The sequence below is a fragment of the Oceanicoccus sp. KOV_DT_Chl genome (genome assembly GCF_900120175.1).
Classification (GTDB): domain Bacteria; phylum Pseudomonadota; class Gammaproteobacteria; order Pseudomonadales; family Dasaniaceae; genus Oceanicoccus.
In genome coordinates, this window is sequence record NZ_FQLF01000002.1 from 115,343 (window position 1) to 173,013 (window position 57,671).

Annotated in this window: 52 protein-coding genes and 4 pseudogenes (2 of these 56 running past the window's edge); 9 read left to right on the plus strand and 47 right to left on the minus strand. The window is 44.8% G+C overall.

Translation table 11 applies throughout. From position 1 onward, the window contains the following. The 7 genes from UNITIG_RS04115 to UNITIG_RS04145 form a co-directional block, all read right to left on the minus strand. Nucleotides 1–248 carry the 5' portion of a TonB family protein gene (locus UNITIG_RS04115; RefSeq protein WP_101757245.1) on the minus strand. 1,159 nt of this gene lie to the left of the window's left edge, so only the first 248 of its 1,407 coding nucleotides appear in the window; the start codon lies at nucleotides 246–248; its stop codon lies beyond the left edge, outside the window. Between the two features lie 220 nt (nucleotides 249–468). Further along, nucleotides 469–981 carry a hypothetical protein gene (locus tag UNITIG_RS04120; RefSeq protein ID WP_145999080.1) on the minus strand — a complete coding sequence of 171 codons (513 nt, stop codon included), beginning with the start codon at nucleotides 979–981 and terminating at the stop codon, nucleotides 469–471. Nucleotides 982–985: 4 nt separating this feature from the next. After that, the gene (locus tag UNITIG_RS04125) at nucleotides 986–3,649 is read right to left on the minus strand and encodes an RHS repeat domain-containing protein (RefSeq protein WP_101757247.1); all 2,664 of its coding nucleotides are present in this window, start codon (nucleotides 3,647–3,649) and stop codon (nucleotides 986–988) included. 287 nt (nucleotides 3,650–3,936) lie between these two features. Further along, nucleotides 3,937–7,992, minus strand: a complete 4,056-nt coding sequence (locus UNITIG_RS04130) for a thrombospondin type 3 repeat-containing protein (protein ID WP_101757248.1) — start codon at nucleotides 7,990–7,992, stop codon at nucleotides 3,937–3,939. 122 nt (nucleotides 7,993–8,114) lie between these two features. Then, nucleotides 8,115–8,453, minus strand: a complete 339-nt coding sequence (locus tag UNITIG_RS04135) for a hypothetical protein (RefSeq protein WP_101757249.1) — start codon at nucleotides 8,451–8,453, stop codon at nucleotides 8,115–8,117. A gap of 32 nt (nucleotides 8,454–8,485) precedes the next feature. Continuing rightward, a complete protein-coding gene (locus tag UNITIG_RS04140) occupies nucleotides 8,486–8,977 on the minus strand; it encodes a hypothetical protein (RefSeq protein ID WP_101757250.1) in 492 nt (163 codons plus the stop codon). Between the two features lie 102 nt (nucleotides 8,978–9,079). Continuing rightward, nucleotides 9,080–9,481: a hypothetical protein gene (locus tag UNITIG_RS04145; protein ID WP_145999081.1), complete on the minus strand. Its 402-nt coding sequence runs from the start codon at nucleotides 9,479–9,481 to the stop codon at nucleotides 9,080–9,082. A gap of 210 nt (nucleotides 9,482–9,691) precedes the next feature. On the opposite strand from UNITIG_RS04145, the gene UNITIG_RS04150 reads away from it, so the two are divergent. Both UNITIG_RS04150 and UNITIG_RS04155 read left to right on the plus strand, forming a co-directional pair. Next, nucleotides 9,692–10,852, plus strand: a complete 1,161-nt coding sequence (locus UNITIG_RS04150) for a sulfotransferase (RefSeq protein ID WP_101757252.1) — start codon at nucleotides 9,692–9,694, stop codon at nucleotides 10,850–10,852. A 27-nt stretch (nucleotides 10,853–10,879) separates the two neighbouring features. After that, on the plus strand, nucleotides 10,880–11,665 hold the full coding sequence (locus UNITIG_RS04155) for a prolipoprotein diacylglyceryl transferase family protein (protein WP_159931080.1): 786 nt from the start codon (nucleotides 10,880–10,882) through the stop codon (nucleotides 11,663–11,665). Between the two features lie 1,083 nt (nucleotides 11,666–12,748). Here the strand turns inward: UNITIG_RS04155 and csrA are convergent. Beyond that, a complete protein-coding gene (gene csrA, locus UNITIG_RS04160; RefSeq protein ID WP_101757254.1) occupies nucleotides 12,749–12,943 on the minus strand; it encodes a carbon storage regulator CsrA in 195 nt (64 codons plus the stop codon). 224 nt (nucleotides 12,944–13,167) lie between these two features. On the opposite strand from csrA, the gene UNITIG_RS04165 reads away from it, so the two are divergent. Then, a complete protein-coding gene (locus UNITIG_RS04165; RefSeq protein ID WP_101757255.1) occupies nucleotides 13,168–15,075 on the plus strand; it encodes a carboxylesterase/lipase family protein in 1,908 nt (635 codons plus the stop codon). 8 nt (nucleotides 15,076–15,083) lie between these two features. Here the strand turns inward: UNITIG_RS04165 and UNITIG_RS04170 are convergent, their stop codons facing one another. Beyond that, on the minus strand, nucleotides 15,084–15,794 hold the full coding sequence (locus tag UNITIG_RS04170) for an autoinducer binding domain-containing protein (protein WP_101757256.1): 711 nt from the start codon (nucleotides 15,792–15,794) through the stop codon (nucleotides 15,084–15,086). A 440-nt stretch (nucleotides 15,795–16,234) separates the two neighbouring features. Between UNITIG_RS04170 and UNITIG_RS04175 the strand changes: the two genes are divergently transcribed. Then, nucleotides 16,235–16,864 (plus strand): acyl-homoserine-lactone synthase, encoded by a 630-nt coding sequence (locus tag UNITIG_RS04175; RefSeq protein WP_200821191.1) that lies wholly within the window; start codon nucleotides 16,235–16,237, stop codon nucleotides 16,862–16,864. 35 nt (nucleotides 16,865–16,899) lie between these two features. Here UNITIG_RS04175 and UNITIG_RS04180 read toward each other — a convergent pair whose 3' ends face one another. From UNITIG_RS04180 to UNITIG_RS04190, 3 genes are all read right to left on the minus strand, one after another. Beyond that, nucleotides 16,900–18,267 carry an acyltransferase gene (locus UNITIG_RS04180; protein ID WP_101757257.1) on the minus strand — a complete coding sequence of 456 codons (1,368 nt, stop codon included), beginning with the start codon at nucleotides 18,265–18,267 and terminating at the stop codon, nucleotides 16,900–16,902. Between the two features lie 157 nt (nucleotides 18,268–18,424). Further along, entirely contained in the window at nucleotides 18,425–19,801 is a 1,377-nt protein-coding gene (locus tag UNITIG_RS04185) for an MFS transporter (RefSeq protein ID WP_101757258.1), read from the minus strand. A gap of 132 nt (nucleotides 19,802–19,933) precedes the next feature. After that, a complete protein-coding gene (locus UNITIG_RS04190; RefSeq protein WP_101757259.1) occupies nucleotides 19,934–22,156 on the minus strand; it encodes a TonB-dependent receptor in 2,223 nt (740 codons plus the stop codon). Between the two features lie 352 nt (nucleotides 22,157–22,508). Between UNITIG_RS04190 and UNITIG_RS04195 the strand changes: the two genes are divergently transcribed. Then, nucleotides 22,509–23,045, plus strand: coding sequence for an STY4526/YPO1902 family pathogenicity island replication protein (locus UNITIG_RS04195; protein WP_101757260.1), 537 nt, complete (start codon nucleotides 22,509–22,511; stop codon nucleotides 23,043–23,045). 450 nt (nucleotides 23,046–23,495) lie between these two features. Here UNITIG_RS04195 and UNITIG_RS04200 read toward each other — a convergent pair whose 3' ends face one another. From UNITIG_RS04200 to UNITIG_RS23035, 4 genes are all read right to left on the minus strand, one after another. Then, nucleotides 23,496–23,711: a hypothetical protein gene (locus UNITIG_RS04200; protein WP_101757261.1), complete on the minus strand. Its 216-nt coding sequence runs from the start codon at nucleotides 23,709–23,711 to the stop codon at nucleotides 23,496–23,498. A 107-nt stretch (nucleotides 23,712–23,818) separates the two neighbouring features. Next, nucleotides 23,819–24,277, minus strand: a complete 459-nt coding sequence (locus tag UNITIG_RS04205; protein ID WP_101757262.1) for a hypothetical protein — start codon at nucleotides 24,275–24,277, stop codon at nucleotides 23,819–23,821. A 332-nt stretch (nucleotides 24,278–24,609) separates the two neighbouring features. Beyond that, nucleotides 24,610–25,650 carry a ribosome small subunit-dependent GTPase A gene (rsgA, locus tag UNITIG_RS04210; RefSeq protein WP_200821192.1) on the minus strand — a complete coding sequence of 347 codons (1,041 nt, stop codon included), beginning with the start codon at nucleotides 25,648–25,650 and terminating at the stop codon, nucleotides 24,610–24,612. A gap of 246 nt (nucleotides 25,651–25,896) precedes the next feature. Next, nucleotides 25,897–26,505: a hypothetical protein gene (locus UNITIG_RS23035; protein WP_159931082.1), complete on the minus strand. Its 609-nt coding sequence runs from the start codon at nucleotides 26,503–26,505 to the stop codon at nucleotides 25,897–25,899. Nucleotides 26,506–27,096: 591 nt separating this feature from the next. Between UNITIG_RS23035 and UNITIG_RS04220 the strand changes: the two genes are divergently transcribed. Continuing rightward, the gene (locus UNITIG_RS04220) at nucleotides 27,097–27,633 is read left to right on the plus strand and encodes an STY4526/YPO1902 family pathogenicity island replication protein (RefSeq protein WP_101757265.1); all 537 of its coding nucleotides are present in this window, start codon (nucleotides 27,097–27,099) and stop codon (nucleotides 27,631–27,633) included. A gap of 113 nt (nucleotides 27,634–27,746) precedes the next feature. After that, entirely contained in the window at nucleotides 27,747–27,995 is a 249-nt protein-coding gene (locus tag UNITIG_RS04225; RefSeq protein WP_200821193.1) for a hypothetical protein, read from the plus strand. Between the two features lie 48 nt (nucleotides 27,996–28,043). Here UNITIG_RS04225 and radC read toward each other — a convergent pair whose 3' ends face one another. The 7 genes and pseudogenes from radC to UNITIG_RS04265 form a co-directional block, all read right to left on the minus strand. Beyond that, on the minus strand, nucleotides 28,044–28,535 hold the full coding sequence (gene radC, locus UNITIG_RS04230; protein ID WP_101757267.1) for a DNA repair protein RadC: 492 nt from the start codon (nucleotides 28,533–28,535) through the stop codon (nucleotides 28,044–28,046). Between the two features lie 227 nt (nucleotides 28,536–28,762). Next, entirely contained in the window at nucleotides 28,763–29,125 is a 363-nt protein-coding gene (locus UNITIG_RS04235) for a DUF3577 domain-containing protein (RefSeq protein ID WP_200821194.1), read from the minus strand. Nucleotides 29,126–29,339: 214 nt separating this feature from the next. Then, entirely contained in the window at nucleotides 29,340–30,896 is a 1,557-nt protein-coding gene (locus UNITIG_RS04245; protein WP_101757269.1) for a conjugal transfer protein TraG N-terminal domain-containing protein, read from the minus strand. Nucleotides 30,897–30,900: 4 nt separating this feature from the next. Next, nucleotides 30,901–31,245: a hypothetical protein gene (locus UNITIG_RS04250; protein ID WP_145999083.1), complete on the minus strand. Its 345-nt coding sequence runs from the start codon at nucleotides 31,243–31,245 to the stop codon at nucleotides 30,901–30,903. Beyond that, nucleotides 31,242–32,591 (minus strand): integrating conjugative element protein, encoded by a 1,350-nt coding sequence (locus UNITIG_RS04255; protein WP_101757271.1) that lies wholly within the window; start codon nucleotides 32,589–32,591, stop codon nucleotides 31,242–31,244. The genes UNITIG_RS04250 and UNITIG_RS04255 overlap by 4 nt, the downstream gene beginning before the upstream one ends. After that, a pseudogene (locus UNITIG_RS04260) lies at nucleotides 32,588–33,600 on the minus strand (TIGR03756 family integrating conjugative element protein). Before UNITIG_RS04260 ends, UNITIG_RS04255 begins: the two are co-directional and overlap by 4 nt. Then, nucleotides 33,593–34,078: a TIGR03757 family integrating conjugative element protein gene (locus UNITIG_RS04265; protein ID WP_159931083.1), complete on the minus strand. Its 486-nt coding sequence runs from the start codon at nucleotides 34,076–34,078 to the stop codon at nucleotides 33,593–33,595. The pseudogene UNITIG_RS04260 and the gene UNITIG_RS04265 overlap by 8 nt, the downstream one beginning before the upstream one ends. 369 nt (nucleotides 34,079–34,447) lie before the next feature. On the opposite strand from UNITIG_RS04265, the pseudogene UNITIG_RS24040 reads away from it, so the two are divergent. Further along, nucleotides 34,448–34,657 (plus strand): annotated as a pseudogene (locus UNITIG_RS24040) (tyrosine-type recombinase/integrase); the annotation flags it as partial. 62 nt (nucleotides 34,658–34,719) lie between these two features. Then, nucleotides 34,720–34,970, plus strand: a pseudogene (locus UNITIG_RS04275) (transposase); the annotation flags it as partial. Nucleotides 34,971–35,174: 204 nt separating this feature from the next. On the opposite strand, the gene UNITIG_RS04280 reads toward UNITIG_RS04275, so the two are convergent. From UNITIG_RS04280 to UNITIG_RS04400, 24 genes and pseudogenes are all read right to left on the minus strand, one after another. After that, nucleotides 35,175–35,393 carry a hypothetical protein gene (locus tag UNITIG_RS04280; protein WP_101757273.1) on the minus strand — a complete coding sequence of 73 codons (219 nt, stop codon included), beginning with the start codon at nucleotides 35,391–35,393 and terminating at the stop codon, nucleotides 35,175–35,177. Between the two features lie 10 nt (nucleotides 35,394–35,403). Beyond that, nucleotides 35,404–36,324 carry a hypothetical protein gene (locus UNITIG_RS04285; RefSeq protein WP_145999084.1) on the minus strand — a complete coding sequence of 307 codons (921 nt, stop codon included), beginning with the start codon at nucleotides 36,322–36,324 and terminating at the stop codon, nucleotides 35,404–35,406. Continuing rightward, nucleotides 36,306–36,653, minus strand: a complete 348-nt coding sequence (locus UNITIG_RS04290) for a hypothetical protein (protein ID WP_145999085.1) — start codon at nucleotides 36,651–36,653, stop codon at nucleotides 36,306–36,308. Before UNITIG_RS04290 ends, UNITIG_RS04285 begins: the two co-directional genes overlap by 19 nt. A 39-nt stretch (nucleotides 36,654–36,692) precedes the next feature. Then, nucleotides 36,693–37,058 carry a hypothetical protein gene (locus tag UNITIG_RS04295; RefSeq protein WP_101757276.1) on the minus strand — a complete coding sequence of 122 codons (366 nt, stop codon included), beginning with the start codon at nucleotides 37,056–37,058 and terminating at the stop codon, nucleotides 36,693–36,695. Continuing rightward, the gene (locus UNITIG_RS04300) at nucleotides 37,058–37,339 is read right to left on the minus strand and encodes a hypothetical protein (RefSeq protein ID WP_145999086.1); all 282 of its coding nucleotides are present in this window, start codon (nucleotides 37,337–37,339) and stop codon (nucleotides 37,058–37,060) included. Before UNITIG_RS04300 ends, UNITIG_RS04295 begins: the two co-directional genes overlap by 1 nt. A 28-nt stretch (nucleotides 37,340–37,367) precedes the next feature. Continuing rightward, entirely contained in the window at nucleotides 37,368–38,219 is an 852-nt protein-coding gene (locus tag UNITIG_RS04305) for a hypothetical protein (protein ID WP_101757278.1), read from the minus strand. Nucleotides 38,220–38,360: 141 nt separating this feature from the next. Next, on the minus strand, nucleotides 38,361–38,501 hold the full coding sequence (locus UNITIG_RS04310; protein WP_235015422.1) for a carbon storage regulator: 141 nt from the start codon (nucleotides 38,499–38,501) through the stop codon (nucleotides 38,361–38,363). A gap of 769 nt (nucleotides 38,502–39,270) precedes the next feature. Beyond that, nucleotides 39,271–41,978: pseudogene (locus tag UNITIG_RS25455) on the minus strand (conjugative transfer ATPase). Nucleotides 41,979–41,980: 2 nt separating this feature from the next. Continuing rightward, nucleotides 41,981–42,337 (minus strand): hypothetical protein, encoded by a 357-nt coding sequence (locus UNITIG_RS04320; RefSeq protein ID WP_101757279.1) that lies wholly within the window; start codon nucleotides 42,335–42,337, stop codon nucleotides 41,981–41,983. Beyond that, nucleotides 42,297–43,655: a TIGR03752 family integrating conjugative element protein gene (locus UNITIG_RS04325; protein WP_101759187.1), complete on the minus strand. Its 1,359-nt coding sequence runs from the start codon at nucleotides 43,653–43,655 to the stop codon at nucleotides 42,297–42,299. The genes UNITIG_RS04320 and UNITIG_RS04325 overlap by 41 nt, the downstream gene beginning before the upstream one ends. A gap of 4 nt (nucleotides 43,656–43,659) precedes the next feature. Then, a complete protein-coding gene (locus UNITIG_RS04330; protein WP_101757280.1) occupies nucleotides 43,660–44,517 on the minus strand; it encodes a TIGR03749 family integrating conjugative element protein in 858 nt (285 codons plus the stop codon). After that, entirely contained in the window at nucleotides 44,514–45,200 is a 687-nt protein-coding gene (locus tag UNITIG_RS04335) for a PFL_4703 family integrating conjugative element protein (RefSeq protein ID WP_101757281.1), read from the minus strand. The genes UNITIG_RS04330 and UNITIG_RS04335 overlap by 4 nt, the downstream gene beginning before the upstream one ends. Nucleotides 45,201–45,204: 4 nt before the next feature. Beyond that, entirely contained in the window at nucleotides 45,205–45,564 is a 360-nt protein-coding gene (locus UNITIG_RS24055; RefSeq protein WP_235015261.1) for a DUF3487 family protein, read from the minus strand. Nucleotides 45,565–45,567: 3 nt separating this feature from the next. Then, complete coding sequence (locus tag UNITIG_RS04345; protein WP_101757282.1) at nucleotides 45,568–45,942, minus strand: TIGR03745 family integrating conjugative element membrane protein; 375 nt, start codon at nucleotides 45,940–45,942, stop codon at nucleotides 45,568–45,570. A gap of 55 nt (nucleotides 45,943–45,997) precedes the next feature. After that, a complete protein-coding gene (locus UNITIG_RS25460) occupies nucleotides 45,998–46,237 on the minus strand; it encodes a DUF3262 family protein (protein ID WP_101757283.1) in 240 nt (79 codons plus the stop codon). After that, nucleotides 46,237–46,527 (minus strand): RAQPRD family integrative conjugative element protein, encoded by a 291-nt coding sequence (locus UNITIG_RS04355; RefSeq protein ID WP_101757284.1) that lies wholly within the window; start codon nucleotides 46,525–46,527, stop codon nucleotides 46,237–46,239. Before UNITIG_RS04355 ends, UNITIG_RS25460 begins: the two co-directional genes overlap by 1 nt. Nucleotides 46,528–46,796: 269 nt before the next feature. Continuing rightward, nucleotides 46,797–47,999, minus strand: a complete 1,203-nt coding sequence (locus tag UNITIG_RS04360) for a hypothetical protein (protein WP_145999087.1) — start codon at nucleotides 47,997–47,999, stop codon at nucleotides 46,797–46,799. A gap of 331 nt (nucleotides 48,000–48,330) precedes the next feature. Continuing rightward, nucleotides 48,331–49,650: a hypothetical protein gene (locus tag UNITIG_RS04365; protein ID WP_101757286.1), complete on the minus strand. Its 1,320-nt coding sequence runs from the start codon at nucleotides 49,648–49,650 to the stop codon at nucleotides 48,331–48,333. A 63-nt stretch (nucleotides 49,651–49,713) separates the two neighbouring features. Beyond that, on the minus strand, nucleotides 49,714–53,241 hold the full coding sequence (locus UNITIG_RS04370) for a DEAD/DEAH box helicase (protein WP_101757287.1): 3,528 nt from the start codon (nucleotides 53,239–53,241) through the stop codon (nucleotides 49,714–49,716). Nucleotides 53,242–53,364: 123 nt separating this feature from the next. Continuing rightward, nucleotides 53,365–53,940, minus strand: a complete 576-nt coding sequence (locus tag UNITIG_RS04375) for an AAA family ATPase (RefSeq protein WP_101757288.1) — start codon at nucleotides 53,938–53,940, stop codon at nucleotides 53,365–53,367. Next, a complete protein-coding gene (locus UNITIG_RS04380) occupies nucleotides 53,940–54,545 on the minus strand; it encodes a 3'-5' exonuclease (RefSeq protein ID WP_159931085.1) in 606 nt (201 codons plus the stop codon). Before UNITIG_RS04380 ends, UNITIG_RS04375 begins: the two co-directional genes overlap by 1 nt. Next, complete coding sequence (locus UNITIG_RS04385) at nucleotides 54,542–55,924, minus strand: radical SAM protein (RefSeq protein ID WP_101757290.1); 1,383 nt, start codon at nucleotides 55,922–55,924, stop codon at nucleotides 54,542–54,544. Before UNITIG_RS04385 ends, UNITIG_RS04380 begins: the two co-directional genes overlap by 4 nt. Before the next feature lie 618 nt (nucleotides 55,925–56,542). Then, on the minus strand, nucleotides 56,543–56,971 hold the full coding sequence (locus UNITIG_RS04395; protein ID WP_159931086.1) for an ASCH domain-containing protein: 429 nt from the start codon (nucleotides 56,969–56,971) through the stop codon (nucleotides 56,543–56,545). Beyond that, a protein-coding gene (locus tag UNITIG_RS04400) for a hypothetical protein (protein ID WP_101757293.1) crosses the window boundary here: on the minus strand, nucleotides 56,964–57,671 show its 3' portion. It continues 435 nt past the right edge of the window; only the last 708 of its 1,143 coding nucleotides appear in the window; its start codon lies off the right edge, out of view — the gene reads right to left on this strand; the stop codon is at nucleotides 56,964–56,966. Before UNITIG_RS04400 ends, UNITIG_RS04395 begins: the two co-directional genes overlap by 8 nt.

A 57,671-nucleotide genomic window follows, 5' to 3' on the forward strand; every position in this document is an offset into this window, starting at 1 on the left:
CTTGAAATCGCCATCCAGGCATACGCTTTAGCTGGATCCCGATCAACATATTCACCGCGATAGTACATCACGCCGAGATTATACTGGGCGTCTCGATCACCTATGGCTGACAATGCTTCAAAAGCCACGAAAGCTTCTTCAAATAGACCTCCCTCATACTTTTTAAAAGCATCATCAAACCCTGCTTCACTAATCGCGCAAAATACAAGTTGTAAAAGGAAAAAATAAAATTTTAAACGCGACTTCATATTATGGACACTTGCTGTTCTTAGATATTGATAGAGTGCTTTAAAAACGATGGCCTTTCATTTTTTACCTGAATGTGTGCATTGCAAGGACCAATCCAACTATTTTTTCTTGCTATAAATAGACCTGATGAAACGTAATCACTACGACTTACTTAATTAGTATCTCTATCGGGGGTTCATCGGGCACAAGGTTTCAGCTAAATAAAGCGCACCCCGACTATTATTCTTTGTTTTTTGTACCACTACCATCATATATGTAGCTAAAGCTTTCACCCATCCACTCCAAACAACCACTCATACAGTTTTCAACTGCCCCTTCAGTAACAGGTAAGAATTTTTTCGGGATAAATGCCACAAGCTTATTACCAACTACCCCAACCCAAAACTCAGGTGGAGGCACATCATCAGAATCAAAAAACCCCGATGTTAGCTCTTCTGACAACCCGTCATACATAGTTGCTGACGGATCTAACATCAAAAACCTACCAGTAAAACTATACGGCTTGGATTTTTCTACAATGACCCCAGCTCTTTTTTCAATGACATCTTGAACCTTTTGGAAAAACACAGACAAGTGGTTGTTTGTATCACCAAATTCTTGAAACGCACGAAATAAACCACCTCTGTCAGCCAGCTCCCACAACGTAAATTCATCGTCTACCCGATGAGAGTATTGATAAATCTCGTGCAAAACTGGCCTAAACTTAGGTATCAAATCTGTCTCAATTATCAACTGATTAATCTCCAAGCAGTTTGTTTAGGATTTGAACCCGTGTATTAAACACTTCTGACGCCTTAGTGACTGCCTTATTTCCGCCTACAGATTGTATCTGATTTCTGTATGCTGCCAATGCTTGTTTATCAAGGCCTCCGGGGACTCCATTTTCACGTAAATATGCCTGCAATTTTTTAGCCCCTTCTGGGCCTTTTCCGAATTGCGTCATAAAACTGTTAACCGCGTTTTGTCTATCACTCCCAAGAGTTTTCCAAGTCGCACTACCAGCGCCTCCATTAAGCTTTAATGCATCCTTAACTTTGTCACCAAGCTTTTCTATTTTAACAATTTTACCAGCCTTCATCACCACCTTGACGGCGACACCACCAACCATGAGAGTGACTACTTCTTCCCCCGCAGCCAAGTAACCAGCCTGCGTATCGGGATGCTTTGGATCAACACCCGCAACACCATCATGATGTATGGAATCAAGCATAACCTGGCCCGCCTCAGACATTGCGAGCTGCTGGTTGGAATTCTGACTAAAAGTATTCGAATTTACATTGGGAACATTAGGGCCCATTCCACCTTGAAAATGCATTGCTCCAGATGCCAAACCTGCCATGGTTCCAGAGCTCGGAGCTCCCCCTCCCCAGCCGTTACTGCGGCCAGCCCCTTCATCTACACATATTGGTGCGCTACCACAGCTTGAATAGCCAGTCGGATCCGTTAAGGACAAGGGGTTATTCAAGACATAGCTATAACGGTTGTAGGACTGTGTATTGAGCGGGTCTTCGACAATTGGATCCGGACTCAAAAACCGCCCAATCAACGGGTCATAAACCCGCCCGTTCATATGGATAAGCTCAACACTCTCTAAATGCTCATGGTCCGTAAACCCCCTAGAGGTTATCTCAAGACTTGTCTCAGGCGCGCCAGACCAATTTACCTTAAGCGGAGACCCCCAAGGCTCATAACCGCGCCAATCAATTTCATTAGAACCACTGAGCGAGGCTGGCGTTGTTGCAGCAATACTACCGATATGGTCCCGATGGAGATAAACCCACTCCCCATCAAGCTGGTAGCCTGTGGTATTTTTCTCTGTATAAATCGCGAAATCTTCGATGTAGTAACGAAACTCTTTCCCTTCAAGACCCTCTGTTAACTCAAGGAGCTTTCCAATATAGGTCGTGGTTTTAAGCCCGTCATCTATCCGCTTTATACGCCGCTCTGACGGACCATAAATAATCTCGGTAACACCCCGGCTTCCCCCCATATATGCCGGTTTACCAAAAGGGCTGTAATGCACAACATCTCCACCCACAATGCCCGCGCCACTATCAATCCCTGCGCGCAAAATAACATTACCGGCCTTGTCATAAACGTAGCGCCGACTTTGCACCTGACCCTGAACAGTGACCTCGTCGATGCGGTGTATACGAGAGGCGTGAGTGATACTTTGCAAAATACCCTTGCTAGTTACGTTGCCATGCATGTCATAGCTATAGCTCTCGTCTCCACAACTACCGAAACCTCGATCAGTTAAACGATTAAGTGTGTCGTAACAGAAGTCTTCATAAATTCCAAAAAGCAGATCATCCCTATCTTTTAAGTTACCGGCATTATCAAAACCATAACTGTGATTTAAAATGTCTATATTACCCTTGCTTACATTGACACTAGTCAGCTCACCATCCAGAGGGTCATAGCCTTTAAGAGTTGTCACCTCATTACCAAACTCTACTTCGGTTAGGTTGCCCCACTGGTCATTATTTTTAGCTTCCCATAATACCGGCGCCGTCTCGTCCTTAAGCGCATCGTAGATCGAAGTTAAATAACCAGAGCCGTTATAGGCATAACCAATAGCAACCCCCCCTCCTGGGTAGAGCAGCCCCGAATGCCTGCTATACGCGTCGTAGTAATATTGAGCTTGATAAGACCCGCTATCCAAAAAGGTGCTTACAGTGCTCAGCTGCCCAAGTGCCGTGTAATGGTATTCTTCATAAAACTGCTGAGGGTCTGGGTCTGTATCAAAGCCCACTAATGCGGCTAGTTGACCCACACCATTAGCTGCAGTGTCAAAATGCCACTGAGTAGTCCTCAGCTCCGCATTTGCTGCCGTTGCATCCCAGGTTCGCTGAATAAGTCGGCCCAACTGATCATAATGATAATAAGTCACCGTTCCATTAGGATCAGTTTGGGTAGCTATTTGATCGAGGGCGTTATATGTCCAGCGCCAAGGTGCCTCTGTATCGACACTGTATTGAGAAATTTTCCTTCCCAGCAAATCGTAATTAATATCCGCTAAGGTACTTTGATTCCAAGTCACACCGCCCTTAGCGGTATCTAGCATTCCTCGCGCCGTATACTTTAGATTGATCGTTTGAGCATCATCTTGAATACGGGACAACCTCCCGTCACCATGAAAACTATGGGTGACTTTTTGACCTAATCGGTCAGTTGACTCAACTTTGTAGGCCGGGTAGGTACGACTGATATCTTTGAGCGCCGTACTATCATCCGGGTAACTAATGCTAGTGAGTTGATCTAAGTAATCAAAATAGGATGTCACATACAAAGGCATATCTGTAAACGGCTTGCTAACTCTCTGAACACGCCCCAATCGATCATATTCACTCGCCTGAAAAACGACTCCGCCATCTAAAGCAATGCGACTGGACCCCACCGCCCGACCGCGTACATCATAGAAAGTACGCTGTGCGGCTTCGCCGGAAGTTTTTACGTCGATATAGTACTTCTCGAAATCGCTATAAGTAAAACAATCACTACATCCCTTGTAATATATATCAGTAGTAACACCACTTCGGGTGGTTATTTGTTTGACTCGACCATTGTAGTCGTAGGTGGTATTCGTCCAGTCGCCATTGGGTTGCGAGACATAACTTTCACGTCCATAACGTCCTTCAGTTTCGGTGACAGCTACATGCGGGGTAGTTTGGTATGTCTCTGAATTTACCCCCCAATAAGATTATCTACATTTAAAGTGGTCGTGACCCGATGGCGTCCATCTGTATACCAATTTTCTTGAATACCTGTAGTCTTGCTATTGAAATGGAGGCCGTCATTAGACTTATTAAGCCAGCTCTCTGTAATGGTGGTGGCATTGCCATAACCATTAAAGTCACTATAGGTCGTTGTGTAGGTGTAATCACTTTGGCTGGGTTCTTGTATGGATTCTTTTAACCAGCCCTTCCCATCATACTCCCAAGACGTTTCTCGAGTGATTTTCTCTTGCAAATCGTGACCGTACGTTATGGTCTCGTTATCAATCAGGCCAATTACCCACCGGCTGACCGTATTGATATTGTTATATGAGAGCGTGGACACGGACAGGATACTCTCACTATTCCCTCGTTCGGCACTCGTTCCCACCTCCAACTTTTTAAAGCTAGGATTTCCATATACATCAAGAACATCATCACACGCATCCCCCGCAGGGTAGACTTTTGGTTGATTATCAGTAACGTCAAGGCATGTATCTCCACTCGGCCGCAGTGATATTTCTCTCCCTCTAATCTCTGCACTGTTAATATAACCGGTGTCTAATTCCTTAGCTTTGTATAACTCGTAATGTGGACTTGGAATACCAACGCCATCAATGTCGTCGTTCAGCGTCCTTACTTCCCAGTGGTTATTAATTGTTTGCGCCGTTGTTAATGCCTCCCCACTATTAACAGTGACTCTTACGGTTTGATTCGCTAGTACGCCGGAAAAGCTGTAATTCGAACCATGATTTTGCCGATAGTTTGAAACCGTCTCCCTTCTAGGTGCACTAATACTATAATCACTCGTTAAATAATCCGTACGCGTAACACGACCAAACCCCAAACTGCCCCACAAACCAGGGCTATACCTAAGATTTTCATAAAAGTAGGTCTGATAATGACTTGCACTCACTGAAAGATCCGTAGAGATCGTTGAAGCCACCACAAATTTATTCTGAGGCTTTGGGCTGGCAACCGACTTTAATGTCACTGCACCGCCAATCGAACCGTCGCCAATAGCATGATAATTTGACGATTCAGTCAGTTCTGAGAAGGCATTGTCTTGATAGTTATACTGGTCATAAGCACCTTCATCATAAAACGTATGAAACGCTGTACTCCTTGATGGCAGATGGCCATAGCTGATATCAATTTGGCGCGAGGAGTGCTCTATGATTTTTTCAAGATGAATCGAGGGGAAATTAGAAACATAACCGGATATATCTATATCGCCATCCAAATCACGATCAAAAGCCACCAGATTCTGGGCTGTGGTGACCATCATCGCAGCATTAAAGTTGGTATCAATCTGAGTAACAACCCCCTCCCCTGCTATAGTCAACATCACAGGGTCGTAAAAGCTTAATAAGTCCATATAACCATCACGATTAAAGTCACCAACGGCACACTCAACGGCACTTGCGCAGCCACTATAGGTACTAATTCGCTTTGAAGCCTCAAAAGTAAGGCCATTCGAATAGCTCACCCAAATGCCATCCGCTCTAAATTGCATAAGATCGGTAAGACCATCACTATTCAAATCGACTAGGTACTTTCTAAGAAGTTTTGCATCATGATTAGGTTCTATATTTGAATCACCCAGCCACCAATTAGCATCCGTTGCCCAATGTGGCTGCACTTCAAAACCTCCGAGAAATTTGCTTCCACGGTTCAAGGCAACAGCACCGTTATAAGCCACGATATCCGGCAACCGATCGCCATTCACATCACCAATTGAAATAGAGTTAGAATCTTGTAGTGCCTGGAAAGCATAGGAATCCAACCATTTTTCGAATACCGAAAACCCTGCACCGTTATTTATAGCTACAGAGATATCTGTACGTTCACCGCTGGTGAAACTGCAGTAATAAGGGCACGTCGGTGGTACGCGTAATATATCTACCAAGCCATCCCCTGTCATATCGATAAAATAAATCTGGTAGCTTAGGTAACCTGCGACGTCGCCGTACCCTATCGTTGCGTAAAAGGCCGTTTCATTAGCAGCAATGCTATAGCTTGGCGAAGCCGTATAATTAAATTGACCGCTTTGATCATTTAAATGAACGTCGACCCCGCCATAGTGACGAGTATCTGTCGCGACTAAATCTAACCATCCGTCATGATTGATATCCATTAAGATCGGGTTCAGCGTAGAATAGAGGGTCTTGGTAATGCCTGAAGAGCTCCACGGGTGAGTTAGATTTTTTTTGTATGGAATAGATATATCACTCCCATTAACTGTGTAGTTATAGTCCCACCCTACTGTATCAAGATCCCCATCATTATCGATATCCCCCGTACGGCTCGCATATGCATCCCCACCACCAGCATAACTAAAGGGCGCTGCCTGGTCGGTTATTGTCGTCCACTGAAACTCTAGCGGCTCTGCTTCACTACCATCTGGATAGATTTCTCTAATACTTGTTAATCGACTAGTGCTCAGAGGATTGTAGAGTGAATTAATCCAGCTCTGATAACCCAGCTGATAACGACGAACAAGTGCTTCGTTATTATAAACCCGGATACCCGCCAATCTGTGGAGCTGCTGGAATCTGGCGCCACCTAGATAGCGAACACTCGTATCTGGTCGGGGATCGTAATCAAAATCAACTCTGCGGTTTGTACCTGTCAATACTGCGTTTGACGTGTAATTAATGCTGGAGAGTAAAATGACGCCATCGGCCCTGTCGTAATTGTAGTGGTAGGTCATGGTATTTCCTGCAGCATCACTCACTTCATCTAAGTACCACGACATACCCAGTTCAGAAGCTGTGGTATTAAACTTAAGCGTGCTATCTGCACGATTCCCATAACGATAGGTTTTTCCATCTGGGTGCTCTACGGTCCAATAAGCAGAACTAGATATTTTGGGGTCATTATAAGCCTTTATGCGCAATTTGGTTTGGCGTTCGGTGCGATAAACCCCTGCGGCCACTTCAACTAATCGCTGCCCATCCAAACAAAATTTATAATATGTACCAGCGACATTGGAGTTATAACCATCTCTAAGGATTGTTGCATTACATCGCGAGATAACTGAATTACCACTAAGCGCCCAAGACTGCCCAACAATGCCATTGCCCATACTGTGATTAAACGACAAGCTCAAGTTGGGCTGAATACCGTTGATACCCGGCGGCACTTTAATAGGCACTCGGTAATTGGCACTACCGTCTTTACCTACGGAGAATATGCCCGCAGTTATGCCTACATATGTGCTATCGCCAGACTCTGTATAGGCTGGGTCATCGCCCGAAGCTCTAAAAACTGGGTGCACGGAATTACGTGGCAGTGTATCGACGTCATCGCCGATACCATCATTATCATCATCAGAGTCACAGGCGTCGCCCTGCGTATCACCATCAAAGTTGAATTGAGACGGATTGTTTAAGTACAGACAGTTGTCTTCCTCATCCTCTATATGATCGCCGTCATCATCACTATCGCAATGATCACCTACGCCATCACCATCAAAATTTTCTTGGAGAGGGTTGAGCATTGAAGGGCAGTTATCCGATATATTTTCTAGGCCATCCCCGTCAATGTCTGAATCACAAGCATCACCCATCAAATCTTCATCTATATTACTTTGAGATGGATTACTCGTTGCAGGACAGTTATCAAAATCATAGGGTACACCGTCTAAATCATCGTCCAATGTATTAGCGGTAAAAATGGCACTGGTTGCGTAAACCCTACGCGAAAAAAAACTATTGCTATCTAACAGAAAGAAACGCTGGCGAGTTAATCGAAATTGCCCAATTGCCGGTAGCGATGACGTTGTGTAACTATCACCATTCAGTTTCGAAGTCGGTATGACCGCCCATGCAGTATATTCATCCTCCGGCCGGTTTTTTCTTCGTGTTTCTATAAAATATTCTGGGGAACTAAGCGGTCTATTAGCGGTTATTGTGTACGTTTTATCTGCTTGATTATAACTACTAGATAAAACCTCATCATCCGCCCATGAAAGCGGGCTAACGAGACAACATAATAATTGAAATTTAACTAGGAAGTTACGCATAGTGCACTCTAGAGGTTATCCATCCATTATTATTAGAGTAACCAGACCTATGGCACGGCAGAAAGATACGCCAAAGCGCGCCTCAGAACACTACGGGTCTGCTCAGCTTGTATACTAAAAAACTATATACTTGATTCGGGCGCGCCTAACGTAAGCGACGTCATGACACATGCCGATCCATTGTGATAATACGTTATCTTCACCGGCAGCCCGGCCACTTTAGCGCCAACAAGCGCTGTATAATAATTCTTGGCCAAGGTATCTAAAGAATAGGGAAATGTAATAAATAGTTCACCGCATTCTGCACTTATATCCGCCAAAACGTTTAAGGTAACTACACCTGTTACCTCCGCTACAACTACCGATTCAAGTGAGGTCCATCCGGTATCGACGACATCTTGAGCGATAGAGTTTGGGGACTGCATACTAATTAAAACCAATAGGCACGTTACAATACGCATAAACCTTCCTTAAAGTCACACCGAATAATTTGTTAATATGAAGCCACATGCTCTAACAGAAAAATGCAGTCATCCAGAGTGCATTGATCATGCGGGCAAACTTTCGCGCCCAATAACAACAGCCTAGTCTGAGAAGCCAAAGCGCCGAGCAAGGTAGATAATATCGCCTGACTACCGTCGTTAGCCAATGTAAAAATAGTTGGCCGCCACGAGCCATTAACCGTCACCTGCCCCTCTACACCCATTGGGTCACCCTGAATGAAAATTTCCCCCACTGACATAAAGTTAACATATCGAGGGTATGGATCTCCCTCCGGTGGATAAACGACCTGTTCAGGAGTATAGACATAACCATCTGCTGTAATAATTGAGCCCTCGGGATATCCCTCTGGAGCGGGTTCACCCGCTGGCAAGAGCGGTTCAGGGACCCCATACAATTCCATATATGTCGTCTCCGCGGAGGTAGCGACGCCACTGGTTAGCGATATCGCAGTAATCAGAAACAAAAAAAGTATATGATGCATAGTAATGATCAGCTCCTTAAAGCAAAGGAAGGCTCCGGTCCTTATTCCCGAGAATATCTCTTAGTCTTCACGGCAGGGTTTTGAGAAAAAGTAATAGACTATCTATTTAGAAAAGCTTGTAGTGATTACTTCTTTACACGTTTTTCCATCCAAACGAGCCACCAGCTTTTCTTTTTCTTCTTTAGACGAATAGAGCAGAGTGTGATGGCACATTTTGATTAGCCCCTCAACATTTGAATGGGGCCTTAAAGCTTGAGCCTCTTTCTCTGCAGCTGATAATACTCTTTTAGGTTTTTCTGCAAGCTCCGCACCATCCGCAAGCTCCACACCAATAGCATCTAGAGAGAAGACCCCTAGAATGGTAAGCGCAATTGAAAATGTTAGTGGCCTAGTGGTAAAAGACTTGTCACCACAGGCAAAACTAAAGACATGAGTTCTCCCTTCATCTTGCCCTGATGAGTGACCACTTCTTTTTGATAGTTTATTAAAAAATGAATATTTCAAGATATGCATCCCTGGCCATTATTATTTTTATCTCGTCCGAAACCTAGGACATAGACAGCTGTGTCCCACAATATATATCATTAAATAATAATATACAATCGCGTCATTCCAATTGGACATGACTCCCTCCTCCCCTTCATAATAGCCCCCCCAACCGCCAAAGATTGAACAACCACCTCAAAGTAAGCAAAAACGCCTGCTTTAAATATTATGCTATTTAACTTCACTAACTTTTTAGGCTTCTTGCAGGCCATCATTCAGGCGGATGGAACTATACGCGGAAAATTAACCATATTTACTGGCGGCATCCTTCTGCTGTCAGCACATATTCTCAATGTCCTATTCATAACGTTAGACTGCGTGCTATTTCCCCATTATAAGAAAACAACCATCCATAGTCCCATTTTCATTATCGGAAATGCCCGCAGCGGCACAACACTATTAGAACAACTGCTCTTTCAGCATTCTAGCCAGCTCAGCTATCAAAAATCGTACGAGATGAACTTCCCTGTCATCAGCCTCCGCATGGTTCTACGTTTTTTAGGCCATACCGACCGCAAAATATTTAATGGCAATATCGCTTCATTTTTTGAGAAACTCCAGCAATCGAACCTAGGCGCCATCGCTTCAGTCCACCCGTCGTCGCTCTATTCAGCCAATGAAGATGAAGCCCTATTCAACCATACCTTTCACTCCCCTGCTTACCTGCTAGGTGCCGCACCCGCAGAGACCCAGGGTGAAAAATTGCGTCCATTTGGCAACCTTACAAAGAAAACCCAGTCTCGGTTGATGAAATATTATTTTCGGTGCGTGCAAAAGCACCTCTTCTTAGAGCCTGGCAATAAACGCTATTGCAGCAAGCACGTCACGCTGCTAAAAAAAATAACGCTATTGGGTCTATGGGAAAATGACTATCTAAAGGAATATTTCCCCGATGCCACCGTCATTTATTTGATTAGGGACCCGCTGAAGGTTATTCCAAGCGCCATGAATTTGATGAAAATATCGTGGCAGCAGTTTGGTTATAAAACAGGCGAATCAACACACTGGTTAAACCAACAAATTCTCGATGAAATTTGTGAGAGCTGTGAATGGTCGGCTAATGCAGCCATCAATAACTGGCATGGAATGAATGTCATCCCCTTGTCGTATAATGATTTAATCAACGAACCAGAAAAAACAGTTAGATCACTCTACAAATCGTTACACATAGAGCTTACACCAGAAGAAGAGAGTAATTTCAAAAAAGACTGCTTTAAGGCCAGCGATTACCAGTCCGCAGAATATAGCATTCAGGATTTCGGCTTTAGTGAATCCGACATACTAAGTCGCACTCAAAATTATCGCCAGCATTTTAAAGAATCAATTTAATCGTATAATATAATTAAGGAACGCACCGTGAACCCCGAAGGAATTTTTGGACTTTCAAACAACCTAGTCGTTATATCTACGGCGCTAGTACTGCATATCGTTATTTTTTACCAGCTATTAAAAGCTGATAGTGTTTCTGTGCGCCCTGTTCTCGCTTTTTTCCTTCTCATGAGCATTGTCAATTTCATGGGGGCCAAGGTTTTTTCGTTGTATTTTCGAGACTGGCAGCTTATGACCCCTCTTAGCCGCGAGTTCATAAGCGGATGGCGCCACCCCGGAGCTTTAATAACTACAGTGATCTTCGGACCACTTTTATTAAAGAAGTGCTTTCCCGCAATCCCCATACTTAAAGGCGTTGACGCTTTCGCTTTTTCTTTTTGCTTCTTTATCGCCCTGACTCGCTTTAGCTGTTTTCTGAACGGTTGTTGCACCGGTGAAATATGTAGCGAATGGTATTGCCTCACATACCCGCGTGAAAGTGCGGTTTGGTTCCACCAGGTTAATCACCACACCATATTTTTCAGCGCGCCGTCCAGCTTAGCAGTATTTCCCGCTCACCTGCTGCTGGGAGCACTGGAACTGGCTGCGTCAGGAGCGTTATTGTGGCTGTATTTCAACAAGCGTTTTGATGGGCAGGTCGGTATCGCATTCTTAGTTATCCAGGGAGTCTGTAAAGCAATAGCAGAACAGTATAAATCGCCCTATGCAAATGAACTCTTTATCGCAGCTATACTAACTACCACCTTGGGGCTTGCCCTTATAGCCGGGACAAGGCGGCACTGGGGCCTGACTTCGCAGAGCCAAGATTCTTAACACCGCGATACTTGCCTGCAGTCAGTTAAATTTGCACAGTATTCCCCTAAGCAATAAAACATAGGTAGAGGAAAAAGAGCTCTGCGACTTACCCTTCTTTCTCTTCTACTTATTCTACGTAGTGCAAAGTGTCTAATCGATCCGGTCAGGTTTGTTTCTGTGCTTTTTTCGTTGACTGTTCTGAGCAGCAGTGCGCCGGTTGGAACAGACGGATGACCGTTCAGAACGGTGATAACAATCAAAGTACAAGGGTGTTAGAGTTTTGATTAGTGTTAATGACTATCCAGCTACCGCAGTAGATGGATAAGCAATCGATAGATTGATTGCTAACGTCACGGGACACCACTCCCACAAACCTGAATAGCGGCATAACCAACAGTGGCAATCCCCTGATGGGTACGACACGGTTTTGTTTTCACGCTTTAGACAGTCTTACTTTTCTTTGCCAGGCATTTCTCCTTTGTTAAATATGATAAGCCGCTCATTGCGGTTGCATGAGTTAACTTGAAAAGCTCTTTCGAGCTGGTTTGCTATTGAGGGTGCAATAGCCACACATGGAAATTGTATGGTCGGGGAAGCCGGCTGAAAATACCCTGATAATGCTTTCGTCATGTTAGGAATCTTTCTGGCGGTCAGTGCTCATGAGGCTCAAGCTGCGCGTCACTGCATTTTTTGCAGTGACGCGCGGCAAGAAGTTCTAGTGAATTAAAGGCATTTTTATTTACACTTACGATCAACACACATTGTTAGCTGCGTCCAAAGAACGCCACCATGCAGTGAAATGGTATGGCAGCTAGCGAGAACACCGATACCGGATGTTGTGCGGAATTGAACCCCCTCCCCTCGCACCTAATTATGTCCCGTCTTTCAGGGTTGAATGAATTCAATCCTGAAAGACGGGATGGATTTATAACCCAAAAGTGCAAACAGCTACACGATAATTTTTGGGCTATTATCGTTTTGATAAAGTGCCGTATCAATTGAACGTATCAACAACCCTTGCGCTTCAAAACCTGTAGATAACCTAAAAGGTTGAATAGAGGAAAACGAGTGTTCAGTTAGTAAGATAACAAACGTCATTTTTTAGTCAGTAACGTTGCCACTCACCTGATCATTTTCAGCTTTAATCCGTTTATAGATTTCTTCGCGGTGAACTTGAATGCTTCGAGGCGCATCAATACCGATACGCACCTGGTGGCCTTGAACGCCCAAAACTGAAATGGTGACATCGTCACCGATGATGAGGTTTTGGCCAATACAACGAGTAAGAATAAGCATAAATCTTCCTTGATTTGTGTAGGATGAACTAAAAAAAACTATCCTAGCATACTGCCTTGTTTTCGTTCAACCCACGCGATTGAAAGCCTGCAATCCTACGAATTCCGCCAATAAATGAAGTGCTCAACCAACCCTTCAACGAAAAGGTACCCAAATGGATATTGTTGTTAGCGAGTGAGAATTTTTACACTGGTGACTCTTATGAATTGTGTAGAGAAACATCAATGTTTTTATTCAAGGACGTCCAGGGCTGTACCTATAATCAAGATGATGACCCTACACATCTAAAATCTTGCAACTCGGTAAGCGGTTGCGTGATATCCCCTGTGCGTTTTATTGTCAGCCTCCTATTTTGTTTCCTCATCAGTCAAACCGCTGATGCCAGCGAACCGACGCTACGGTTAACACCGCAAGGCAAATTGCTCGGCGTGCGCAATTCAGATCACGATGTCTGGCTAGGCATCCCTTATGCCGAGCCACCAACGGGTTCGAGACGCTGGAAACGCCCTGCCCCACCCTCACCTTGGCAAGGGACTCGTGCGGCACACTCAATAGCAAACCCCTGTAGCCAGTATAATTACTACAACAGAAATAACCCATTGGAGGGTGATGAAGATTGTTTGTATCTGAATGTATGGACGCCTCAATACACAGCTGACAAAGTACCAACCGGTAATGCACGTCTGCCGGTCATGGTCTGGATTCACGGTGGCAGCAATGTGCTTGGGCATGGGGGGTCTTATGATGGAGGGACGTTAGCAGCCTCTCAACAAGCTCTTGTCATTACAGTGAACTACCGTTTGGGCGTGTTTGGCTGGTTTAGCCACCCAGCACTCTCTGAGGAGACCGATAGCCCTGCAGATGCCTCAGGTAACTATGCAGTATTAGATATTATTCAAGCGCTTCACTGGGTAAAAACCAATGTGAGTGCTTTCGGCGGCGACCCCACCCGCGTCACGGTTTTTGGAGAGTCAGCAGGTGGAGCCAACGTTTATTCCTTACTGGTATCGCCGCTAGCAAAGGACCTCTTTCAGCGCGCCATCATTCAAAGCGGAGGCACTGCCAGTATCAGCACAGCTGAAGCGAGCCACTATATCGATGATGGCGAACCCGGATCATCGCAAAGCTCTGGTGAGGTGCTTTTACAACTTCTCATCAATGAAGGATTAGCATCGAATCGAGATTCAGCTAAGCGATGGGTCGGGCACCATAATAAATCAGAAGTCGCCGATTATTTACGCCGAAAGTCCATGGCTGAATTTCATCTAGCTTACCAACAGCTCTATCAACATTCAGTTGCCAACGATCGACCTTCCAGTTTTCCCCAACAGTTCCGTGACGGATCGGTCATTCCTATCGGCGGTATTCATGAAGCACTGCAACAGGGAATGTATCACCACATGCCGATGATCCTCGGCAGCACACGAGACGAGTTCAGTCTATTGCTCAGCTTAAACCCACGGTATGTAAAACCTATTAAAAACGGGGTGGGCATAGAGATACGCTCTCTACCCCATTACCAACTCGCGGCTGAATACCTCAGCAAAATGTTAAAGGCCCACAACGTTGATGAGCCTGCTGATAGTATTAGCCGTCAACAGCAAGCTGATGTGTTTGTTTACCGTTTTGACTGGGATCAATTATCACCAGCCCCTTGGTTAAATAATCTATCGCTGGGAGCAACGCATGGCTTGGATGTGCCGTTCGTCTTCGGACACCGCAACTTAGGGCCGGAGTTTTTTCAGTTATCGCTGATGCACGACAGGAGTCTGCCAAGCTACCGCGCGCTCTCTCAGGCCATGATGTCTTATTGGGTTCAGTTTGCAGCAACCGGTGATCCTGGAACTGGGCAGCAATCACAGCTACTCCAGTGGAATGCTTGGAGCCCCAATGCCAAACACCAGGCTAGGACAATGCACTTTGATTCAGCGGCTGATAATTATTTGCATATGTCTCCTTTGAGACTAGACACAGCCCGTGTGCTGAAACAACTGGAACGTGACAGCCGCGTTAAAGCACTCCCGAATAAAGAGCAGTTTCTGCATGATCTATTCTCAACCATGAAGTCACTTAGGCTACTCACATCGGACACGGTACAGCATCCCAATACAAAAACGAGCTCCCCCCCATGAAAAACGCACTAAATACAATCCAACTGAAAGGCTCTAAGTACCGCAGCCGTTTTATTGGTGACATCCAATTTTTCAAGTGCATTGGCCATATGAAAATTTACGGTACGTTCTGAGATAGATAAAATGACACCAATCTCATAGGAGGTTTTACCTTCTGCGCACCACTTGAGAATTTCTTTTTGTCGCGGGGTCAACGGCACCTGAATAGCAGGCTGTGGATTGGGTAAGAGAATTTTTTGAAATCCAGCTTGCGCCGTTTGATTTAGCCAAACCATATTATGCGTTTTTTGAGCTAACTCTACCGGTGTGAGCTTATCGTGCGAGCGGGAGAGTGTCAGCATTCCTTTAGTAAATCGATTCACTTGTAAGGACTGAGCCCAACCCCATCGAATACCATGAGCATGCGCATCTTCCCAAAAGTCCCGCGCATGTGTAAAAAGCGAGTCATGCCAGACAATCGGTGTAGTCGACTTCAAACAATGCTGTACTGTTGGGTCGATGCCTAAATAATCGTTGTCTCCATACAGAACTTGCCAATTTTTCGGATAATTATTGAGTAAATGATACTTGGGCTGAGTGACATGGACGCTGACACACACGCCATAGGCAAAATACTCAAATTCTAGACGCTCCGTAAATGCAGTAATGGCTCGTATAAAATCCGGCTGATGCTTAAAGGTTAACAATGTATGAAATAAATCCTCTAGCCATCCATTCATTGGCCATGCCTCTTTGATACTTCCATTCTGGACAGATAGCGCATCCTATACCCTACCGATTCAAGCCTATCACCCAAGAGCGAATGAGACACCCGTCTCAATGCTGTCTATTTATAGCATGACTGCTGCTCATCGTGAAGGTGTCAACCGCAAATGAGCGTAATCAATACCTGCCATTCGAATAAAAACCACTAGCTGATGTATGAGAATGGAGCGTGGTGAGTCATGAATATTTCATATCCATCACCATGTGGTCATGTCACTACAGGCACCTACCTGCCGAGTAATGCCCCTTAACGGCTCGAGGCAATCGTGCCACTAACCACCTACCGTCTATTCCCTAGGGAATAATCTTGATGAAATCAACGGTTATTTCTACCAGCTATTCGACAAGTACTCAGCAGAATTAAATGCCCTCTTCTAACTAGGAGGGTAGAGCGATGTTGAACTTTATTGAAGGCCGATCAAAACACTTATCAGATCATCTCAAAGACACTATGTACCATTATCGATATCAAGTTTTCGTTGAAAGGCTAGGCTGGGAATTAGACACGGCACACAACCGAGAGGTCGATGAATTTGACCATGACGGCACACGCTATCTTATCGCACAAGACAAACATGAGGATATCATTGGGTTTGCTAGAATGCTGCCAACGACACAACCCTATTTACTGGAACATATTTTCCCCGAATTACTGAACGGCATGCCGCCGCCCAAAGAAAATACCGTGTGGGAGTTATCACGCTTCACCAGTATGGATTTAAAAAAGACACACCCTAGCCATACTGGCCAGTTTTCAAGTGAGACCACAAAAACAATATTGATGAAGACATTATTCTTTGCCTACCAAAACGGTGCGAAACACCTTATTAGTGTGTCCCCTGTCGGCATTGAGCGTTTATTAAAAAACGTCGGCATTCAGGTTCATCGCGCAGGCCCACCCCTGACGATCAATGGTCACCGGCTCATAGCCTGCTGGATTAATATTAAAGAAAACTTAGCGCTCTATTCTAAATGCGTAGACGATAGCGATGTAATATTGATGTTTAGTGCGGGTGCAACATAGCAATTATTACGCATACATTGTGACGAACTCGTGCTCTAACGCCAGGGGTTCGTCACTAATGGAGCGGATACTATATCAGTCAATTCTGCGCCATCTAGCAGTTCGGTTATCGCAGTTGAAAAAGGCAGGACTGTCGGTTTATCGCCCACGTACCTGATCACTAATGTGTCGTTATTATCCCGATAAATACCCATAAAATTAAAACCCAGCGCTATCACGGTTTCAAACCATAAAGGCTTGCCTTCAAAAACAATAGTGGGGGTTTTTAAAAACCGCATATCATTCACAAACAACCCTGTTCCATCCAGACAATCAACCACACTGGCGCGAATAAAATGAGAGAAACGGCCATATTCATCATCCACAAATCCGCCATCATATTCTCTTTGTAAATACGCAATATCCGCCTCTATCTCAGCACGATTGAGTGGTTTGGTGTTCTCTCTAAAAAAAAGGGCAATGTCATCGATGTCTCGGGTTCTAAGCTCACCAAAACTCATCGTTGCATGGCGCTCAATCACCGCATTCCCACGATAGTGTCGCGGTATGGCTAACCCCTGAACATGACGAAGATCAAAAACAGTGTAAAGGGTACAAAACTCTTTATTGCTTTTGCCAGAAGTCAGCGCAAACGCTTTCCAGCCCAGAGCATGCATCACATCAGATGTCGTTAGCGTCGTCCCTACTCGAGTACAGCAGTCCTGAGCCAGGTTTTTTAATGCAGTCTGAGCTATAGACACTTGCGAATACCCTTGCTGTTGTTTTTGAAAGTAGACCCGTTCAGCCAAATCAAAATTTAGCGCAGGAAAAACACGAAACTTATGACTGGGTTTATAACCCGTGCCTTTCGCCAATGACGAAATAAACGCTCGCGGAAAATCAACGGCTGCGCGAGGCGTTTTCTCGCAATACAACGCAGACCACGTTTGTAAAAAATCACAATACGCTGAGCCATCGGCTTGACTGTGGATATTACGAACAGCCAATGTCCAATAGCCATCATCAAACAGCGTTATTCTAAAAGCATTTAACGGTTCATTTCCCGCAAACACATCCTGCGGCATTAATTGGTTATCGATCAATGGGCTATCTTCAGTCACGGGTAATAAGTGCGGTGTATCGCACCAACGCTGAGGGCTTCGATACACTGAAAATCCGACACCGCGATCATCGAGTTTTAAAAAGAAACGATTTCCCTCCCTCAGCATAGAGGCACTGTATTCAGGGTATAACGTCAGTGATTGAGCCAGCATCGTTTTTAAGCGGAGGATATTGGGTGGTTCTTTAAAAACATAAACACCCCGTACCGAGAAATGCCCGGTCAGAACATCCAGTGGCGATAACTCGATGAGCTCACCTTTACCCTGTCCGCTTTTTATAACTGATTTGTCGACGACATCCATTTAGCTGCTCCGTTTTGCCTCCGCTAGAGCGCTTACGCCCCTAACTGAGACAAATAATAGTGTGTTAACCCCTTTACCTTCGTTGGTAAAAAGAACAGCATCTATTGAGCCTGATGGTGATTCACATGAGAACTGACAGAAATACTAGTTTTGTGTACTAAGGTATCCTTCGAGAAACAGTATTAGTGAACGCCGTTTCATGTTTCGACGACGCACTGTCATAAAGGGTCCGGAGAGCCGTTCGGTAATAGTGCAAGCTACCCCCTATAACAACGGCCGCCAATGGATATACAACCCCCGCAACCCAAGACAGTGAATATCGTAGTGCTTGATCATAACCAAATACAAAATCTGTGACGAAGGCGATGACGGTGCCGCCTAACGCTAAGCCAAATAAATTCGTCATAAACAACATTAGCGCTGATGTCAGTGCGCGCATACGCGACGGTGTAATCAACTGCAAGGCCGCCATCGCTACACCGAAGTGCGTGTAATGTAAGAAGACCACACACCAGGCAATCATCAGGGCAGTATCGGCGCTCTCGACCTGAGGCATCACGGTAGCAGGAACAACCAGCACAGCCGCAACCAACATCACCCAACGAACATTGGCATCGTCGTACCCCAGCCGCTGTAATAAACACGCAAAACCTGCCCCAGCCAATGAGCCCGCTGTTCCCGCTAGCAGGAAAATATTACCTAAGGCTCGGCTAGCCTCAGCACGTTCAAGACCATAGCTTCTCATCAAAAACTCAGGAAACCAGGTCATGGTGCCATACCCAATCACAGACATCATACTGACCCCAAAAAACAACGCGCCATAGGCTTGCCACTGCCGGTATAGGTGGGCAAACGTTTCTGTTACAGGGACCGCGCCTGACGGTACATTATTCGCTTCAAAACGCGTCGGCTCTCTCATAAAAGCGAGCAGCCCAACGATAAAAAAACCTGGGACAGCCACAACCATAAACGTCATTTGCCATGGCATAAACTCACGGATAATAGAGTCTTCGCTGACATTGATGTTACTAAACCAATCATACACAAACCCACCCAATTTATAGGACAAGCCAGTTCCTATGGTAATTCCCATCGAGAAAATGGCCGTAGCCCATCGTAACTTCTGAGGGGTAAAGTAATCCCCAAATAAAGAATACGCGGGTGGCGACAAGGCCGCCTCTCCCACCCCAACGCCAATCCGAATCAGGAATAGCATTAAAAAACTATCAGCCAAACCACACAGAAAAGTCATCACACTCCAGAAAAAAACACCGACCATAATGATGTATTTTCGACTGACACGATCCGCCAACCAACCAATGGGTAAGCCAAGAAAAATATAAAACAGGGTAAAAGCAGCGCCATGTAATAGGCTGAATTGAAAATCGGAAATGGCAAAACTCTCACGAACAGGGCCAACCAATACCGCCATGATATTACGATCAATAAAAGACAAAATGTACGCCAACAGTAATACCATCAGCGCATAATAGCCTTGGCGTGAATAATGTGATTTTTCATTTGTATGACGCATAGCCAGTACCTGCTGCCCATATAAAAGCAGCTAAAAATAATTTCAGGGATTGAGATTGGAATCGAAAAGAGTCGATGCTTCCCGCACAGTGTTGCTGAACAGACTGTGAGCCCCGCTCAAGGGCTCAACCGGCTAATCCATCTTATAGATAACATCGACACCATAACTACGAAGTTCGCCATAGACATCAGCACCCGCCAGTGCGAACAGCTGATACTCAGCATTTTCCAGATTTTTTCCCCAAAGCGAGACGCTTAAGTCCCCGTTGCCGGTTGGAATTTGGTAGAGCGATAAGCGGGCACCCAGTAAACCAAAATCCTCACGCGGCCGATCCGCACTACCTGGCCCGCCGTTCGAGGTTTGCTCATCATGCCAACTGTAATTAATTTCTGCGGTTAACATGCCAATGGGTAAGGCTGCCAGGGTATAACGACTATAAGTGTTATATTTATGGCGGGGCGTGTGTGGCAGGCTTGTGCCTTCTAGCGACTGTTGAGTAAAAGGGTCGATGACCGCATCCTTCTGATCAGCATCGAGATAAGCATAATCTACCCCGAGTTCTAATCCATCAGTCGGCAATACAGTCAGTTCGAACTCTACGCCCTCAATCGTAGCGTCACTGGCGTTAATCGTACTAATGGTGAAATCCATAGGGTTAACAAAATCTAATTGAATATCATCATACTCTGACCGAAAAATCGCGGCATTCAATCGCAAACGTTGGTCCCACAATGTCGATTTAAAACCCAATTCATAAGCTAACAATTCTTCCTGATCAAAGGGATCCGACGTTCCGGCACGTAAATTAAACCCGCCGGAACGGTACGCCGTGGCTAACCGAATATAAGCATGCACATTATCAGACCATTGATAATCGACCGTAAGAGATGGATCAAAGCTCGTATAGTCTTTGCTAAGCTCTCCGCCCGTGTCGATAGCAACACCCGAGATTGTTCGCTCCATTTCACGCTCATCGCGCGAATAGCGCCCACCCAAACTAACACTCAATTGATCACCTGCAATCGGTGGCACCCACGTCACATGGCCAAAAACAGCGCTGGATGCATTGACAACATCAGCCTCAAGCGGCGCAGCCAAATCAGTTAACTGCGGCGGCCGAAAGGCATTAAAGGGATCAAATGGGTTCTCAATCAAGGCAAAAGCATTCGTCAGGCCTGCCGTTTTCTGGTCTGCGGTCTCCTTGAAATAGTAGAGTCCAACAATATAGTCAACGCGCTTCTCTTCTAGCGAGCCGTTAAGTAAAAATTCTTGGGAAAACTGTGACTGATCTAAGGTACCGGCATTCACTACCGGCAAACCAAATGCCTCAACCGAGTCATTTAATCGCTCGCTCTCCACATTTCGATAGGCAGTGATGGATTTGAATGTCATGGTGGGTGTTGCGTCCCACGTCATACGCAGTGCATGACCATTGTGTTCAAAATTATCTTTTATCGGCAGATCAACAGGCCGGAACGACTGTCCGAGTCGACGGGTATACAAGGGGGTTGCTAAGCCAGGAGTCGCTGATGGTCCTCCGCGTTGGGCATATAGGCTAGTTCCCTCCTGTTCTGAATGGTCATAGGCATATTGAAAAAGTAACGTATCCGCCAAATCACTTTTTAACGAAACACGATAACCTTCGCGGTCTTGCTCTCCAAAATCGTCACCACTCCCTGCGTTCGCCACCAACCCCTCTTTTTCCGATGTCAGGTAACTGACCCGAGCATCAACACCGAGCCATGTTGGTACATCGATGCTGGTTAATGATCGCAAATAACCCCGGTTCCCCATATTCAATGTCTGCTTAAACCCCAATGTTCCTGACGGATCAGCAGTGACATATTTAATGGCCCCACCAATGGTATTCCTGCCATACAAAGCACCTTGAGGTCCGCGTAAGACTTCAATGCGCTTAATATCCGCCATATCAGCGGCTAATCCATTCGCTCGTCCCAAGTACACATCATCCAGATAAATCCCTACGCCAGCATCCCGGCTAGCTTGTTCCGCATCAATGGTGCCAACCCCACGCATAAACGCCACTAATGTAGAGCTACTCGTCGGGAATGGCTCAATCGATAGCGAGGGAACCTTTTCAGCAAGGTCACTCAAATCAGCGAAACCAATTTTTTCAAGAAACCCCTCATCCAAGGTTGTAATGGCTAACGGAATATCTTGTGCCGATTCTTCACGCTTGCGCGCTGTCACGAGAATTTCTTCAAGAACATGTTTCCGGCTACCTTTTATTCCCGGATCGTTTCTTTCCGTTTGTGCCCAAACACATTGTGATGCACACAGCATCGCTAGCAATAATCCAGTGCTTAGTAATCGCTTATTATTCCAGACCTGCATTTAAAACCCCCTCATATTCATTTTTATAACGAGCTATTTTTTCAACCCAATGTCAGACAAGGCATCGACATACCTCATCTGGGGTATAACGGTAATTTACCGCTGGTCTAGGTAGCCGTCTGTGCCCAAATGGATACAGTCTGATTAAAATCATCAGCATGAAGGGGAGTGATGCGTGGTATTACGGCATCGACCATTCTTCTTAAAAAGAGGGAGACCTGATATTTCTATCAGGTAGTAAGGTTATTTAAAGAGCTATTTTACAATTAACGGTAAATTTTTCGGGTAGCCATCTCTATTTCAAGACTTGATGGAAAGTACGGGTTAAACCACTAAGAATAAAGGATGATCTATGAGAAACGTATCAGAAGAAATGTCACGTGCTGCAGCCACCACGTTTGTGCATGCTTTAGGCTCACCTCAGTTAATACAAGACGATAATAGGCAGATACCGGACGAACTCATTTTAGCGCTCTCGAAATTAAACCTGACAGAACAGTACTCGCTAATTAACCGTGCAAAGTACTTTCTCGCCGTTGATCTCAATACCCAGGCCCTACAACGCCAACTATACGAGCTAGAAATACACAGAGAGAACCATGAAAACGAAGATGCCTTCCTCTTACTAGGCGCGCCTTTAGTATTAATGCGTAGATTGTTTGGCATGCATGCCTCCGAATTTTCACGAAGAAGGCACGCACTGAACCTAAAAGGCGAACGCACTGGTCGTCCCAATCATTGTGATGAAAAAACTACACATTTAATTTGGGAGCAATGGGAAAAACATCAACACCTAGACGAGCGCGAGCGATTTATGCTCATTGCAGAGCATCTAAATCTAAGCCTTCAGACATTATGGAGTGCGCTTCGATCACATATCCAAAAATAGAAGCAAGTATTTAACGATAGGTTTTATAAAGACGAAAAAAAGTTTTCAACCATTGATCAAATTTTATCGAACAGCAGTAACAGAGACGCAAACGCAGTTAAAAATAAAATTCTGTTTAGAATGAAAGATTTGAGCACGGCATACTTTAGCTTTTATGTGCGGATCTTGTACCATTTCTACAATTAAAGCGCTGATGTCAGGCATGCATCTCAACAACAAACATTGAGCAATTTAACAATTTCACTTTTTTGGCAGTTCTTACTTAAACAACAGACATAAAAAACCCGAAATAATCGAGGCTTTAGGGTAGTTGCGGGTTGTGTGCCAAAAAATTACCTATTGGCTATCATGCTTGAGATAAAAGCAGACATAAATCCGTGTCCGTTTTATCGGGTCAAGCTCCTCCTGCGGTCCGTATATTAATTTTTTAAAGCGCACTTGGCACCATAGCTATTTCTCCTTTAATGGGTCTAGTTCTGGGTATTGAGATAAGACTAATGGATATAGATTCATATCAATGCCATTGGCAACCCTAGCAATATCTCGCTTCAACTTTTCTAATTCGTCAGCCTCACACAACTCTGCTAGCTGAGGCAATAATGAAAACAACCTCTTGTTATTTTCTTCCAAGACTTCGACTATGAGTTTTGCTGCTTCGATATCCATATTTCGATACTGCCTTTTAACGCCCGCCTCAACGGCAGGAGAAATTGGCGCTAAAATTGCGCAAGAAATTTGAGTGATAGTTTAAACTGTCTGATTTCAGGCCCTTGTTAAGCATTTGCTCCATCTGGATCTGATTCAACGTCTTCAGACGATAGGTCGTAGAATCTCATGCCTTTTCGCTCCATAGCTTGTCTTTCTTTTAAAAGAGGATCATTTTCGGAAAGCAGCCCCCAATACTCTTTACCTTTTATTACCTTGAAACATATACAGCCTGACTTTACTAATAATTGTTTCAACTCGTCATCTTCGAAACCTCGAATATGGTGTCTAATAAGACTAAACGATCTTAACGCAAAACCTTTGCTCATTAATGTCTGTATTGCATTCTCCAAAGAGTGCTCCAATGCAAATTCGCTTCGTAATTTTCTTTCCGCTTGTTCCAGTTCAGTTTTAAACCGATTCTCAGCTGCATCTGAATTTCTTCGAGAAACAATAAGCGCTATAAGAGCGGAAATCAGTGCAGAAATAAAAACACCCATGAATTTTATCCAGTCTCCATCTTCCATCCAAGCTTCCTTTTTATGCTTAACGAGACTGTAGAAAAACAAGTCTATAACACCCCATCACTACAGCCCTTTTATTATTTATTATCACTGATCATAAACCATCCACTTTATTTTACATAATCCTTTCTTATAAGATTTCGGGCTCACCACTTGTGGATATTTTCAGCTAGCTAGGTCCGCTTTCAGGTGCTAAAAATGAGTAATTGATTAAGCCTGCTTTGGGTCACTATTACGCCTATCACGATAAAAAGGATCAAAAGTCGCTGCCGTACCATGGGCGGTCATTAGCAAAATAAAAAAAGGCTACCGAAGTAGCCAACTATAAGATCTGGCTAACCGCGTTTTATTCGCTTAGCTTGTTGTTGAGTTCTAGCGTAATAGCGGCTTAACTCTTTGTCGTTGGCACGGCGTTCCGCCAAGCTTGCACTGTTGATTTCCTGCTCTCGGAGTAGCTTGCGGTAGCTGTATAGTCTGCGCTCCTCCAGCTCGCCTGATTCTATAGCGTCTTTAACCGCACACTCAGGCTCGCTATCGTGTTGGCAATTGCCATATCGGCATTGCCTGGCGACGGCTTCGATGTCAGCAAAGGTTACAGCCACGCCCTGCTCACAATCTGTCAATTGCAGCTCACGCATACCGGGCGTATCTAAAATCATGGCATCATTAGGCATTACCAGTAATGAGCGACGGGTGGTGGTATGCCTACCCTTGCTATCATCTTCACGAATTCCAGATGTGCTCTGCAATGGTGTTCCCAGTAGTGTATTGGTGAGCGTTGATTTGCCCGCACCAGATGAGCCTAACATAACCACCGTTTTGCCCGGTGTGCACCAATTTAATAAAACACCACTGCTTTCGTGGTCTAACCCATTGAGCGCTTCGACACAAAGAAGCGAATCCAATTGCTGCACCTGATTGCGTAAATCATCAGCGCCAGGGCAAAGATCGGCTTTGGTGAGTACGATAACCGGCTCTACCTGCGCCTCGTGGGTAAGGCTTAAGTAGCGCTCAATGCGATTTAAATTAAAGTCGTCATTCAGCGAGCAAACTATAAAAGCGGTATCAACATTAGCGGCAATTAGTTGCACTGAGACTTTGCTACCAGAAGCCTTGCGTCGAAAACAACTCTTGCGTTCTAACACCCGAGTAATACGTTTCTCTCCATCCAGTAATATCCAGTCACCAACGGTTAAAGACGGGCACAAGTGGGTGAGTTGAATGGACTGCCTGCCTGCTTCTGACGCGACTTCAATTTCAGATTTGTGGTGTTCTAATACCCTCGCCGGGATAGCATTATCCCACTCATCGAGGTGCAGTTGTTGTTGAAAAAAAGGCTGCCAACCAAGGCTGGCTAAAGATAATAAATTATTCACGGTAAACCCCTGGCGCATTGCACCAATAGAAAAAATTCAGGGCTGAGAGCCCGGCTAATAACCGGGCTAAAACTGGTAGGCTAAGTCGAGGTTGACTTTAAACCTATGCGATTGCCCAGTTAGGCATGAATACAATCATCTTTCGATCTCCTAACCGTTTGTGAAGTTTTAACTATAGCATACTGCATTAGTGCTATAGGAATATTAACACAGGGCTCCTATTCGCTACGAAGTAACAAACACCGTTTAAATACAATTCTGAAAATAGCCTGCTAATTTATAACTATTACGCTTATCGGCTTCGAGTACCCCTGCTGTATACAGCCCCTTTAATACCTGCCTGACAGCATCAATATCCAAACCATAATTGGCCGATTTTATTCTACGCAGTACTGGTGAAATATTGCCCTTTATTATGTCATCCGTTAGCTGGGCTTTCATTTGCTCTGACCCCAAAGCCTGCTTTTCGCTATCGAATGCCTGCGACTCACCCTCAGCACCGTCTAAACATTGGTCATTAACCAGTGCCCCCAATTTAATCGCCTGCACCAAGCTGATCATGCCTAAGGTGCTGACTTCAAGTAATACGCTAAGCACGCCATAGCCTATAGCCCGAATAAGTTCACTCTTGATATGTAATGCCTTGCTGATCTCATTAAACAACCGAGTAGTGGCGACCTGTTGCTTAGCTTCGTCCAACCCCACGTCAGTTGCACTGTCAGCCAATTTCGATAATTCGAGCCTAAGGGCTGCTATCTGCTTTACAGCCGCTTCACCCTGATTCCACTGGGTGTGATAGGAGCTACTCAGTCGCTTTTCAAGTAAACGTTCATGAAAGCCAATTTCCTGTCTCACACCCTCCACTCTCAATTGTAATGCCCTATACGGATCAGACCGTAACTGTGACTCACGCAAGAGGCTTTGTTCGGACGATACCAAAAACGCACAGCTCGCCAGCCACGAAAAAGCCATAAGTACCACACTGAGTATGCCGTAATAATGGCTTCGATGGCGGTTAGACCAAAAGAGAAATTTCCCGATATCAATGCAGCAGCCAATCAGAAAAAAAAGAGTCGCTAAGAATACCATGCCGTGCCAAGTAGCATGACCCGATAGGTGCTCCATCGTCACACCAGAAAGAGACAAAGCAAACATACTCGTCAACATCATGCTAACGAGGCAGAAAATAACTTGCGTACTTTGAATAACAAGAAGCATAGATCAGACACCACAACACAACACAACAATGCGACGTCCAATGTTGCTGCCAGCCACTGATAGCAGCAATGCTAAAGTTATCGGGTCAACAATAAACTTTTCAGCTAGCAACGCTAACTGGAATCCATTACTGCCAATACTTTCTTTAGATTACGAAAAGTTTCCCAGCGTTTTTTCCTTGATTCTAAATAGTATGTCATTACGATCAAAAACAAAGGAAGACTGATTATGAGTAACGTTGAGGAAGCCATGAGCCGTTCGGTGGCCAGAACATTGATGTCATCTCTTGAGACGCTCCAATCGATTCATTTCAACAAAAATAGCCTGCCAGATAACCTAATTACTTTCATGTCGAAGCTCAATCTTACTGAGCAGACATCGCTAATACAAAGCGCTCGGCATTATGTCGCTATCAACATCAACATACCTGCACTCGAACGACAGATCCAAGCATTAGAAAATAAACGGGAAGAAAAAGAACTCGAAGATATCTATCTATTACAGGGCGCCCCACTTATTCTTATGCGCCGATTATTTGGTATGCATGCATCCGAATTCTCACGACGCCGAAACATTCTTAATATTCGTGGTGTAGGCAGCGGTCGACCGCCACTATGCAATGAAGAATCTGAACACCAGGTATGGAAACTTTGGCAACACAATAACCCGCTAAATGAACGGGAACGTTTTCTAAAAATAGCCGACGAAACTAACCTAGACCTTCACCTTATTTGGGGTGCCTTACGCGCCCATATTGATAGCTGATTAAAAATTACTTTTTTAAAGTAATTATAATTAACTGACTACGCTTTTGAATAAGCGAAGCAAAGAACAATGAGAATTGCTTAATTGTACTGAGGGCTGAGGGCGAAGTGCAATTGACCTGTATTTTTAAACGCCAGATAACGTATAATTACAACATGAAAGACTTAACGCTATTTTCACTGATGATGTTTACGTTGACTACCAGTCTGTTGAGTGCGTGCTGGAAAACCTTGCTATTTTTGGTTGACTTAATTGATGGTGGTGACGATGATCTTACTGAGAATACACTCCACTATAACTATCGCACCGGCGATGTTGAACCCGTAAAACACCTCGACGGACTGTATGACAACAAGCCATAAAAAAAACGCCTAAAGAACCGACGTTCTAAAGGCGTTTAGTGTGATCAACTAAAGCAATCCACGTTCAGCAAATGAAACCGTGGTGTTATCACCGATAACAAAGTGATCCAATACCCGAATATCCAACAGTCCTAAAGCGCTCGTCAGCCGTTCAGTAATACGCTGATCGGCCTCGCTCGGTTCTGCCACACCCGATGGGTGGTTATGGGCAAAAATAACAGCGGCAGCATTAACTTTCAACGCGGCCTTAACGACCTCGCGAGGATAAACACAGCAGCCGTCTATCGTGCCCACAAACAATTCCTGATATTCAATCAATCGGTGCTGACTATCTAAAAACAAACAACAAAATACTTCTTGTTGTCGCTCTGATAACTGCAAACACAAATAGTCCCGTGTTGCCTGTGGTGAAGTAAACACCTGATCGCGCGTTTGCAATCGTGTATATAACAGGTGTTTGGCTTCAGCAATCAACTGGTTTTCCTGCTCGAATGTCGATTCGGTGGTATACATTTCATTCGACGGTTTAACGGTTTTCATAATGTGCTCCCATAACACTAACAGGGAACACACCAAGCCCTTATGGGAACGGTAGTTCCCATAAGGATGAAATGGACAATAGGCTAGTACAACAAACACTACTGCCCGGGTGGTGTGTTATCCATTTGCAACTTGAGGCGCGTCCTCTTGATCATCAACAGTGCGATGATCTTCATAGACCAATTCACCATTGATTTTCATAGAGTGAATCCGCGTCAAGAATCCACCTATCGCAGCCCCAACTCACCAGCGCGCTCACCTTGTTTATAGATGAACGCCTTGGCACGAGGGTTAGCCATATTGAAGCGAATCAGCACATTAGCCTCCTCAGCCTCGATGGCATCCCGATGCTCAAGCACAACACCGAGTACGGTTTCAGACGAAATAATGAGATCGTGATACTCATAATGCACATTGTCCGCCGGTCCCTGGATAACCGACACTTGAGCCGCGTAGCGTTCAGGTTTACCGTCAGCACCGAATTCACGAATGCTGTTTAGGTAGCCGATGCCATTGGCATACTCGTTAAAGTAACGGTTGTTCTCTGCGGAGGCAGAGGTTTTTTTGGTATTTTCAGTGGGTTTACTCATAGCAATGCTCCTGATTCAATGAGTTGATTTAATAAGAGGAACAGCTGGCCCAAACGGGACAACAAGATCCCCGGTTGGGTGAGTGAACTCAGATCATTCAGTATTTCGGTTGAAACAACTGCATACCACGCCAAGGCGTTGATCCGGGTATGAGGGGTGCTATTGAGACAGCAATAGCCACTGTTAGTAATCTTCAAACAGGTTCGTTGAAGGATCATTGCCTAGCACCTTTTTTCCCTTTGATTCCTCCGGGTAATCTTGGGTTAATTCGCCCAGCCCCTGCTGTACCCCGCGTAATCGCCTGGGTAGCGCCGTCTAACTGCGAAGCAGCGCGAATGCCTGCCAGTCCAAGATAAACCGAGAGTAATAACGGAAAGACTAAATACAGTCCGCCCGTCAGAAAATTAAGAATGATTCGCTTGAGCGTTAAATCAGTACTAAACAATGTGGTGACACTGCCCGGATCTGGGTAAAACGCCTGAATTAAATTTTGATCCACCCACCAGGCAAAGAACCACAAAACCGTCCAAAATTTTACGGTGAACAAAATCAATGCGCCGATTATCAATAACGAGAATTTGTAACGACTAATAAGAATAAAGAACGGCAATAGCGAGTACAGTCCCATTAAAATAAGCGACTGCACCATCGGCGCTGCTTCCAGAAATACTCTTAGGTAGGCAGCAAAAGACACGCTGGTTTTTCCGAGGCCATAAGCGGCCAAGCCTTGTTGCGCTGCATTTTGCACCGAAACCATAATGCCCGGATCACCGACACTGAAATCCACCATATTGCCGTAAGCGAAGTCATACCCTCGTGTTGTCCAACGCGGCGGTGAGTTAATCAACGCAATCTGAATCACCGCATCACGACGCGGTGCAGGGTCCCAGCCGGGTTCAGCGGCAGCAGACAGTAAATCAAGATCACCCAATTCACTGAGAATGGACTGTTGAATGCCTTGCCACCACTCGGTGCAAAAGGGTTTTCCATAGAGTGGGTTATTCGTAGCGTCCCATTCGACATCTCTTAACGCCGACCAGGGATACCCTTCCCTCACGGTGTCAGCACGGATGGAATCATAGTACCCTGGCGTTTCCAGATAGACATGGGAGCCAATCCAATCCGGGTCAGTATCACCATAACGATTCAATAGATTGGTAATCGCTGCACTGGTTGGACGCTCGGCTAGATATTTTGAGCGAGCTTCAATAAAACAATCCCGAAAGAAATCGTTAATCTCATGCTGCAATTTTGGGTCTTCTATCGAGGCATCACTCAATTCATCGACATAACCTCGAAAATCAAGCGCTGGAGGCACAGCACCCATCACCGCGCGATTAAACCCCGAACTAAAACTCATCACCGCAAACCAAAATACGGGGACGTTTACTGATACCGGTGCCGCGCTAAAGGAAATACCCCCTCCATAGGTGGTACGTGAATTATTCACTGTTGCTACCGGCTGGGCAGGCGTGCCGATTACCGCACGAGGCGTAAAGGAAAGATCAACGGCATTCAGCGGAGTCGCAGGTACAGCGGCGATCAAAATCACAAAGAAAGCGACAAAATATTCAACCTCGACAATTCGCAGTGTTGTATTGCCCGCTTCCTCAGCATCTTCACCGGCATAGGAGCGAATAATCGTATCAAGCAGAATGCCAAGAAACGGTAAAAACACAATACCTGTTGCCACCAGCACGTCCCAAATACTGTTATAAAACAACCAGCCAAATAATGTTGTATAAAGTTCGAGTGTACTATCAACAGCCATAACGCTATCCCTCCCACGCCAGTAGGACGGACAACGGATTGTGAACAATCAGACATTCATAAAGAATGATTAGAATAATTAGCGGTCTACGGTTTGGCCGATAGTGCTGCGATGGTTGACGATGTCGAACAGCCCCTGAAACGAGTCTTGGCCAGAACAGCAATAACACGCTGTAGTTAACAGCGCGCCACCAACCAAACTGCATTCCATCCATCACCTCCCCAATATCCAGGGGAGGATTATTTCCAATCAATAAACTGAGCAACAACCCGGCCATAAGCAGCAAACCTACACCCGTAAAAGTAAATCCCCAAAGTAAAAACTGACGTTTCAAGAAAGCCATTGTCATTGCTCCACACCGCCATTTTTAAGTGGGCGTGGATCGTTCGGTACAGATGCCGGTGTATTCACCGACGACTGCCGAATGGCATTGTCTCGTAACAATAATTCCACCACAGTGGAGGTCACAAACTTGTTTCTGGCATCCTTTTCAAAAATCACATTGTTAATTTCACTGTCTAATTCTTCCAGAGCCTGTACCACCTCACGCTGTGCAATCCGGTTGGCCGATACATAGCCCTCTTTACGCCCCGCAAGCAGCAAACGACGAATAATCATTGCCTCTTCCATGACTCTCGCTTCAGCAATTTCCTGTCCAAGCTTATTAATAACGATAGACACTTCGTCGGGGGACTGATTACGTAAGGCTTGAATGACCTGCACAGTTACTGCGATTCCAGGCGCTTCAACTTCCTCAAGATTGGCTCGTGTAGGTGTTGTGACTCCGGTTACAAGGTTTACCAATAATTGCACCACCTCCTCAGTGGTCTGTTCAATATAGGGAATCAACCCTTTGCCTGAACGCGCACCTTTATTGCATCCATCACACAAACCCACTTCGACCTCTCCTAACACATTGGTCACCCAAACATCCACGGCATTAGGCCCCGTGAAATGCTGAGCAAGCGGTGCACTGCCGGGCAGGTCAGTACTGGTTTCAGGTGGACGCTGCGAGAGAATGTTCAAGCCAGCCGCTGCAACATCTGACAGCACACGGATCGGAGGCTGATTGGTACCACCAGCCCTTATACCGCCGACCCATTCGATACCAGCATTCGGGGCATCTTCAGCATCATCAACAGCATCGTAAATATTGGCACCTCCGATACCCACCGAACGTTTCCAAGAATCACCCCAGCTGACCGACGCCCACTCATCAAAAGGGTTAGTATTTTTTGCAATTTCGTACTGAATGCGTTCACAGCTTTTAGTGGCCAAAGAAAAAGATTCATTGGCACGCAGTAAAGCATTTTGAAAAAGGTCATACAGACCAGGGTTAGCTTTTTGAAGAATATAGCCGGGCAAATTGGCTATCGCAGCAGTCGCGGCCAACTCAATGGCATTAACCGCGTTATCAACGCCATTTCGTAAATTGTCTAGTGAGCTTTCAATTGCGACCATCGGGTCAAAACCACTGCAACTGAGGGCAGAAGCCTGTCCATTGAACGATAGATCAATGGTGGTGATGTTAAGACTGGGAGGAATGGCGATATCACGACCGCCACCGATTTTGTAATAGAACAAGCTATCGTTGGTTGGCGCTTCTAGAGCGCATATTGGAAAACAAACTATAAAACCAATGATCGGAATCACCAGTTTACAATACCTGTGTACAAAATTATGGCCATTAGTCATAGACAAACCCTCACCGGTACCGTGAACAAATAGGCACCTTGTGCCTCACAGCATTCATAAGGGCGCCATAAGGTAAATGCGTATCGGTTATCTTCTGAATGACGGCCTTCTGACCAGGAGGTACTCAACACATCGTTTTCACCAAAGGCATAGCATTGCTCATCGACTTTAGGAGCCAACATTTGCCAGACTCCAGTACCAGGATCATTCTCGATTAATTCACCCGGTAACCAAGTGCGGTTATAACCGTTACCGTCAAGAGCGTTATAAATATGAGGCTGGCGAGTCTGAGTCACGATATTGCCAGCCCGCTGGGCAATAACCGCCGCTGCTTTAGTATCATCTTTCTGATTAATAAAGCCTGTACGCGGCCAAACCGGCCCCATTGTTGTTGAATGCCATCTCCCACGACACGTCGACCGGGTAACAGGTTTTGCAAATACAACATCTCCGGTAAACCAAGACGCCAGGTTAATGCATCCAGTGAAGACAGCAGGTACGGATTAAATGACTCGGCTTCGGATGGGCAGTAATAGCCGCTGTCGCCGATGAAATCAGAAACAGAGGAAAAAGGATGGCCAATCGCGGTCACTTCTTTATAACGGAGGCTTTGGTCGGCAGCTGGATTCCCGCCCTCAGTACGATGCCCTCCACCAACCAAAGCATCATGGAAGGTACTGACAACACCGTTAACTATGCTGTTGTCTAATGAACCAAATAACGACACCATTTCTTCCCACGGATTATCGCCAGGCTCGTCGTAAACACTCACGACCAAATCCGGATTGTAGTGCGCTACACGGATACTGGTTTCAATTGAGCATTCAAAAATACTGCATCTGAGCCAAACACAAACACCCGTAATGCAATAGTTCAAGCAAGAACGGTCCAGCGTTATTGCACCGACAATATCAGCCGTCGTAATGGTTGTGGGCTCAGCTTCAAATGCATGAATGTTGTATCCCTGTAACACCGCAAGGAGAACCAATATTTGAAAAACGCTATTCATTAGCAGTTCCTCCTTGTTTATCCTCTACCCACTGTCGATATTTATTGATTGCCTGTGCTAAATCGGTCACGCCGTAAATAACCGCTTGTCGATCAAAAATAATTACAGGGTAACGATTAAGGGCATATGCCATCATCGTCCCAAGGGGTAAATACGCTGTTCGTAATTCAGCATCCAATTGCGAGCGGCCAATCTGGGCAATACGTTGGTCAACCATTGCCCGAGCCTGCACTGGATCAACAGGTAATCCATGACTGAGACGATGCTCTATATTGGTAACTGCATCCAGATTGAGAATTTGAATAATCAGTTTAACGTCATCTAATTTTTTCGAGATGCTGTTTATATTGGAGACTGGCCGTTGATTTGAAGTGACAACAATGACAGATTTTGGTGATAGATCAGCATCCGCCCATGCAAGCTGGAAGATACCGATACAGCAACAAACAATTAGTGCCAAGTGATAAATTAGATTCAACGCTGCCACACCTCCTTGATTAATCCATGAGAGGCATGATTAATGATTTGGCTTTAAAACAGCTATGAAAAATGTTTCACAGAAGGAAGAAAATTTTTGGAAACAAGGGATAGCCGGATTGAAATGTTATCTAAATTTAAAAGGAATATTATTTCTGTTATCTGTTTTAACTACCAGATCTAACACGTCACGAGTAATTTAACGTCAATATTTAACCAAAACGTATTGTCTGATAGCAACTAAGAACCACGTTATTTTCAGTTGGATCTGGTTAATCAAGGTCCTTCCAGCAGCACGATCAATGGACTACTTAGCGGCCTGCATTTCTTATTTGACGTAACTCTTAATAATCCCGATGCACTCAAAAACATGAGCACGATTTATCAACCGCGTAAAATCCCTATCGTGTTGAGCCAGCAGGAAGTAAAACAATTACTGGACGATGCTGTGAGCCTAAAATATAAAGCGGCCCTATCAACCGCTTACGGTGCAGGCCTTCGCGCCAGCGAAGTCACGCATTTTAAGGTCAGTGACGTTGATAGCCAGTGGATGCTGCTCCACATCGAGCAAGGCAAAGGGGGGACGGAATCGACAGGCGATGCTGTCGCTAGCACAGCTTCGGTTACTTGGCATAACCTGATACGTTTTTTAATTACCCAGCTGATATCAGGAAAGTTATCTACACCACCAACGCCATCGAATCGCTTTACAGCGTTATCCATAAGGCCATTAACAAGCGTAAGCTGTTTCCTACTGATGATGCGGCGAAGAAAGTAATTTACCTAGCAATACAGAACGCCTCAAAAAATGGACTATGCCTATCAGGAACTGGAAGCCTGCACTCAATCGATTTATGATTGATTTTGAAGACCGCTTAGCAGATTATATTTGAACTTGGCAGTTAGACAGAATTATTTACAGGGTCTAAGCATGCTCTAGAGACTGAGTTTTTAGCTCATTTATCCGCGTCTTTTTTTCAGCTCTTCAATCACACCATCTAAATCATCCATATGCACTCCTACTTGATACCCGCACTTCTCTAACGTCTGACACTTATAGAACTGGTAATCGAGCAATATTCATTCCAGCCCTACGGTCAGTCGCCCTCAAATACTAAAATAATTTTATATTTATCTGCCGGAGTACAAGCACTTCGACCATACGCCCCAGCCCCTGAAGATTGAAAATGAGCAGCTTCGTATTCCGCTTCAGCCTTCAGTCTAAGGGTGTACCCCTTCACGTTTACCCATGTGTGTACTGCTTGATTTACTTCACTCTGGCCAGCACAAAAAACAGTTACTATATTATTTCTCATGACTATACTCCTATGCTCTGCACGCTTTGAGAATTTCTGCCCTTGCCGCATCATCTTTCTTGAGATCAGAGACTAGCCGCTTTTCATTATTGTGATACCCGCTAATTCTCTTAGCTTCTGCGTCTATTAAGTTTGCAGGCGTGGTGCCTTTCCATGCGAAAACACAGCCTTTGGCTTCAATGATTTCCTTGTTCAAGCTACTAATCTGATCCTTAGTCCCGTTTGCAAGGGTGGTAGCTTCTTCAGGAGTCGCACCTGCATCCAATAGTGCTTGAACTTCTTTGGATTTCTCTTGATCGGCTTTGGATTTTTCCTGCTCGGCCTCGGCCTTTTTTCCCTGTGCCTCTGGTGCCTCGGCGTTCAATGCCATTCCTACAGACTGATTAGCCCCCAACCTCTGGGCAGCAACGCCTGTTGCAAAAAATTGAGCAAGATTACCTGAAGCCGAGTTAAACCCTAAAGTTCCTTTTGCGCCCAAACTGGCAAAGACCGAGTAAGTATCAATTTCGAGCTCATTGCCGCCTTTTGTTTCTTCAATGCCCGATGACAGGGACACATATTTACCCGCAGGTAGTACAGCAGTTAAACAGAAGCTAGCCCTTTGTTTCTGGTCAGTTATCGTATCTTTTAAGCTATCATCACACTTCTTGATATTAGTTATTAATTTTGACACGTCATCATCCGGATTATAATCAACCTTTCCATTAGGCTTCAACGGCATCCATACAGCCTCTAGACGTTTATACCCAAGTGTAAATTCAGGGATACCTCCATTTTGTATCGGCGCAGATACATCAAGAGCAAATTTAGTTGTCGTCCCAAAAACGAGGACATCATTGTGAGGGTTTTCATCGCCGTTTAAAACGCACCCCTGGACAATAAATAAGCAGATTAACAGGGAGCAAGCTCTCATTACTCTAATTCTATACACAGTCCGTCTCCATTCAGAATATCATTGTTTTTAAAGAATATTTTTAGATTTTCTAGCTGTTCTTCATTTTTAACTATCACGACTATACGACATGAATCATTAAGGGATATTTTTTTAGTGCTGTTGTAACCAATACCGGAACTTGACTCATCAACCCAAAAGCCAAGTGTCGTTATATCACTTTTTTCCGTTTCATTTTTCTCTCTACTAATATCAATTTTTACGACCCCAAATCGCCATATAGGATTATTTTTTACTGTTTCATTTGTAACTGTTGAGCATGCTTGAACCAGCAAGGTCGTGACCAATAGAATATGCTTTCTGCTCAATATGCTCACGTTCCTTACTCTCCGCCTGGCTTCTTTCTTTCATTTCGTATCATCTCCTTTTGCATCTTTACCAAGTAAATAGCCTGCAATTGCACCGAACAGCCCGACTATTGGTGTAAGCTGGTCATTATCGTATCCCACAATGAGAAGCAGGCTGGACAAACCAAGGATAGAAATAACACCAAATATCCTTAGTATTTGCTGGGCAGGTGAAGCACTTCGCCAGAGCAGAACTGTTGCCAGCAGCAAAGCCAAACAACAAAAACCCAAAACACTTAGCGAAAGGAATTGTATTAAATCTGTTGACCATGGTTGATGAACTTGGTTCTGAACAGTCGTCGTTCTTTCAAACGCACTTTGTGCCTCTGTCAATTTTGATAACGCTTCCTGCATATCGCCAGCCATTATTCATTTCCTGCTTCTAATTTGCTTACGCGCTCTTCCAGAGTTTTTATCTTTGAGGAAAGCAATTGTATTACGCCGGTCTGTGCTCTAATCAAATTCTGCATCTGATTAAATCCAGCTTCACTTGCTCCTGGAACTTGTGCTGTGCCCAAAGAAGGCTTTTGCTTATTATGCTCAGGCACTTGCATTGAATCGTAAGCCAGTGTTGAAGCTGCTGCCGGGACTTGTTGCGCCAAAGTATCAATTGACAGAAGCATTAGCAGTAATATTAGAAACCTCATCTATAAACCCCTCCTTGTTCACTCTCTATCAATCATGATCCACGCCCGTCTCAAATAGCCCAACGAGCGGCAGGTGGTCGGTTACATTGTTGCGGTAATTGGATAGCGATAGCCCCATCTTTTCATGCATGGGAATAATTTTTAGCATAGTTGCATTAAACTCAATGGAATCAAGGATGGTAAATCCGAAACCATCGAGCAGATTACCGATATGGGTGCCGCCAGAGGTGCTGATATGGGAGCCGCCCTCAAGACCGGAAGAGGGAAACATAAAGGGCAGTCCTTGTGCTTCCAGAACTGCAAAATCTTCCTCGTCTTCATCGGGGATCATGTTGTAATCACCAACAATAAGAATATCCTTTTCGCCCATGGCGATGATGCCTTGTGCAAAGGCTTCAATCTTTTCTAGCTGTTCTGCCCGCAGCTTTCTGTTTGTGGTGCCCCGCCCTGCTTTTAAATGAACACCGATCAGCATGAAGTCATAATTTTCTATGCGGGCATGGACGAAGGCGGCATTACGGTAGCCTTGCTTGCCAAGATCGCTTCCGATAATCATGCCTGATCCCAGTACTTCAACATCGCATTTCATAAGAAAGCCGATTTCCTGCCTTGCGCGTGGCTGGTCAGGCACGATAGCTTTATGGCAGGGATCAAGATCGTGACTTAGGGTAGTTGCTAGCCATTCACCGCTGGAGAGCGGATTAAGTTCAGGCAGAACGATAATATCGGCATCAAGGAGTTTGAGGCCTAGTGCGATCATATTAAGATTGGATTGGGGGATCTGGTGAAAACCACCCAGATTCCAGGTGGCTATGCGCGCGGTATCTGCCAGCAGATACGGGGCATAGATAAGCAGTAGGAGGGAAAGTAAGGGTTTCATCCTTGCTTCCTTGAGTCGTCATCGGTTTTGGTTGTTGTTTTAAACGACGACTACTGCACCATTCCCTGCCGCTGTTAGGCCGAGTCTAACACCCCTTTCCCGAAATGTGAATGGGCCACAGAAATGGTCAAATACGGGACATTACGCCCCGTTATCGCTCTTTATCGCGTTTGATGCGGGAGCATCGTTTCGAGCGATAAGCTCGTCCCGCAGGATGGGCACATCCTGCGGCGCGGTGATGCCGATACGAGCCTGGTTGCCATTTTGAGACAGAATGGTGATTTAAATATCATCACCGATAAAAAGAGAGCTACCTTCCGTGCGGGTGAGAACTAACATAAATCCGTCCTTGATTTATCTGGTAAGTGGAAGGGCAAGCCTACCAGCTTGCCCCTGTTCTTTCTAGAGACTCCAGAATAAATGCACTTCCTTGTAGCCCCAGTCTCGATGGCGAATACATCCCCGCCAAGCTTCATATCGCGCCCAATGCGCTCATAGTCGATATAGAAGGCTAGATTCTACGAAATCTCGCTAGTTTGTTCCGTTAGCTCCTGAGCGTAATCGGCCAGGCATTCATAACAGCCGGAATAACTCTCTTCTAGTGCCTTTATGACCTCAACAAGATCGCCGCAAAAATGGTTTAACACTTCCCCAGAAAATTCGCCGTGCTCATCGATAAAACAGTCAATGTCATGGGCAGACTATAATCTATTCCGATTATTCTGATCGATTTTTCAATCATGTTGACGTCATGGCAGGTCAGACAGTAAAAACAACGATAAAGATAACACCTCGACAAACTTACGGCATGTGTAGTGCAATGCCAAAGATAAGTGTCAGTGTTAATATTGATGAAAAGGACATTCTGATTAACAAACTCTTAGCAGAAGGCTGCTAATAAGAAGACAACAATGATCATGCTTCATTAGTTATTCACCCATCCAACAAGTCCATAGAGGTTCTTTCTGTATTGGATTGTGAATCTGACTATTTTATATACTAAATATTTTATAAACAGATTCAACTATTAATACCGACAGTCACTCATTAGCTAACCTAACTCCTCATCCATACGGTCAGCAATAACAAACACCGCCTCCAATTCAGAACAATGTTGAGATTTCATAATCTCAGCGCGCTGTTGTTTTTCATGCTTTTCCGTCATCGCCAGCGCCAACGCTAAGGGTGGAGGCACATTTCTGAAAAGGCATTGAAGATTATCTGATAAAACCACACCCTCGGTGTAATTCCCCGGTTCTTTTCTGGCTGCGCGAAGCATGCCTTTTTGCTCTTCCGTCAGGTCTTTGAAGCGAGAGATTTGTTCAATTTCTTCTTTGGGGCAAACCATCGCGATCCACCACTCAAACATGCTGAGCAGCTTTTTTGCAGCGTCAGGAAAATCTTCCAGATTTTGTGTCGCCAACCACAACCAGGCACCGAGTTTGCGCCACATTTTTACAATTTTGACCAGAAAAATGGAGAGTAACGGATTTGTGGTAATCAAATGTGCCTCATCCCCCAACACAAAGGTGGGACGATGATCGTACTGCTCCCTTTCTACGACGCCATTGATTTGATTCATCAACCCCATAAAACCTAAAGCGAGCTGGTCTTCATAGCCTTCATTAGCCAACAACCCCATTTCCATAATGGTGACATCGGCCTCTGGCCAGGCCTTACCCACGCGATTAAAAAAGTGCCCAGCAGTGCCTGAACAATACAGAGCCATCGCATCCCCCATGTCTTTGGCTCGCTCTCGGCGCTTGGGCGTGCTGGATTCGTCCAGTGCCAATTTATTCAATGCGCTAACCACATCCTCAGTTAATACGATTTCCTGACTGCCAGCCGCTTGCTTGTCTTCTGCAGCGATGATGATTGCTTTTCGAATCGTCAGCCTATCGGCCCGTGTCATGAGTGCTTCTTCCTTGCTGTCACCACCGGTTATCATTATCCGGGCTTTCAACTCCATCTCACCCAACAGGTCGCGCACCTCAAGATCATCACTGCTATCAGAAGCTTCTAATGATGCGTCTTCATCAAAGGAAGCTTGCTGAGCAATTTCTCGCTTCAGCATTTCATAGGCATCCGCAAAAGGCGGCAAACTCACATCTTCTTTGGGGTGAAGCGTGATTTGGTTGACGCTCAAGCCAAAGTATTTGCAATAGTCACCAAACAGCTTAAATGATCCCCTTTTTCAATAATGTAAATGCGCGCACCGTAAATGGCGACGACCTGCAAGAGGACGTACACCATCAAAGCAGATTTGCCCGAACCCGGAGGCCCTAACACCAAACCAAATGCGTTTTTGGCTCTATCCAATTTATTCAGTGGATCGAACGTTAGCGGCTCGCCACCGCGATTGAAAAACACCATGCCGGGATGTCCCGTGCCCCGACTGCGGCCATAGAAGGGTAGTAATCTAGCCAGATCACTGGAAAACACGAGACGGCTTTTGCGGTTAATCTTTTCCCGCATCGGTTCATAGTTCATCGGCAGCTGTCGAATATAGGTATCCAACGGCAACAGTTCATCTTTTTCTCGAATGGGGTGCAAGCCATTAGCCAATAACAACGCATTGGCTTCATTGGTTTTCTTTTGCAGATCAGCCAGTGAATCACCACGAGTGAAAAGCGTTATGACTGTAGGCAGCAGATAGTCACCATGGGACATCCATTTCAGTGCTTCTTTAGCATCCTGCTCAGCGGCCATCGCCTCGGCGGTTTCGCCCTTTGCAGCATTGAGCACTTGCACCACATGGTTTTCTACCAAGTCCTGTGGTTGCAGAGTCAGGCATATGGAAAGAATGCTGCCTTCAGGCAGCTTATCGAATAGCGCATATAAATTATCACCAACCTGTCGTTCGCCAGTAAAGTGACCGGGTAAGGGTTTACGCCTCAACGCATCAACGGTAATGGCTCGGTGTGGCAACTCGTCAAACCACCAAACACCGTGTTGCTTATCAGACTCTGGTTGTGTCAGAAATAATAATTCCGATAGGTCGTGGCTAAATACCTGATCCTTTTTTTTGGGTAAGGGAAGTAACTCGATCAAGGCATCGAGATCACCTTGAACCACGTCCGCCGTGGGGTTAAACCATCGCAATAACCAAGTGTAGAGATCACCGTCGTCACAACGTCGAGTACCGATTCCGCTTGCTACCATCTGTGTAACAAAACGTTCAGCAACCTGATTTATTTCAATAACGGGATCAGCATGCTCGTTATCATTAACCTCTCGCCGACGATAAAGAAACACTCGCACGCGACGCACTTTACCTCGCCAATTACCACCAGTAACCGTGGTATCTTCAAACAGCCCTGAGCTCCGTGTCATTCGCTTAAAATGCCGTTGCATACGGGCTACAAAATTCTTTGCCAGAAGGCGATGTTCTTCTGTTTGCCTGCAATGTGTTTCTACATAAGCATCAAGGGACCGAGACAATACTGACAGTGAATCTTCATCCGACACAAAGCATTGCAGCACAAAGGGGTTGTCATGTGCAGGGATGGTATGATTGATACAAGTTTGAATATTAGCCTGAACCTCATGCAGAAAACTGTCAGAACGCGCCTCGGTAGATACACCGGTAATTTCAAACATCGCTGCAGCGCTATATCCATCTTCGAGCGTGAAAGTTTCGGAAGCCTCGTCGTAATCCACCCAAGGCAACCAATCGCCCAAGGTGACCGGGCGACGATAGAGCTGATCGACATCATTATCAGTAACCACTGATGTGTTTTTTGATGGTTTAAATAGCATGGCTATTCCCACCCTCCTTGTTCACTCGGTATGGCAATATGGTCTTGCGTATACATCCGGAAAAATGTGCTGTAGCCAGGCACTGGATGACCTGCTGGTGTTAGATGTTTGAAGACATACATACTCAAAGTTGGATTTGGCAACCACATAAAATCACCCTGCATCGATTCTTCTTTATCACTGTCCAGTCGATCAGGTTTTTTCAGTTTTACATCGTTAGTTTTATGAAATTTATTATCGTGAATGGTCTTCATCGATGGCATGTCCGTGCCAAAGACTTTTGCCTTGGACGTTGTACAAGCCGACAACAATCCGCCGCTAATCCAAATTACGGTTACTATGAGCATCATCTTTCGCATAACGCACCCTCCTTGAAATTGAACTTTTATCCAGCGATAAACTACGATCCAAATGGACCGATATTGCCGCGCCAGGATTAACGACTACCGCATCAAAACTTTGTTTTTGTCGCGCCAACAACCAACGGCTTACTTCATCGGTGGCTGACTCCACCGCTTCACCGGCTACCAATTTATTAATATCACCGACGACTGTGCTTGTGGTTGAACCCGTTAGGGATGATGTTTGGCGTTGCTGTTGTGCTTCGGCATAAGCAGAGCCAGCCGCACCTAATCCAGCCAAGCCAATACGTTGAGAAATAAATGACGGCGCATTGGTAACAAAACGCCCGGCGACGCAGGGCACACCACTGGGGTCAGAGATATAACCCAAAGGTTTACCTTGGCTGCTGTGGTTGACGATAGAACCATCTTCAAAGATAAAGGTGGCCGATGTTAAGCGAGCGCTGACACAAGAAAGATTCCAGTCACCAAACCCCAGACCACTGAAAATCATGCCTTCGACCTCTGGCATGTCATGGCCATTCGCTAACAGATTGTCTTTGCCAATATAGATTTTTACCGGATAGGGATCGGGCGTCTGACCTTCTACGGGGATGCGGCCAATCAAGGCCGTCAGAGCCAACCCATCCGTCAACGTGGCGTCTTTGGGTAAGGTATAAATCGGCTCTACACTAATTTGTTTTTCTATCTCTGCACCCTTGGCCTTATTATTCACTTGAGCCGTATCAGGCGAGCGAGGCAGCAGGCCTGTGAATCGTGCATTCTTGCCAGCGTTATTTTCAGGATCAACATAATCAATAGGGTTATACCAAGCGCCTTGATCAGGATTAACGGGAATGACGTTTTTACCGTCAAAACCAAAACCGATTGGAAGCCCTTCCTGATTTAATTGACCCACACCATTAGGCGCTTTCTCTTTTTGCCAATCGGCTAATTCGCGTTTTAGCTCGCTAATATTTTGTTGCAATACGTTTATGGTCAGCTTGGTTTCGTTCAATGTTTCCTGTGCTTGTTTATTCGCGGCTTCCAGCTTTGAAACTTTTTGCTGATTTTCAAACACCTTACCCATATTTTCTTTGGTCGATGCATTTAGCGTATCGGCTTTTTGTACCGCCTCGCGAGCATAGGCCTGCAATGCTTTGATGGTATCGGTTTGGGTATCACCGTCCTGCGGTTTGACTTCAGGATCGTACCCCGGCATTTGATCAATCGGCTGGAAACTTTCTCGCTGCTCAGAACACATCACTAATGACAAGAGTCCAATAGCCATTGCAACGCCAGCTATAAGCAAGGGGTTCATACGCTTTTCAGCCATCACCCTACTCCCCACTACTTTGTTTTGAGTTTAAGGGCGTCAGTTTCAAGCTTTCGAGAAAGGATTGATCTGAAACCAGATACAAGGTCGTGGTATCAGTTTCACTGCCAGCCAAACCCAAATCGCTATGCTGTAGTGTCGCCGTCAACCAATCTCCTCTAAGGCGGTCATTGAGATTTAGAAAAGGTAGCGCGCTGGATTGGTCAAACCCCAACTGTAGTGATTGCATAGAAAGGTTACGCATTTTGACGGCTGTCACCGTCAACCCATTCCCCTGCCATGACGTTATCGGCATTGTTTCCACCAGCCCGCCGCGAATCAATGGAACAGGGGTCGATAATTCAAGCGCAATACGTTTAATGGCACTATCGCCACCCGCTAAGCGCTCCGGCGCATACAGTTGCTGCGCCGCATAACGCGTTAGCCGAATGCGCCAGTCTTCCGTGGATTTGTGCGAAGTACTTTCCTTACTAAGATTCCTAACGCTTTTCTGTGTTATCACTATCAGTTCATCACCAACGGTGTCGACCTCCCCTGCCATTACATCCAGCAAGAAAATCTGCTGATTGCTTAATCCCTGCACACGGATACGGCTACGCGTAAAAGGCTCTTTCGCATTGATATATAAAACACCGTTAGCCGCGAGCACCGAAACTTTGTGCTTAATACTATCGGGTAGCCAATAACGTATCTCATCGGGAAAATGAATAAGTCGTTCATGGCCAATTTGCAGCTGAACATTGATGGGGCGTTTTTCCCACAGTACGCGTTCCGGTGTATCCGCTGTTGCCGTAACAACGACCAAGCCTAACGCAACACTAAACAGCCATCGACCAAACGACCAATGAGCATAGCCTTTCATAATTCACCTCTTGGTCGCTGGAAGGGCTTTCCAAGCTCATCCTTTTGTAGAAGCACTGGACGCATCGCTTCATTGCAAGCCAATGCCAAACCCCAGGGATTGATTTCTTTGTCAACGTCAAAACGAACGATACGCAAGGGATAACGCAGCAAGACATCCTTAACCGGGTGGCCACCAATCGACTCCACGAGATTGACATCCAGCCAGGTTTTCCAGGCACTACCCGTTTCAATCTCAACACGTTGACGGGTATAAGACTGCCCCAGAATTTCCTGCACAGAGCGAACCCGCTGGCGCAGTTCACCCAAGCCCTGTTTGGCATTCATATCCGCTTGCAATGCTGACCGGCATCCTGGCGTCAAAAAACCTTGCAGTGCATATATCTGTTTGGGGTAATCTTTTTCGCCGTCACTTGGCCAGCGGTTTAACTGCTGGAAAATGTAATACGCAAAGGTATAAACCAGTGGTGCAGGCACTTCATCAAAATGGGTAACCATGCCCTGAGTCATGTCGGGCGGAATATAAAGTCGCCGCGTATCCTGTAAGACGCCATTACGCCACCAGAGAGCAACCACCGAAATGACCAGGCATATCACCGCGATACGTAAGGTACGAATATGATCACAGGTGGCTAATAGCCGTTGGCGCGCCTGATTGTTTCTAAAAAGTGGGGAGATTTTCATCGCTTTACTCTCCGGCCAAGATCCCAAATCTGGCTTTGTCGTATAAACGGAGAACGCAACAGATGGAGGTCTTCGAGCCATAGACGCAATCGCAACTGATAAAAACCCAGCGGCCTGCCCGCTTGAGCTTTTGCAAGGCTGTTGCACCAATAACAACCCAGGCAATCACCAACAGCAAGCCGATGCCGACACCCATCATCAGATAACCAAATAGTCCGCACACAATCACACTGCCAGGCACTAGGACGATACCGCCCACCGTGACCAGCAGCATCAACTCCGAAAGCGAGCAACCCCTGAAAATTGAAGGTTCCGCATTCAACCTCAGGGGCAACAGCTCATTGATTTCCTGCTGAAAATCCATGTCTTAAATGATTCCTACAGCTTCGTTCAGGAAGAAGGACACGATAGCCAGCAGCACACCAGCGATCACAGCGGTCAAACCTACAGAGCCCCAATCAGGATCATTTGAACTACGTGCTTCGTTGAATTTGGATAACAAAATCCAACCAACCCATAGAAAACCCGCCCCTGAAATTACCAGAGCTATGTAGTCGATGGCGTCACCGGACCATCCCTGCATAAACGCTAAATAGTTACCGTTTGGTGCGCCGCTCGTCGGATCGACCGGGGTAGGTAATTGTGCCTGGGCGGATATTGAAACCAGCCATAGCCAGAATATTGAAAAAGAAGTGATGTATCGCTTCTGCTTAGAAGTAGATTCGTGCATTGTAGGGTTCATAGTCTTCCTCGCTTTTTTGCGTTAAAAGTTTTGCGTAGTATGTTTTTCGTCAGCGCTATCGCAGTAGGAAGCCAAGAACGAGGGTTAGTAAAATTGAGCGGACTGATCGAATCAGAAAGTCATAGAAATTTATTTTTCGGTGTGACCAGGCCTTCCATTGAGTCACGATGACCCAAGCGACCCAGATATAAAGCACCGAATAAAAAATCAGTAAAATAGTTAAGCTGAAGCTACCCATGGGTACGCCCAGCGTCGCCCCAATGAATGCAGCCTCTTGAGAAGCAGAGACCGCCATTAGCGGTAATTTCCGTCTACGGGTGGTAATGACCGTGGCTCACGTCGCTCACTGTTAATAGCATCCAAAATACCTTGTTGGATTTTTTGCAGGTCGTCGCTCAAACGTTGGTAATCGATCTGTCTGCGATCGCGCTGATTGGCGGCCTGCTGGGCTTCATCAATAATTTTGGTGACGGTTCCCAGCTCAGTATTCAGGCGCTGTAGAACGGAACGCTCTTGATCCGTGATGGCGTATGTGGGCGCTGACAGTAGCGCAAGGATTAAGGAGGAAATTACTGGGGTTCGCATAATCATTATCCTTTGTTGAGGTAATGATCATGGAAATTTTAATCTTGGGGTATGGGAAAGCTTTCTAAGGGGAAGGAAATTAATTATATGGATTTTATGAATAGGTATTAGCCAATTACTTCTGGCAGCCACAGTGCACCAAATGTAATTTTCTGGAAATTCACTTTGGCAGAAGACGGCCAAGCGGACATTCAATTCTTCGACTCTGTCCACATCATATTTTGGTGAGATCGGGGCAATTATTCGCCTCTAACCTAAACTTCAATCGTTTATTGTTCGTCCAGCCAATCACCGTCAACCAGCCATTCTTTTGGAACTTCTCTTAGGTCTAAAGATTTGTGCTCAACCTCCAAGCCAAGACTGGATGAGCAGTGTGCAGAAAACCATTTTAGTGATTGAAACTCGAAAGCTACACGCGTAAAAAGGTGATTGGAGACAAGCCAAAACCCTGAAGATAGATCATGCTTATTTTTGCTTATTCTGGCGAAAACTTCATCGTTATTAAGTATGGTTGCATGGGCTCCAGAGTCAGCGCAGTATTTTTTGAAATGCTTTAGGTCAATAACAACAACCAAGTAAATACCCCCCTCTATGAAGGAATATAAATATTCTGGGTTTATCGAAAGGGTAAATGGGTAGTAAGGAATCCAAGCATTTTCTGTTTTTGCAGGATTTAAAAGCCAAACAATTGTTGTACATGTAACAATTTCATTCATGAAGCTTTCGTAGTCTATGTTGCTCCCTGAAATAGCAATGTAATGTAACCCTTCTTCGGGCGAAACAATACCAAGCTTGTCTTTTTGTGATTTTTTTATAGCTTCGTTCAATTCATCAAAATAATTTACTTCTACTTCGCCAAACGAAGCACGAATTACATTCTTTACCCCTCTAAACTCCTCAGCCCCATCATTTTCAAAAAAGGCACCTATAGACTTCAGGCTTTGAATCTGCCTGTCCTTTCTGGAACTACTGGCCTTGCTACTTTTAATCTCAACGGGAAAGGGGGTTCCATCGATAGGAGCACATACATCTCCATGACGAATAACGTTTGTAATATCGCACAGAACACAAGGCATACCCACCTTTATGGATTTCTTAACAACACTCCATTCAAGCTTGAAACCTTCTTTTCCTGATAAAAATCCAGCTGATTCTTTAGGTGAATAATCTTCGGTGTTGTAGAAGAGGTTTTTCAAGTCGTATTTGGAGAAATATATATTGGCTATCCCATCACCGAAACACTGCCAGATAAAGATAAGGTGCTTATATTCATTTATCGTTTTTTTTAATTTTTTAGATAACGCTTTAAGTCTTATAGATTCGGACTTTTCAACTCGATTGTATTTCCTAACCTTCTCTGATTCTGATAATGTTTGTTTGTTAATTCGAATACGTTTTTCGCATTGCCTAATTTTGGATATTAGAAAACGCTGCAAATCTAATAACAAATCAAGATTGTCAGGGCTTTGCATGAGGTCATGCAGCATGTAAGAAGCTTTATTTATTGATTTTTTGTAGCGTCTAATCATTTCAGATATTTTTCAGACTTAGTATGAACCACTTTTAAACCTCTAATTCCTATAGGGTTAACTGGTAGTATTGCAATGTATTTCACCGAAGACTATCAACCACTTTGTTGCCTCCATAGTCGCTCCGGTTTCTCCCGATTGGAGCGGTTAGTTTTCACCTACGGGGAAAACGCCTCTGTATCACGGCAAACGGCGAAAATCGGACATTTTTGGCAAGTATAACAATGAAAAATAATGCACCTAAGTTCAGGGAGCATTTCGGCAATACCCCCTTCTATTTCTCAGTACTAACTTCAAAACGAAGGCTATACCCATTACCTGAAGGCCACTCCTCACGAGAAACCTCAATATTTCTACTTTTAATATCTCCAAATTTTGTATCACCAGCAATAACCGCTTTCTCGTACTCCTCAGGTAGCTCTGACCCGACGGCCTCCTTGTATAGTCGACGAGCTAGCCAAGCAAGTTCATTATGAGCAGAGCTTGCTGACGTAGGCTCATTCATATTAAGGCACAATTTTAAACATTTTGCCGCATGGCTATTACCATCTATATAGTAGGCGATATTATTCGGCATTATGCCACCTTCAAGTTCTACTAAATTAGAAGATGCAAACCATTCATCATTTCCTAAATCGGTGTAATAACCAGTTTTAAGCCCATCCGATACAAGAAAGTCTTTGGCTTCATAAGGAGACCAGCCGACAGCAAAATTAACTCTATCAGGGTTCATTTCATATTTGGCTAACTTTTTCATCCCAAATAATGAAAAGTGAAGCTCTTTAATCGATTTGGTATCGCAACGAATAACTGAATTTTTCCATCGATCTAATAAATCCACATCAAACCTAAAGAATAACATTGCTAAGGTTTTGGCATACCATCGTAGCCATGTTTTTGAAATGGTCGTCTTTAGGCCAATAAAAGCTCGCTGATAGCGAATATACAACCTCAATACAAAAACAAAGGGCAAGAACAGTGTAGAAAGCGCAATGGGCAATATAACATCCGCCAGTGTGGCCGCACTAAAGAACTCTCCTGTATCAAAGATCAGTTGATAAAAAGCATATGCAGTAACTAATAAGCCCATAAAGCCCATAAGATAAAGAATAAAGCTCACAGCAGCCTTGTTCTTCTCATCACCCTCAGCCATTGCCAACATGGCCCCCAAAAGGGCAGTAACTGGCACAAAGATAAATTCCATATAGAGCGGTAGGCCATAAAAATTAATAACGATCTCTATGAAGAAGATTATCTTCACGTTAACTTTCAGTGCGTCAGAAAAATAATTTTTCTGATCAGCAATTTTATTCATACGAAATAAAGTAGACAGACCAACAAAGAAAAACCAAAACAACGTGTTTTTTAAATAATTAGATTCCCAAACCCCCATCTCCCACAAGGCAAAAATCATAGAGCAGAAATACAACACCATTAGGAAAAACGGCACCAATATTTGAGGTGATAGAAAAATATTGGCACTAGAAGATAGAATTGATGAGGCGCTTTCGAACGCGTTTTTTCTATAGAGGAATCCAATTAAAACGATCAACCAAAAAATAATGGCAATTTCTCGGTTTGACAATAAATCCATATTCGATGCGAATCTCCGTTATTTAAATCCGGCCATAAGCGGACATTAGATGGGCAACTTTTTTCATGCAATGCTCTGAGAAACCAGCTTCATATTACCAAGGCCGCCCCATAGTTCTTTGTTGCCGACAACGTAAAAATTCTGTTTAGCTCTGGACACTGCTACGTTGAGCAAATTGACATTACTTGTTGCCCAGTTTCTGGCTCCATTCTGCATCGGGCTAGGCGCACCTAACAAAAGAATAACAGCTTTTGCCTCTTTTCCCTGAAATGTGTGCACGGTCCCTATATTATTACCAATCCATTTATCGGGATCGATAATTCCGAAGCTCAACAGCCGTCCTTTTTCCTGCTCCATGCGTCGTCTCATTCGTTCGGCTACAATCCGGAACGGGGTAATCACAAATATATCGGGGTCACCCGAAAAATACTCGCTGGCTTTGAGGAGCATGCCGCATACACGCTCTCCTTCTTCGGGACACCATTTTTCTTCCGCACTACCCCGCACATCTATCCATGACGTTTGACTGCCGAACAACTTCGTAATTTCTGAATCCTTAAAAGCCGTCGCATGAACCATTAAACCGGAATAAGCGAGTTTATTAGATATCGAAAACATGGGATCTTCACAGCGTCGATGCACTAGAAGCGGCGTTCCGATCCTGATTTCACTTAAATCTCTTGGGATAGTCGTGCCGTAAATATTACTGTTATCAGAAAGTGTTTGAACGGAAGCATCAGGAGCCGCCCATTCGTCTGGATTAACCCCTAAATGCTTTGAAATACCTTCAACAATAGAAGAGGGCAGTGTCACAATAGGCTCAATTTGCAATGGATCTCCCACGCTAATGACGCGTTTGGCTCTATAGATTGCACCTACAGCTTCTTGGGGTGAGGCCTGTCCAGCCTCATCAATGAGTAACCATCCAAGACTTTCTTTCGGTAAACCTTTCATCATTCGCCCCACTGACGCAAATGTCGTTGACATGACAGGGACCACCATAAATGCGCTCGACCATAGGTGCGGAAGTAAATGCTGTTTATCCTGAGGTAAGGGTCTTCCCCCCAAGCATGCAAAATAGGCAGCCATGTTTTGGCGAAGTTTTTTACCGGATGCATCAATAAAGGCTTTATGCAGCTTTATAGCTGAAATAAATACATCATCTCTTAAGCGCTGTGCTTTATCGGTAAAATTAGGCGTGAATATCTGCTGCTCTTCATGATTCAATAGCCATAAATCAGGCGTTACAAGCTTTCCATCACATACGGCTGAAGCCTTTTTCAGCTCGCCAAGAGAGGCTTTCAACTCTTCTTCAAGCACTTTCTCCTGAGATTTACGCTTGATAATTTCTGTTTCCAGATTTTTGATCTTATGATCAGACACATTCAAGCTCTTGACCCCATTATCATATTCTTGTCGAAACTCAACAAGTTTCGACAAGATGAGTTGGTGATCGGATTTCCACGAATGCCATTGAGATCGAGCGAAAAGGCGCTTAAAGAATCCAGGCTTTTTGGACAAAGAGAGACTTTCCTTATCCTGTTGTGTTTTTAGTTCCGCATCCTTTTTCAGAAAAACGGTTTTAAGCTGATCACTTTCCGACTTAGCTAGACTGATACTTTTTTCTAATTCTGATTGCTTTGATCGATTGCCAATAATTTGTATTTTGAGTTCGCTAGCGACATGATAATTCTCGTATGCATTTTGTGCTAAGCCGGTCACATTTTCAGCAGCCTCTAGCGCCAAACTAAATTCTTGTCGCGCTTTGTCCCATCGAGCCTTAGCTTCATTCAAGCTTTTAGGCGGGTCACACTCCTCGATAATTCTAGGAATGATGTCTTCACCATCTTCATCCACTTCGAAGTTCAGCTGTCCCGTGATGTATTTAAAGTACTTTTGCAACGCAGAGTTATCATCCCACCATGCCTTATTGATGAAGGCACTCCGGTTTTTTGAATTTCCTAAAACCGCCGCAATAATCCCCCATGTCTCTGTATCTTCTCCGTCACCTGCTAATTCATCACTAAGGGTTTTAAAATAATTCAGCTCTTCAATGTCTTCAGCTATCTGTGATTTGCGTGGCAGCTCTTTGCTGACATTTTCAACAGCCTTATTGTTAGACGAGGCCACAAGAACTTCATGACCACGAAGCGAGCCATCAAGCTTATAGAGATGAACAAAGCTGTTCCCGAGCTTCATTTTTCCGGCATGCTCAAAGGCATCTTCTGCATCTTTGAACTCGAATAAAGCTCTGGCTCTCTTAACAAGAACAGCAGCAATTATGTCGCGCAAAAGAGTTGTTTTACCCGTACCCGGTGGCCCATTCACCGAAAATAACCCATCGCTCCATAATTCTTTCACTGCCAGATTAACCGCTGCTTGCTGAAGCAATACAAGTGAATGACGCCCCTTACTCGGCCAGCGGGATAACGGCATATTTCGGGGCTCTAGAGCTTTTTCAATATGTGCTTTATCTTGAAGCACATCATATTTAACTTCAGGTTTTTTAATTCCAAGATAGCAAGAAAGCGCTTCACCGCTTTTTCCCGTACCAACCGCCTGCTTGGCACGCTGTAAATCATCCAGAAAGAAGCTGTTCAGAAGCGGCGCATCAGGTTCACCTCTACTGAAAGGTTGATATAGACGAATAGCAAATGAAGGCGCTACGCTTTCGTCTATGGGAAGCTCATAATTACTAGAAAGCCAGTCAAAGGCCTGCCTAGCTTTTTGTAACGTAAAAGGTAAAACCTGACCCTCTTCATTTTGCCGATAAATTATTTTATCCAGCCCTTCGGTAAGGGCCTTTTCTGCAACCTCCCAGTATTTAAGCTCGCTCAGCTTGCCTTTCATAGCCATCATATAAGCCCAGCCAAAGCTTGAAATTGCCAACCCAGTATCGGGAACGGGAACGCCATGCTTATCAAGCAATATGACGCCGAGCGCGGCCAACCCCTTAACTTGTGGACGCTCGATGCGCTTATCCTGATAAATGCTCAGTAACTGAGTTGTCGCTTTTTCAAGATCAACTGCGCCCAGGTAAACAAGATAATAAAGATTGTTTTTAGGAATAGATTTTTCGTCATTAAGCCACGGCTCCTGGCCTGCTTTTAAATAGGCTACTGAACCTTTTCCTACAACAAGGTCTTTGGGATTTTTATAGGATTGAGGAGAAAGTGCTTCAAGAGCCGTCCATGTGTCTAGTATATCGCCAGGCTGATCATCAAGGTGTTTTTCCTTTAGCGCCTCACCCCCGAAATTGGATAACACATCTGCGCTCGTTGATAGCAGCTCATCCCAATTAATAGCTTCATCGCTATTGATACCATTAGAAGGGGCTTTAACTGCAATAGAGGCAGATGACCGAGAAATCAGTTCAGCTCCTTCGGAGGCCGAATTTTCTCCATCTTCTAACTGGCAGTCATCTCTATTCAAGCTATTTTGAACATTTATCAGTAACTTTTTTGCGCGCTGCGTTGATCGATGCGCCAGCTCTTCCTCAAGCTCCTCAAGGGTAGCGCAATCGCCTCCGGCCTTTGCGTAAACGTCTTCGAGTTCGGTGATCTTGTGCTTGAAATATTTTCGGTTTTCCATATGGATCTACCCAAGTACGCTGATCTATCTACACCACATGATGGGGAAGCGGAGCCAGTCTTCATATACGCTAAACGTATATACGAAGCTGCTCCGCAAGATCCTCATCTCCGAGTAATCGGATTATATCTCCTTCTTAGCGCAAATCTTCTCAAAGATTCTTTGAATGCGATTTTGAGTGATATTTGCATTCGGGTCTAGATACGGAACGTCAAGATGATTGAATACATGATCTATCTCTAGACTGGCATCGCGTCGAAACACCATGTTGGCGTCACGTCCTCCTCCGACAGGAATTGATTCGTCTAATGTGGTTTTTAGTAGTAACGCATAGCGCTTCGAGTGATTTTTTACTAAATCATATAAATAACTCCGCTCTTCGCTAGTAAGGCTTCGCTCAGTAGCCTTTAGAGCAGCCTCTAAATATCCGAGGGCATCGAGCACGGGCCGATCAACCAGAACCAGATCTGCGCTCAGCTCTGCTTCTAACTCAGCCTTGATTACGGAGACAATAATCCACAAGGTGCTCTCGAAGGTATGGTTCTCCAAAATAGGAAATCCAGCCGCTTGGCATTTGGTCGCTGTATCGCTAATTCGAATGACTGATATTCCTATAGCCTTCGCTTGGTTTTCGACCGTTTCAATGAAGGTTGATTTACCAGTTGAGTGAGTACCGGCAATTCCTAAAAAATAAGCCATCAGAAGAGGCTCCCTTGTTGAGATTTAATAAAGGGATCGTCTGAACTCCCTGCGATTTGAGACAAAGCGAGCAGATCAAGCTGAGAGTCTTTGTCCATCTCCGAAACTAACACCAGAAAAAGCGCCGCCGTAATCTGCGCATCGCCACTTGCTCGATGGCGATTTGATGGATCTATTTTTAGGTTATACGCACTTATCAGTGCGTCTAGCGAATAGCTGCCCAGCCCAGGCCGGACATACTTTGCAAGCCTCAATGTATCGAGAATTGCTATTGGAGACCACTCACCGAACTGATTTCTCATTAGTTGAGTATCTACACTCACGTTATGCCCCACCACAACACTTTTACCTAGAACTATTCTTATTTCGTTCGCCACCTCCTTGTGAGAGGGACATCCCACTAGATCGCTATTAGAAATACCATGAATCTGAATAGCACGCTCAGTCACCGATCTCTTGGGCCGTATAAGCCAAGAGCATGGGCGACCTATTTTCCCGTCAGAGACAGGCACGATGGCGAGTTCAATGATCTCCTGAGGAACCTGTCCATTGCCCTCCACGTCTACTACAACAAAACGGCAGTCGGTCCAAGACGCGTTACTCACAGCTGCCGAACCTCGATCAGGTGAGAAGATGCTCGGCGCGGCTCAGATACTTGCTGGTCGTCCACGTACTGCTCACATTCGGCTCGCCTGATTCGATCGATAATCAGTTCTTGCGATGTTGTATCGAGGAAACTCAAAAACGACTCCATAGCTGAAGCCTTCATATTCGCAATTATATTGGTCAACGCACTAACACGCTCATTCATAGTGCGCTCGTCCAGTTGGCTAGGCATTTCAAACGCGGGGGTGTTTTCGCGCGGTGAGAAGGGAATAGCAACGTTAATGTGAAATTCGAGCTCCTTCACAAGCGATAAAGTTTCCAGAAAATCACCGCGCTCTTCGCCCGGAAAGCCAATAAGCCAGTTTCCGTACAAAACGACAGGAGAGTTTTGACGGAGATCTTTCAATACATTGGTTAGTCGAGCTAAGTCATAGCCACGGTTCATCGCTTTAAGAATGCGCTCAGAACCGCTCTGAATTGATATATATAGAAGCCGGATTCTGCCATCTATGCTCCACTGAAGAATCCTTTTGGAGAACCTCAGGAAGGGCTTAGGCTCTATGTACCTAACCGAGATTGTTAAAGCAGGATCGAGGGCGAGCAGACTCTCTACAAGCTCGGGAAAACGTGCCAGGGAATCTGGCGCGTGATAGTTACCGATCTCGTCGCCAATCAAAACAATGTGGTGTTTTCCCTGTTCTACCGCTTTTCTAGCCTTTTCAACAATGTTAGATAATGGGACCGACTCAAACTTGCCACGTCCCTGAGGAATACTGCAGAAGGTGCATTTGTAGAGACAGCTCCGCGTAACCGTGATCATTTCGCACGGGTCTTGTTCATCGTAAAACACAAACCCTTTGGTTGTCTGTCGATAGAAACGCTCTGCATGGCTCCCATGGAGACGATCAACTTCTTGCAGATCGGCAACGATAGATGCCTTAGAGGCTCCTACGCGTTGACGAAGATTCTGGAGACCATCAGAGTCGTTGTTTTCAAATCTGACGCTTGAGTTTTGAGATAGCAGCTGATCGACCTCAGAAAACTGGAGGTGGGTGTAACTGCTGAGAATCTCGGGCATCGTGCTGAAGGTCAGGCCTGGAATTGAAGTTTTGCTGAGTACCATGGCTGCGCTTGTATTTGCGATGCAGCCGGTGACATGAATTTTCGCTTGAGGAGCGCGCTTGCTAGCCTCATTAATTTGAATAATGGCGTCGTCCACCCAGCGGCTACGTACAGAGCAACCGGAATAAATTATTTCGTCCGCGTCCTCTGGCCGCGAGACTATTTCAAGACCTTCTTGATCTAGGCCAGTCCGTAGAACATTGAGATCGTAGGAGGAATTGAGGCATGTGTTATGAGCGAAATAAATTTTTTTCATGGTAGCATCGATTCCATAGAAAGCTGAGAGAATGTCGCTCTACCTCCCAGCTTGATGTTAAATTCCATTAGTGAGCAGCTACTTCACTCAACACTAAAATGGCGGTATATCTTCACGCAGCCTAACACCCAAAAACTGGATTTCGGGAAGCTAGTTAAACTTTACCTCATTGAGACTAAAAGGCACAGGACGCGTGGGTGTCTTTTAACGCCAATAGCGGATATTCATTCAACGTATCAAATTTCAGTTTGCTATAGAAAAATCCTTAACTTGAATCAGCTTAATATCTTTTTCGCTGAGCCGAAGTGCTACTAAAGTGGTTTTGTGTGATTTCCTTTCATCAGCGTCAAAAGTAAGGAGCTGAGCCTAGATTGGCTAAATAATCACTGGAAGCATCCAAGAGGAATAGATTATTTTCAATAATCCGGCCATAAAAAATCTCGTTTGACGCTAGGGGGCCCGTAATATTCGACCAACTGATCATATATACCTTGGTAATTCTTTCTGATAAACGAATCAAAATGATCATGTCCTGCTTCCAAATTGTAATAGAGATCGAACTCTTAACCAATTACGTATAGTCTTCTCATTCTTACCATTCAGAAAATTTAAAAATTTTCACCCAGCTCCCTGAGTAAGTAGCTGTCCAGTTATAGCTTGGCATAAATATCGATAGCTTTGAGGTGGTTCAATCTTGTTTTTGGATCTTAATTGCTTCAATGGAACTTGCTGATCCAAGTTCCAGTATTGTGAAATCTCTATAGCTGATGCCATATCACACCCATTAAAGTACTCTAAAAACTCCTGCCGACTAACGCCTGACTGTGCTCCGACTTTCCTCCAAAGTGATGCTGGCTTTCCTTGAATAATATCACCAATAACAAAAGCTCCAACTAAACACATGGTAGGACTCGATTCATAAACCAAAGCTAAATCTCCGGCACTAACCTTAGGACATTTCCTTCTTAACTCATATTTTTTTTCTCCTGCTGAAATAAGAGATACATATTTTGGTTTAATCGAAAAAAGTACAGCTTTATTATCCACTTTTATTCATTCCGTCAGTGTAAAGATTTATAAATTGCTCATTCGTAGTATTCTTGGGACTTATAGGTGCGCCGTTGATGCCATATTTTTGGAAATCTTCTAGCTCAACGGGGTTCTTAAAGTACTCCGTTTGGTAAAACCTCATAGCCATCACCTCTCCATCTGGATCATTTTTAGTGATTTCCATTAAGTTACTCCATTCATAGATACCAAGTCTTTTATATTTTCTGAATAACCTTTTAGCAGTATCAGTTTCAGAAGATATAAGCCTTGAGCAAGCACGAATTTCGCTCACTTTATTTGCGCCATGGCTACTTACGTACCATAGAATTCTAGCTCCTGAAACCATACTAAACCGCTTGGGGGATCTATAATACACGTTTTCAATATTAAAATGCTTGGTGGGATCAGCACCCCAGAGTTCTTTTTCAGCAAGCCCCTCATCAAACAGGTGGAGAGCCCAAACAGGCCTGATCGGTATCAAGTAAGTTGGAACATTACCGTCAGTAACTTTCAAAGGCCAAAAAGCTTCTTCATAGAGGGCTGCGTTATCCTCTGCTTGCAAAAAGGAGGATAAACTATTTCTAGCATGGTCATTTATTTCGGCCAAACCAGAGGAGAACTGGCTAACCTTATCTTTTGCCGTTGCTAAATTACATATGATATTAGCTGAAAACCTAACCCAACCATTGTCCGATTT

Bases quoted from the DNA above. Each gene is read 5' to 3' on its own strand.
- UNITIG_RS04220 (WP_101757265.1), top strand. From the start codon at position 27,097: ATGAGTAACGTTGAGGAAGCCATGAGCCGTTCGGTGGCCAGAACATTG.
- UNITIG_RS04370 (WP_101757287.1), bottom strand. From the start codon at position 53,241: ATGGAAAACCGAAAATATTTCAAGCACAAGATCACCGAACTCGAAGAC.
- UNITIG_RS04320 (WP_101757279.1), bottom strand. From the start codon at position 42,337: ATGCGAAAGATGATGCTCATAGTAACCGTAATTTGGATTAGCGGCGGA.
- UNITIG_RS04200 (WP_101757261.1), bottom strand. From the start codon at position 23,711: ATGGATATCGAAGCAGCAAAACTCATAGTCGAAGTCTTGGAAGAAAAT.
- UNITIG_RS04280 (WP_101757273.1), bottom strand. From the start codon at position 35,393: ATGAGAAATAATATAGTAACTGTTTTTTGTGCTGGCCAGAGTGAAGTA.
- UNITIG_RS04305 (WP_101757278.1), bottom strand. From the start codon at position 38,219: ATGAAACCCTTACTTTCCCTCCTACTGCTTATCTATGCCCCGTATCTG.
- UNITIG_RS04135 (WP_101757249.1), bottom strand. From the start codon at position 8,453: ATGCGTATTGTAACGTGCCTATTGGTTTTAATTAGTATGCAGTCCCCA.
- UNITIG_RS04255 (WP_101757271.1), bottom strand. From the start codon at position 32,591: ATGACTAATGGCCATAATTTTGTACACAGGTATTGTAAACTGGTGATT.
- UNITIG_RS04235 (WP_200821194.1), bottom strand. From the start codon at position 29,125: ATGAGTAAACCCACTGAAAATACCAAAAAAACCTCTGCCTCCGCAGAG.
- UNITIG_RS04170 (WP_101757256.1), bottom strand. From the start codon at position 15,794: ATGAATGGATGGCTAGAGGATTTATTTCATACATTGTTAACCTTTAAG.
- UNITIG_RS04295 (WP_101757276.1), bottom strand. From the start codon at position 37,058: ATGGCTGGCGATATGCAGGAAGCGTTATCAAAATTGACAGAGGCACAA.
- UNITIG_RS04345 (WP_101757282.1), bottom strand. From the start codon at position 45,942: ATGAACCCTACAATGCACGAATCTACTTCTAAGCAGAAGCGATACATC.
- UNITIG_RS04150 (WP_101757252.1), top strand. From the start codon at position 9,692: ATGCTATTTAACTTCACTAACTTTTTAGGCTTCTTGCAGGCCATCATT.
- UNITIG_RS04360 (WP_145999087.1), bottom strand. From the start codon at position 47,999: ATGCAAAGCCCTGACAATCTTGATTTGTTATTAGATTTGCAGCGTTTT.
- UNITIG_RS04325 (WP_101759187.1), bottom strand. From the start codon at position 43,655: ATGGCTGAAAAGCGTATGAACCCCTTGCTTATAGCTGGCGTTGCAATG.
- UNITIG_RS04190 (WP_101757259.1), bottom strand. From the start codon at position 22,156: ATGCAGGTCTGGAATAATAAGCGATTACTAAGCACTGGATTATTGCTA.
- UNITIG_RS04130 (WP_101757248.1), bottom strand. From the start codon at position 7,992: ATGCGTAACTTCCTAGTTAAATTTCAATTATTATGTTGTCTCGTTAGC.
- UNITIG_RS04245 (WP_101757269.1), bottom strand. From the start codon at position 30,896: ATGGCTGTTGATAGTACACTCGAACTTTATACAACATTATTTGGCTGG.
- UNITIG_RS04185 (WP_101757258.1), bottom strand. From the start codon at position 19,801: ATGCGTCATACAAATGAAAAATCACATTATTCACGCCAAGGCTATTAT.
- UNITIG_RS04335 (WP_101757281.1), bottom strand. From the start codon at position 45,200: ATGAAAATCTCCCCACTTTTTAGAAACAATCAGGCGCGCCAACGGCTA.
- UNITIG_RS04180 (WP_101757257.1), bottom strand. From the start codon at position 18,267: ATGGATGTCGTCGACAAATCAGTTATAAAAAGCGGACAGGGTAAAGGT.
- UNITIG_RS04330 (WP_101757280.1), bottom strand. From the start codon at position 44,517: ATGAAAGGCTATGCTCATTGGTCGTTTGGTCGATGGCTGTTTAGTGTT.
- UNITIG_RS04375 (WP_101757288.1), bottom strand. From the start codon at position 53,940: ATGGCTTATTTTTTAGGAATTGCCGGTACTCACTCAACTGGTAAATCA.
- UNITIG_RS04205 (WP_101757262.1), bottom strand. From the start codon at position 24,277: ATGGAAGATGGAGACTGGATAAAATTCATGGGTGTTTTTATTTCTGCA.
- UNITIG_RS04365 (WP_101757286.1), bottom strand. From the start codon at position 49,650: ATGGATTTATTGTCAAACCGAGAAATTGCCATTATTTTTTGGTTGATC.
- UNITIG_RS04195 (WP_101757260.1), top strand. From the start codon at position 22,509: ATGAGAAACGTATCAGAAGAAATGTCACGTGCTGCAGCCACCACGTTT.
- UNITIG_RS04385 (WP_101757290.1), bottom strand. From the start codon at position 55,924: ATGAAAAAAATTTATTTCGCTCATAACACATGCCTCAATTCCTCCTAC.
- UNITIG_RS25460 (WP_101757283.1), bottom strand. From the start codon at position 46,237: ATGGCGGTCTCTGCTTCTCAAGAGGCTGCATTCATTGGGGCGACGCTG.
- UNITIG_RS04250 (WP_145999083.1), bottom strand. From the start codon at position 31,245: ATGACAATGGCTTTCTTGAAACGTCAGTTTTTACTTTGGGGATTTACT.
- radC (WP_101757267.1), bottom strand. From the start codon at position 28,535: ATGAAAACCGTTAAACCGTCGAATGAAATGTATACCACCGAATCGACA.
- UNITIG_RS04175 (WP_200821191.1), top strand. From the start codon at position 16,235: ATGTTGAACTTTATTGAAGGCCGATCAAAACACTTATCAGATCATCTC.
- UNITIG_RS04140 (WP_101757250.1), bottom strand. From the start codon at position 8,977: ATGCATCATATACTTTTTTTGTTTCTGATTACTGCGATATCGCTAACC.
- UNITIG_RS04355 (WP_101757284.1), bottom strand. From the start codon at position 46,527: ATGCGAACCCCAGTAATTTCCTCCTTAATCCTTGCGCTACTGTCAGCG.
- UNITIG_RS04300 (WP_145999086.1), bottom strand. From the start codon at position 37,339: ATGAGGTTTCTAATATTACTGCTAATGCTTCTGTCAATTGATACTTTG.
- UNITIG_RS04165 (WP_101757255.1), top strand. From the start codon at position 13,168: ATGTTTTTATTCAAGGACGTCCAGGGCTGTACCTATAATCAAGATGAT.
- csrA (WP_101757254.1), bottom strand. From the start codon at position 12,943: ATGCTTATTCTTACTCGTTGTATTGGCCAAAACCTCATCATCGGTGAC.
- UNITIG_RS24055 (WP_235015261.1), bottom strand. From the start codon at position 45,564: ATGGATTTTCAGCAGGAAATCAATGAGCTGTTGCCCCTGAGGTTGAAT.